A 57671-nucleotide genomic window follows, 5' to 3' on the forward strand; every position below is an offset into this window, starting at 1 on the left:
CGCACTTCCTGTGCCATTTGCGACAGATGGATGTCGTTGTAGGCAATTTCACCGTTATTCACGGCTTTGCGGAAGTCGGAGTTGGTGGTATAAGGAGCGCGGTAGCGGATGGCCTTTGCGCGAGACATAACGCCGTCACAAGATTCTCCGGTAGAAGCACCTGTAAAAATTCCTACTTGAAATGGGTTGCCTTTGGCATGTTCCGCTTCTGCAATTTTTGCAAGTTCAGCTGTAACAGCCTTTGCAGTTCCGGCGGGAGTAAATCCGCTCAGACCGATGTTGTAGCCATGTTTGATCAGGCTTGCAGCTTCTGCTGCCGAAATACGATTAAATGACATAAATAGTATAATTTCGCGTTAAATGCGGTTGATATTTGTTGGTTAATACTTATCGCTTAATACTTTCGCTGTAGGATTTCTCCCCAAATAATAGCGCGGCGGGCTTCTTCTACGGAATGGATGGAGAAGTCTTGGTCGCTGTCAGGTTCCGGATGGTTATAGTGGGAACCTTGCTTCGCGTTTCGTTTATCTTGTGCGGAACTGTTTGCTATGGAGGCAGCTACAGATACTTCTTCTTTTTGCTTTTTCTTTGGCGCCGGTGTCGGCATCTTCTTTGATGTCGGCGTCGGCTTGGGAGCCGGTTGTTCTATGGGTATGGGCTGGAGCAGTTCGTCCATAGTCCTGCTGCCTCTCCCCCAGAATTCGGGTATGGGAATAGCATCAGGATCTACTTCGACCGGAGACGGTGCAGGCGGGACGGGGCGTTTATTCTGAGCCTTTTTCGACTTGTTGTTCTTGCTCACCTCTTTGAATATTCCCACAAGAATGACACCTGCTATCAGGAGAAATTTCAAAAAATCTTCCATTCTGTTTCACTTCTAAATAGTTAATCTGCCAAAGTTACACATTATATCTGGTTTGAGCTAACATTTTGTTATGAAAAAAGGGCAGCTTCACAGCTCCCCTTAATTTTTTAACCTAAACCTTAACTATGAAAAAATCTAATGTTTCTTTCATTGCACAAATGTGAAAAATAAAATTAAATTTAGCAAGGATATGCCCCGCAAATGTTTATTTCATTAACATTAATTATCAGAATAATGCCTGAACTACAAGTTTTTGCGTTATTTTCGTACCATTTTACCACTTATTGATTTCGAAGCCGTATCTTTGCGGACAAATTTAAAACAAGATTTGAATATGAACGAATTAACGGGAGCGGACTTTAAATCCGCAACTGCTGATGACAACAAGAAGTTGTTTATCGAGACTTATGGCTGCCAGATGAACGTGGCGGACAGTGAGGTGATCGCCTCGGTGATGCAGATGGCGGGCTATTCGGTAGCCGAAACGCTGGAAGAGGCCGACGCAGTGTTTATGAATACCTGCTCTATCCGCGACAATGCGGAGCAGAAGATTCTGAACCGCCTGGAGTTTTTCCATTCGCTGAAGAAAAAGAAGAAGGCCCTGATTGTAGGCGTACTGGGCTGTATGGCGGAGCGGGTGAAGGATGATCTGATTACGAATCATCATGTCGATCTGGTGGTCGGTCCGGATGCTTATCTGACGTTGCCTGAGCTGATTGCCGCCGTAGAGGCCGGTGAGAAAGCGATCAACGTAGACCTTTCGACGACCGAGACTTACCGTGATGTGATTCCGTCGCGTATCTGCGGCAACCACATTTCCGGATTTGTATCCATCATGCGCGGATGCAATAACTTCTGCACCTACTGTATCGTGCCTTATACACGCGGACGCGAACGCAGCCGTGATGTGGAAAGTATTCTGAATGAAGTGGCTGACCTTGTTGCCAAAGGTTATAAGGAAGTTACCCTGCTGGGGCAGAATGTCAACTCTTACCGGTTTGAGAAGCCGACGGGCGAAGTGGTTACCTTCCCGATGCTGCTCCGTACGGTGGCCGAAGCTGCTCCGGGCGTGCGCATCCGTTTCACGACTTCCCATCCGAAGGATATGAGCGATGAAACGCTGGAAGTGATCGCCCAAGTGCCGAATGTGTGCAAGCATATCCACCTCCCTGTGCAGAGCGGCAGCTCCCGCATCTTGAAACTGATGAACCGCAAATATACCCGTGAGTGGTATCTGGACCGGGTAGCCGCTATCAAGCGTATTATTCCCGATTGCGGACTGACTACCGATATCTTCTCCGGTTTCCATTCCGAAACGGAAGAGGATCATCAGCTCTCGCTCTCTCTGATGGAGGAATGTGGTTATGATGCCGCTTTTATGTTCAAATATTCCGAACGTCCGGGGACGTATGCGTCAAAGCATCTTGAAGATAATGTGCCCGAAGACGTGAAAGTTCGCCGTCTGAATGAGATTATCGCTTTGCAGAACCGTCTGTCCGCAGAGTCCAATCAACGTTGCATCGGCAAGACGTATGAAGTGCTTGTAGAAGGCGTTTCCAAACGTTCGCGCGATCAGTTGTTCGGTCGTACGGAGCAGAATCGTGTGGTGGTGTTCGATAGAGGCACGCACCGTATCGGCGATTTTGTCAATGTGCGGGTGACAGAAGCCAGTTCGGCTACGCTGAAAGGAGAAGAAGTCTAGTATATCATTTTCTATGTCGGGACTGATTAAAAAATCGATAGTATCATAAATTCCCCTCCCTTCGGGAAGGAGGGGTGGCTGAAAGCCGGGGTGGTAGGTAAAATAAGGTTGACTATATTTTGTTGTGAATGAAAGGATTATGTATTCACCTACCACCTCCCCCCTGCGGGTACTCCTCCTTCCCGAAGGAGGAGATTTGAGATACTGCCGACTTTTTAGTCAGCCCATGCAATATATTAAAGAAGGTATTTCAAAATGAAATGAACCCCGAAAGTCAGACAATAAACTTTCGGGGTTCACTTCGTTTAAACTTTGCCCTTTTCCTCTTTCCGGAGCAAAAGAAGCGTCATTCAAACTACATCATCATGTGCCTGCGGATGGAGAACTTCACGATTGCCATTGCATTGATGGTGCTGAAAGGAATATCCATCGGGTCGTGATGAGCGTTGTAGCTTACCAGCTTGAGACATCCTTCCTTTTCCGAGCGGTTCACATATTTCACCGCCAGGTACTCGTCCCCTTCGATAGTAAACGAAACCAGATACATTTCGCCGTAAATAAGGTTGCTGAAACTGTTGATCTCTTTAAAGCCTACGATGTCTCCCGATTTCAGTATCGGATACATGCTGTCGCCACTGATGTAGACGGCTCCGTCACATAAGGGAATGCTTGGAATCTGTATCTTTCCTACCATATACTGTCGCTTGTTGGTGAGCAACGTTTTCAGGTTGGCGGCAGCTGTAATATCATATAGGGCAACGCTGCGGTCGTCCAACGCCTCTACTGTTTTAGGGTTGTGAATCATCTGGACCTCACCGCTTGCTAAATCGCTTTCGCAGAACTTGGCTTGATGTCTGGGCGTACCCTTCCCCACCAGCAGCCAATTGAGGTCTACGTCTCTCATTTTGTTGAGCAGCAGATGAAAGTCAATCCGGTTTCTGGCGCACCAGTTGGATAATGTTGCACGTGAAACACCTAAGTAGCTGGCCAGTTCACTGTCCTTTTTAAAGTCGAGCGCCTGCTTGGCACGCTTTACTATTCCCGAAACATCTAGAAATGTATCCATTTTATTCTTGTTTTAAATTAGTGTAAATATATTAGAACTTCTTATTCGTTCATTGATAGTCAGTTATGTGATTTTTTAGCGTTAATTTCCAAAACCGTTTGTTTTATGTAAGAAAACTGCTTTATCTTTGTAGCAGCAAACTTAGAAATATGTTTCAAAAATATAAATTAAAAATAGAATAACCATGAAAAACGGCAAAAAGTTTATGAAAGGTTGTAAAATGCCTCATCCACCCCCTTCCGGAAGATTCTGTATCGGATGAACACCAGTGATATTGAGCTGGTTTACAGCATCTATATATCCTGCATACAGGAGCTATAGATCCAATACGCTGGCCATATATCCCCAATATGCAGGAACTATATGTCCGATAATCACATAAACAAATATTTAAGCATGAAAACTTTAAAACGCAAAATCAATATGGAACCTTTAATGAATCAATCTCTGCACATTTGCGGGTGCTGCAAACGGGAGCTACCGCATGAGGCCTTTTATACAAACAAACGCACCGGGACCCTTGACAATTATTGCAAGGAGTGTCGCAAGGCAAACACCCGCAAGCGTCGTGATTTGAGACGATGTACATCATTTGAAAACAAACCTGTTTCTTATCCGGTGATAACCGAGGTGAAAGACCCCGCTTTGCGGATGCTTCTTATTCTTCATGCCCGTCAGGTTGTGGCAGAAAGTATCTCACGGAAACAAGAAAAAGAAAAACTGAATACGCTATGGGAAGAATAAAACGGGGACTGGATTATTTCCCCATGAGCACCAGCTTTATGCACGATCGGATGGTGCGCCGAATTATGAGACGTGAAGGTGATTCTGCCTTTGCCACACTGGTGGAAACGCTGTCGTACATCTATGCCGGGTAAGGGTATTATATCTCTGTCGGTGACGAATTTTACGAGGAGCTTGTCGACAGCCTTTACAGTACGGAACTGGATGATGTGAAGCGTATCATCAGTCTGTCCGTGGAATATGGCTTGTTTGATGCCGGACTTTTCCGGCAATACAACATCCTGACTTCCGCCGACATCCAGCGGCAGTATCTTTTCATCACCAAGCGGCGTAGCAGTGCGCTAATAGAGCCGGACTACTGCCTGCTGGAATCGGAAGAAATCACCTCATACCGTTCGTCTCAGAGCGGTAAAAGTAGTACGGACGATTCTGTGGATAGCGAATGTGCGGAAGCGGTAAACGGTGATGCTGATCACAAGACCGCCTGTACGGTAACATCAAGCTCCGATTCTGTAACAATGGAGGATGAAATTGCAACATCGGGTACACAAAACAAAAGATAACAAACAAAAATAAATCAAAACAAAGTAAACCACCTTCCTAACCCTCCTCAAGGAGGAGATGAAGGAGGAAAATATTTGAAAAGTAGAACGGCTGTGACACAGGAAGATATTGACTGTCTGCAACCGCCATGCGATGGTGTGCAGCGTAACTTCCAGGGACTGACAGATAACCTGCGGCTTTACAAAGTTCCGCCTTCCGAACAATATGCCATTATTCTTAAAAGTAACTTCGGAGCTATTGGAAACCCTGTTTGGAAAGGATTTAATACCATCCGGGGGAGCAATGGAAAGATCAGATTGCCCGGGCACTACCTGCTGAGTATAATTAATTAATTTATGAACGCACTTTGAAAAAATGATTAGGTCAGTCTGAATAATGCTCCTATCTTTGCAATGTCATTAAGCTTGAGGACAAAACTAAACGAAATTATTAACACAAAAAAACTATTACGATTATGGCAGTATTGTACAAGTCATTCCAGTCTGTTCTGGAAGACAAAAATCACAAAAAAATGTTTCATCCCCGTGTGATATACACGGCTAATATCAGCACTTCGCAGATTGCTAAAGAGATTGCCGCTTACTCGTCTCTCTCCCCGGGTGATGTGAAGAATACGCTTGATAACCTGGTGACTGTGATGGGGCAGCATCTACAAGCATCGGAAAGCGTGTCGCTTGACGGTTTCGGGACTTTCCGCATGGTGATGAAATCCAACGGTAAAGGGGTGGAGACTTCGGAAGAAGTGTCGGCTGCGCAAGCTTCTCTTACGGTCCGTTTCCTTCCCAACTTCACCAAGAACCCCGATCGGACTACCGCTACCCGCTCTTTGGTGACCGGTGCGAAGTGTGTGCGCTTCGACCGTACAGACACTCCGGCTTCCGGCAGTGGAAATACAAATAAGCCGGGTGGCGGCGATGGTGGCGAAGGAGGTGGTGAGGAAGCACCGGACCCGACAGTATAACCTTTCGTCACAACACAAAATATAAGAACGAACGACTAAACTAAATCGGAAACTTAACTAACTAGTAATCACTTATTCACATGAGAATTATCAATTTGATCGTGGTGCATTGTACCGCCACGCAGGGGAATCGTACGCTTTCTCCGGAGGCTTTGGACCTGATGCACCGCCGCCGTGGTTTCAACGGAACAGGCTATCACTACTACATCCGCAAAGACGGAACGGTGCATCTTACCCGCCCTGTCGAACGCATCGGTGCACACGCAAAAGGTTTTAATGCCAGCAGTATCGGAATCTGCTATGAAGGCGGTCTGGACTGTCGGGGACGCCCGGCAGACACCCGGACGCCGGAACAGCGTGCTACGCTTCGGCTGCTGATTCATCAGCTGCTGGAGGTATTCCCCGGCTGCCGGGTGTGCGGGCATCGGGATCTCTCGCCGGACAGGAACGGTAATGGAGAGATAGAACCGGAAGAGTGGATGAAGGCGTGTCCGTGCTTTGATGCCGAGCAGGAATTTAAAGAATTTGCGGCAGAAGACACGGAAGAAACACAGAGTAAACTAAACTATTTAAAGAACAAGAAAGGAGGTAAATGATGGCAATGAAGAGATCTGTATGGGATATGATCCTGAAGGTGGTTATCGCGGTAGCGTCGGCTGTGGCAGGCGTATTGGGTGCTAATGCGATGAATCTGTAAGAGAAGTAATTAACGGGAACTCCCTGTCATGGGAATATGCGCGCTACTTTATCGGGCAGGGAGTTTCTTAGTATTGTGATTTTATTTAAGAAACTATTATATATCAAAGAATATGAAAAAAGACTACTATCAGTATTTGTTTTTCTGGCAATATTCAGTTTCAACTGTATAGGTCAGCAACAAATACCTATTAAAAATGTACCCAGTCCGGAAATAGCCGGTTTGGGAGAATATGGAAAAGTTCCAGTTAGTTTATATACGGGAGTTCCGGATATATCCGTGCCTATTTATGAATTGAAAGCTGGTAACTATTCGTTATCACTTGCTGCAAGTTATCATTTGGCTTCGGTAAAGCCTAATTCCCAGTCTGGTTGTCTTGGACTTGGATGGAATCTTATAGCAGGCGGCTATATTACACGTTCTGTTCGTGGAATGTATGATGAGAAATGTCAATCAAATGGATATGCTCCGGGTTATTATGCACATGCTTCTAAATTGAAAAATATCAGTAATGAACAGTTTAAAGCAGAAACGATGCATATACAAAGCACGGAAAATGATTATTATGAATTAACTGCTGACGAATTTTCGTTTAGTGTTTGTGGTTATTCTGGAAATTTCTACTATGCCGGTAATGGAGAGTGGAATGTTGTTTCTGATCAGGATATACGTGTGGAATTTAATCCTGTTGATGGGGAAGGCTTTCTTAGTTTGTCGGAAGTCGGAAAACGTCTTGATGTAAGTAGATGGGGAGCAAGCACAAGAAACAATCGTTTTTTCAATAAATTTACGCTGATTACTCCTGATGGATGCAGGTATGAATTTGGTGGAATCAACGCTACTGAATATAGTATTCCTTATTATGCCCGCTATAACAGTGATTTAATAGCTACTACCTGGAGGTTGTCCAAAATAACAACCGTAGACAAGCGGGTAATAGAATTCAGTTATGACACTTCAGCTATCATGTGTGATCTTCGTTATGTACCCCAACAGAAAGTGGTGACCAACATACCATGCACTTATAGTGGTATACAAAGTGGGCGTTCAGGGATGACTGGGTATCTGCTTTTCCCAGTTAATTTAAAGACTATAAAAACACCTAACGAGATATTGGAATTCAATTATTACAATGAATACGGATATGGAGATAAGTTTGTTGATAGTTATTTGGCATGGAAAGACAATGCAAATTATGACCGTCAGGATATAGATAACATGAATTTTGAAGACCCGGCTAATCAATTTACTCTGTTTTTAGGAAACCAAATTGATAATACCGATCAGGCAACATTGCGTCAATCGATTAAATCAAAACTACAACATAAAATTCTTCATTGTATTTATGTGAAAGGAAAGAACTCCAAGGCTTTGAAAACTATATATTTTGACTATGCAAGGAATAATCGTACTAAATTGTCTTTAATTACGGAACGTTCAGGGAATCCGGATTTGATCCCTAACTATGTATGGCACCCACATGGATTTTATTTTCTTACTTGGTATAATATACCTGAGAATTTGACCGGAGGTCGCGTACCTGAATATCGTTTTCTTTATAATTCGGAAAAACGTATGCCAAATGATTATGTACGCCCGATTGCCGATTCGTGGGGATATTATACAGGAGGAAGTGTTGCTTTTGCCGAGATACCTAATTTTTCTCAGACTTATAGTAGTTTGCAATATACTTTGGCAGAGGTCTTGACGGAAGTCATTTATCCAACAGGTGGAAAAAGCCGTTTTGAATATGAATTGAACAACTATTCAAAAGTGGTAGCTCCTTCTTTGATGTCATTAACAGACAAAAGTGGTACTGCAGGCGGTTTGCGTATTCGGCGTATTACCAATCTGGATAATGAAGATAATGTGCTTGGTGCCAAGCAATATTACTATTCGAATACCCGTGACCGATTTGGAAAAAGTAGTGGAATATTGAAAAGTCTTCCTGTTAATGAGATGGTGTATACTCTTAAGGATGGAGATAAGGAGCCTGATCCTAAGAATGCAATATCGTTATATCTCAAATCAAAGGGAGGTTTTTTCCCATCAGTTACTAATCTGAATACACCGGATGTAGGTTATTCTTGTGTAATTGAAGAAGCGTTCGACAAAGATAATAAGTCGCAAGGTTATATTGTGCGTCATTACTCTAACTATAATGAGGATATTTATGGTAATACTCATTATGACGAGCTTGCTTTTTATTCTATGTTTGAAGGGAACTCTTATACAATGCCATTTAGCAGTCGTTCTATGGAGAGAGGAAAGTTGTTGTCTGAAGAATACTATGATGTCAATGATCGTTTGCGAAAGAAGGTGAATTACCGATACAAAGAGGTAACTCCAGGCTCATTTGTAACAGCTGATCAAATGGTGTTGTTCTTTTGTACAGATTTAGACAATTTCATGCTAGGAAAAGTGGGGACTTTAACTCGTACATATACACATGCTTATCTGACCGACTCTGTTATAGAAACTCTTTATCCTCAATCGGGAAATACGGCATTTGTTATAGAAAAGGCGTATCAATATAATAAGTATAAGCAGTTAAGCCAAATAGCCGGTAGAAACAGCGATGGAAAAAGTACTCTGACAGAATATGTTTATGCTGCAACTTTACCGGAATATAAATGGATGGAAGAAGCACATATACTATCTCCGGTTTCTAGTAAAAAAGAACAGACAGGCGGCTCTTATTTAAAAGAGGTATATCAGTATATGGGTCCTATACCTTATATAAAGCAGATTAGTACAGATAGAGATGGTTATGTGCATAAACATTACACTGTGCAGGCTGTGGATGGTTATGGGAATCCTATATATCTTCACGAAGAGTCAACGCCCGTTGTATTGATATGGGGAGCTGAAGGTCAACGGTTAATATCACGGATAGAAAATGCCACTCTTAATCAAGTGGAAGAAGCATTGGGAATGAATGTGAAGGATTTCTCTTCATCCGATATCTCTGCAACTAATTTGCTAAAAATAGAAAATATCAGGCATAAGATATCCGGAACGCATTTCTATATTTACAAATATACAAATGAGTTGCGTTTGGTCTCAGAAACAAAGCCTAATGGAATCACTGTGTTTTATAAATATGATTTTCTGGGTCGCCTGACAGAGAATTATATTATGGAATTTAAAGATGGAGATTATCAAAAACGGATATTAAATATATATGATTACAATTATTATTATGGCTCCAAGATTGAAAGTGGAGAAGTAGCCATAGAGAAAGGAGGACAACTATGAAATTGCATAAAATAATATTACTTCTAATTTTGCTATCAGGATTTTCGATAGAAATACCTGCGCAGAATTCTTTGCAGAATGAGATAGGTAAGCTCGAATATGACACGTTGAAGAGGGATATGGTTAAAACAAAACATCTGGACCATATAAACATTTCTGATACATCGTCAGTGAGTTGCGCAAACTACTTGTTTCGTGTGAAAGAACCATTATATATTTCTTTTAAGTCTAATTATTTCACTATGGGAATGGAAATGGAGAAAGTTCCGGGACAATTGGAATGTCAATTAAAAATAACAGATGATAATTTGCTCACTAATCAGGTGTATTATCAGAATGCGAAAAGTGTTGATCCGGATTCTTTATCATCAGTGAGTTTCACTGATACTCTTTTGTTATTTGCCGGTACATATTGTTTGACATCGACTGTAATAGAAAAGAACAAAGATATTCTTGTTCCTGATGATAATGGTGTGAATGCTGCAAGTGTATTGAAAACTAATACTTTTGATATTAAACCGATCGACCCGCATGAACCAATAAAGCCTTTTCCGCCGATTGATCCTTTTCCGCCAATAGATCCGGTCTTGCCGATGGACTCAATTCGACCACTTCCTTTATTTTATATCATGACTCTGTCAATAGAGACAAAAGGACTTGCTCCGGAAGAACAGCCGATGCCGGCTATTCCTTTTCCTGCAATAAATTGGGGAAATGATCTATTGCCCGAACGTTTTGGCAAAAATGCTGTTTCTGTTTTCAAGAGTAGGACAGGAAATAAGGAAGAAGGTATGCTTGTGGTTAATTACTATGATGGGCTGGGGCGTTCGAAAGAAACGGTACAACAAGGTGTGAGTCCTAGTCATAAAGATTTAGTAACCCTACAAGAATATGATGGGTGGGGGCGTAAAGCCAATACATGGTTGCCAGCTGTAACGACACAAAACACAGGTGATTTCATATCTGTAGCTTCTTGTGGAGAATTGGCACGCAATACTTATGGAGGAGATGCTTATCCGTATTTAACCTTTACCTACGAAAATTCTCCTTTGGAAAAAGTAATTAAACAGCATAATCCGGGGAGAGTATGGCGTGAAAATGGCAGATCATTGAAAATAGATGAGTACGTTAATATCGCTGGTAATGATACTTTAGGTTGTTTCGGTTTTCAATTGATCAATGGGGCAAGAGAAGCATTAAATATTAGTGTAAGTAAACAGTATGAAAATGGAAGCTTGCTTGTTACACGCTCAGAGGATGAAGATGGAGTCACTTTGTTTGAATTTAAAGACCGTTTGGAAAGAACCGTTCTGGAACGTCGTATAGAATCAAGACTGAAAGGGGATAAGCAATTGTCGGATACTTACTATATTTATGATGATTTGGGAAAACTTTGTGCTGTTCTTCCTCCTGCATTGTCCGATCAGTTGAGTGTAGGTAATATTCCTGCAGAAAAACTCGATATGTATGGATATTTGTATAAATATGATGTGGCGGGAAACCTCATGGCTAAAAAGCTTCCAGGAATTTCATGGGAATACTATGTCTATAATGTAAACAACAATCTTATATTTAGCCAGAATGGCGAGGAACGTAAAAGAGGAGAATGGAAATTTAGTATTCCGGATGCATTCGGTCGTGTATGCTTGCAGGGAGTATGTAAAGTTGCGATTGATCCGTTTGATAATCCTTATTTAAAACCTATTTTTAGTGGATTGTCGAATTGGTATGTTTGTCAATACGTAGGAAGTACTGAATATGGGGGGTATCAGTTTAGTGGAAGTCTTATGGCAGGATTAGTGGGGCCGAAACCATTAGTTCAGGTAATCAATTATTATGATAACTATGACTTTATGTATCGGACAGATCTTTCGGCAAGAGATGAATTTAGATATACCCATGAAGAAGGTTTTGCCGCTACGTCATCCGGTGCTAAAGGAATGTTGACAGGAATAGCTAAGTTGCATACGGATGCATACGATCAGTATCGTAATGGTGAATATGGAGTGGATTCTCCCTACAATTACTCAGTGATGTATTATGATGATCGTGGTCGCCTTTCTCAAACTGTTTCTGACAACCATTTAGGTGGTATGGACCGTGATTTCTTTTCCTATGATTTTAATGGGAACGCCTTGCGGCATTTACACCGTCAGACCGGGGCTGGAAATGAGATTTTGAGTGACAGTTATACCTATGAGTATGATCACGCCGAACGTCTTGTAAAGGCGCTGCATCGTTTGGGAGATGCTCAGGAAGTGATTCTTATTGACAATGTGTATGATGATTTGGGACGCTTATCCCGGAAGACGTTCCATAACGGTCTGTTGAATACGTCTTATTCGTATAATATTCGTAGTTGGCTAACTGGTATCACTGGTTCATCTTTTGAGCAAGTATTGCATTATACGGACGGAACGGGTATTCCATATTACAATGGTAATATCAGCAGTATGGTTTGGAAATCGGGTGAAGATGATATAATGAGAGGCTACCACTTTACTTATGATAATTTGAATCGTTTGACGAATGCGGTGTATGGAGAAGGCAGTGTTCTCGTTCAAAATCAGAATCGCTTCAATGAACAAGTAACCGGATACGATAAGATGAGTAATATTTTAGGGATCAAACGTTCCGGACAGACTTCATCTACCGGATACGGCTTGATAGATGATCTGGCAATGTCCTATAATGGGAACCAACTAAAATCAGTATCAGATAGGGCTACAAATTCTGTTTACGGCAATGGCTTTGATTTCAAAGACGGAGTAAACAAAGAAGCTGAATATGAATATGATGAAAATGGTAATATGACGAAAGATTTGAACAAGAAAATATTGAATATCCAATATAATTGTTTAAATTTACCGAGTCGTATAGAATTTGAAAACGGTCATGTCATTTCTTATCTTTATGATGCTGATGGAATAAAACTTCGTACGACGCATATCATAGGGAGTGATACTACAGTAACTGATTATTGCGGCAATGTGATCTATGAAAATGGAATCCCTGTCAAGTTGCTTACAGAAGCTGGCTATGTTACACTGGCCGATTCTAAGTATCACTATTTTGTCCAGGATCATTTGGGTAATAACCGTGTGGTTGTAGACCAGAGTGGTAATGTTGAAGAAGTGAACCATTATTATCCGTTTGGCGGTCTACTATCAAGTTCGGTAAGTAATGCTGTGCAGCCTTATAAGTATAACGGTAAGGAGCTGGATAGGAAGAATGGTCTTGATTGGTATGATTATGGGGCGCGTATGTATGATGCTGCATTGGGTAGATGGCATGCGGTTGATCCGATGAGTGAGAAGTATTATAGTTGGAGTCCGTATACTTATTGTATGGGTAATCCGATAAATCATATTGACCCGGACGGAAATACAGTAGTTATTTGGTATAATAATGATGCTGGGAAAAAGGTTTCATATTCATATAGTGGTGGTGACATAACTCATCCAAATTCATTTGTACAATCTGTAATTACTGCTTATCAATATAATAAAGCGAATGGATTGAAGGCAGGAAACGGAGGTGGAGCCTCTACGGTAGCAATTGTAGAGAATACCAATATAAAGGTAAATGTGATGGAAGCGGTGTTTGAGAACTCATATAATCCCAATGCCGCACGTGGGGCTGGAAGTATTTATTGGAAGAGTAACTGGGGATCGCAAAAAGATAATGGAATAGTCAATTCTCCGGCTACCGTATTTGACCATGAAGCAGATCATGCTTTGGAACATAAAACAAATACTCAAGAGTATGAAGTAAATAGAGCACGAGGTAGCGATTCGCAATATCAGACAAAAGAAGAAAGGCGGGTGATAACTGGTTCTGAACAGAAAACCTCAAGGGCTAATGGAGAAACCCGTTCCGGTCAAGTTACAAGAAGAAACCATAATGGGAAAACTGTAATAACGAAAGGCGTTACTTCAAATGTGATTGATAGACAAAAAACACAGGAATATGAGAAAAGGAATAAAGCTGTATGGACTTCTGAACCATAAAAAATGTTTTTATGGTGGTTCATTGTTTTTGCTATTACTGTTTATAACATCATGTAAAAGCAATCAATTTTTAATTGATAGTAACGAAGTGGAAAATGTAAATTTTTGGTTTATAGGAGATGTGGATACAGATGTTCCTATCACCGATTGTTTGCACATTGTATTTGGAAATGATAGCCATAAAACAATTATTCGTGATAGGAAGATTATCAATCGCTTTTTGACTCTGGTTAATCAGTTGAAACCTGCCAATCCCGATTCTTATATCGATCTTAGGGTAAGTTCACTTATAAGATTAAAACCGATAAACGGTGAAAGGAGGCCTGATATAAAAGTCTGCATTGGTGCCGGTGGTTACGGAGTGCTTTTAAATGACGTGTTGATGAAGGGAAATCCAAAGCAACTTCAAAAGTTTATTCAGGAAGTATTATATGATTCTCTTACCCCTTATGAATGGTTACCGTCTTTTATAAAAGAATACTTACGTGACCATCCAGATGAAATAGATGAATATCTACCTAAATCAAAATAGTGATAGTGTATTTATTCTGATAATAGTTGTCTATTTGAAATTTATGAAAATATTTAGAGGATGTGTTATCACATCCTCTATTTTGTTTGTGTACATTTCTGTGTGATATTATTTGAGTGAAAAGTTGGCTGATATCCAATATAATTTTATAAATTTACCGAGTCGTATAGAATTTGAAAACGGTCATGTCATTTCTTATCTTTATGATGCTGATGGAATAAAACTTCGTACGACGCATATCATAGGGAGTGATACTACAGTAACTGATTATTGCGGCAATGTGATCTATGAAAATGGAATCCCTGTCAAGTTGCTTACAGAAGCTGGCTATGTTACACTGGACGATTCTAAGTATCACTATTTTGTCCAGGATCATTTGGGTAATAACCGTGTGGTTGTAGACCAGAGTGGTAATGTTGAAGAAGTGAACCATTATTATCCGTTTGGCGGTCTGCTATCAAGTTCGGTAAGTAATGCTGTGCAGCCTTATAAGTATAACGGTAAGGAGCTGGATAGGAAGAATGGTCTTGATTGGTATGATTATGGGGCGCGTATGTATGATGCAGCGCTTGGTAGATGGCATGCGGTTGATCCGATGAGTGAGAAGTATTATAGTTGGAGTCCGTATACTTATTGTAAGAACAATCCTGTGTTGAGGATAGACTTAGACGGAAAGGATGATTATGTTATCAGCAGATCAGGAAGATTATTTAATGAGACTCCTATTGATAAGAGAGGTAAAGGTTCAACAGATAATTTATATCTTTCCAGTGATCGTTCTATTTCAGTAACTGTAAATCAGGGGTTACTTGGGGAAATGCATAGTATGCAGGCGAAAGAGCAGAAGGAAAATCGGGTGAAGAAATCTTATGGAAGTACTCAAGATTTGGAGACAGCTGCTACTGTTTTTAAATTTGCTGCTGATCACACAACTGTTGAATGGAAGTTAGATGTTTATGATGATAATGGTACAAGAACAGCTGTTGTTGCGACAGATCGAGATCCATATGGGGTAGATAATGGTGTATATGCTCAAAATAAACTTTCTGTGAAAGGAGAAAAAGTTATAGATATTCATTCTCATTTGCCCGGAGGAACGAAAGGTGGAGCTGGTAATGATTTTAACTTAGCTAAGCCACAACGTAAGAATGCTGTGTATATGAAAGATAACCGTGTGAGTACTGATAAAAAGGGTATGATATATGAATATATCAAAAATGCAAGTCGGGTAAATTCTATTCGTGTATATGATGCTACAGATTTATTGCAATATATAAAACGTAAATGATATGCTTATGAGAAAATTAGTCTATGTTGTTCTATTAATTATACTGGGGGGATGCATATCCCCCTCCCCTTCTTTGGAAGATATTCATCAGCGTGTAGCAAAACAGGTGGAAGTGCTGATAGATAGTGGCTATTTACTTACGACATATATAGAAATAGATGAAGTGTTTTCGACAGATTCTAATTCACTTTATTATATCGGTGAATCAGATTCTCCTGGTTCTGATGGTGCTGAGTTACCTTCCAGAGTGATAAAGTATAAAGAAAGATATCTTTGCTTTATCGAATTAGATGAGCCTGAAATGTCACGCACAGAATTGTTTGAGAGAGGTTTTGTTTCGGACTCTAACTTTCATGAAAATTTATGTTTAAACAGAGGTCGTGATTGGCTGTTGGCTCTTCGAAAATATGAAGATAAACATATCTTAGTAAAGATGTTGCCTAATTATTATCGTCTATTTGAATATCCGGAACTTTGGTCGTATTTTTCTGGAGATATACCCCAGGAGAAAACTGCATTGATGGGATTGACTTCGCACGATATTATTGTTCCCAGTTCATATATTCCGGACCTTTTTGAACTTGAGATTGATAGTCTGAAGAATTATGTAGAAAGATTCTCAGGAGAAATATTTGTAAGAAATCAGACTGATTCCGTTTTGCTATTATCGAGGAATTCAGCGAGGAGTATGTGCTATGCTGTAATAAATGGACCGGATACATTAAAATTGGTTTTGAGGGATTCACTTCCAGTTGCTATTGCCCCTCATGATTTTAAATCCTTGAAATATGATAGTGAACCTCCCCATTCATTTCTTCAGAATTTACCGGATAAGGATATTTGGATGTCTATGTATAAGCTGTTTAGCGATTCGACTTTTTGCTTCTTGAATATTAATAATATCCCACAGAAATTTAGAATAATGCATAATGATGCAGTTTATTCGAGTGACTTAAGAGATTCTTTATCAAAAAGGGTAAGGTATATTTATAATAAAGGGGTTTATGATAAAGAAGAGAGAATACGACGTTTTTTTAAGTGGGATTAGAATTACAGCAGTTTAAATGAAGTTGGCTATATTGAAGATGGGCAGTATTCTTTTTATCTTCAGGATCATCAGGGTAATAGCCGTGTGGTAGCAAAGTTTGATGGAACAGTTGTCCGGACTAATCACTATTATCCTTATGAGGTGTCATTTGCAGAGAGTACATTAGTAGATAAACATTCGTAAGTATAACGGTAAAGAACTTGATAGGAAGAATGGTCTTGATTGGTATGATTATGGGGCGCGTATGTATGATGCAGCGCTTGGTAGATGGCATGCGGTTGATCCGATGAGTGAGAAGTATTATTCAATTAGTTCGTATGTATATGGATTAAATACACCACATAATTGTATTGACCCCGATGGGCAGAAGATTATTTTTGTTAATGGGTATTTAGGGTTTGGATCTCCTAGAGGAGGTGGCACTTATTGGGGAGGAGTAAATAGTTCTTTTGTTAAAGGTGCAAAAAACTTTTTTAATGATCAAAGTGCCTATTTCACCGACTTTGATTTTAACTATTTGCGTAGTTCTACCTTTTTAAGAAATTTAGATGGATATGCATATGCTAAAGAAAATTACAAACAATTGATAATGGGTATGAATCCACAAGAGGATGTATTCCGAATTATTTCTCATAGTATGGGAGGTGCTTTTTCAGAAGGTATTATTCGATATTTAAAAGAGCAAGGTTGGAATGTTGATTTCTCAATTCATCTAAATACATGGTTGCCTTCTGAATTGATGGGCTCGGTTGGAACATTTTTGATTGATGCTACGATTACTAATGATTGGGTACAAGGATTAAGTCTTCCAATAGATGGTAGCAGAGATATTCCTAATGCGAATTATAAAATAAGAAAGAAAAGCAATGAAGGGTATCAATATAGGCATAGAGATTGGATTGATAGTGGAAGTTTTTGGAATGCTAACAATGGTATAACTTGGAATCAACTTATGCCAATCTTAGATTCATGGTTAATACAAAATCCAAATATACAAATAAATTATGGACAATAACATATTGAAAATTATTTTCAGAGTAGTTGCAGTGCTACTAAGTTTAGGTGCATTATTTTTTCAATTAATTAATTTTGTTTTTGGGACTATGGTTAAAAATGTCTCAGATATGCAAGATGATTATTGGTATTATGGTACAGAACTTATACCTCATTTATTTACGATTATTATTATTATCTGGTTTGTAGTATTCCAAATAAGGAAGATTATAAATATGAAATAATTATAGATATTTTGATATAGATTGGCCTCTTGCATTAATAAGTGTTACCCTGACATGAAGCGATATATATACTCATGTTGGGGTACCTTTTATTCGAGGAGCTATGTGAAAATTGATTTATTTAGATAATATGAATTTTAATACTGAATTAAAAAAAAATATAGGTTGTAACATCGTATATAGTAGTTCTGATGGAGGTAATTACTCAATTATTCTTATGGAATTTGATAGTGGGAATCGTATAATGACATATTGCTATTGGGAAGTTCAGAAAGATGGAAAATGAATTGCTACATCAGAAGATGATATTACAGCTGTCATGGTTTGATGGCACGAACAATTTGACTTTTCGAGAGTCAAAAGGTTGTGGATCTTGAAATAGATGAATCACTTAATTTATTCATTGAAGTAGAGGATGGGTTGAAATAAAGTAAATTTTTCATTTTGGTGATTATGAGAAAAGTGATTATTTCTTTGATATACGTATCAATAGTATTGACTATTCCCCTGGCAGTTGCCTGTCAGGGGGTAAATTTTACCTACCAATGCTATGAATTACAAAGATAAATATATTCTTTTTTATTTGGAAGGGAAAAAAGCGCTGAGTGAAAAGAGAGTTAGTAGAATATTAGGTATTTCATATCCAGATGATATGCCTGATGGCTATCATGGACAAGATCCACGAATATGGGTATACATCAAAGATAAGTAATTAGATAAATCAGCTTTTACACAAATAGGTTATGACACTGAAATTAACTAGAATTTTCATTTGAGATATTTTAATGGTGGAGAAAAAATCTGCTGTAATTGATATCATAGCTTGTGGCAGCCTATTAAATTAGAAGATACGTTCCCGCATGAATGCCCTCACAAATTATATGTTCTATTTTGAAGATTACTTTTAAAAAGGGGATGTTAAGACTTATCCTGATAGAAGAAATACTGCATAAAAAGATGCAAGAATATGCAGGAATAATCTTGCTTTTGGATATAAATAGGTGAAATATGCATGATAACTACCAATGTTAGGAGACGTTTCATTTAAAGAAAAGCTTCGTTGGTTTTAAAGGAACGACTCGTTGGTCGGTGAGAAGCACTTCGCTTCATTTAAAGGAATGGGTAAAAAGGTACTTTGAGTGCTTGTTTTGCTCCGGATGTCGTCAGTTACAGAAGAGTTTGAAAATGTTAGATTGAAAGTTAAATGATGAAATACATATTCGGAATTTATGTTTTTGATCTTATCTGTGTTTTATTGATCGCTATAAAGTAAAATCTGTGTGATTCGGAAATATGCCAATCGCGAATCCTTCCGTTTTTCCTGTTCAGTCCGTACTTGTGTTGTATATTTCTGATTCTACGAGATGATTCCTATCCATTCTTCATGTACTGAGAAATGGCTGTTCTGATTGAGGGAAGTTGATTCACATTTAATTTCATTCTCTGTTTTGAGATACACTTTGAAATAAGTGTCAGAGTAACGTTATATTATTAAAAGTACTTAACGAAAGCCCAATCCATCACTTTTTATTTGTTTCTTTGCACCAAATTCGGGAATAGTGTTGTCTTGTGAATCGAGGCAGCACTTAATTTTGCTTAGAAATTAATGGAGAAACTCATTATAAATGCTTGTCCGGTGTGTGGCAGTACGCACTTGAAACGCGTCATGACTTGTACGGATTTTTATGCTTCGGGCGAACAGTTTGAACTGTGTTCGTGTGAAGACTGCGGATTTACGTTCACGCAAGGTGTGCCGGTAGAAGCAGAGATAGGCAAGTATTACGAGACTCCCGATTACATTTCCCACACTGATACGCGCAAGGGCGCGATGAATACCATCTACCATTATGTACGTTCCTATATGCTGGGTCGCAAAGCGCGTCTGGTAGCAAGAGAAGCACACCGTAAAAGAGGGCGTTTGCTCGATATCGGGACGGGAACCGGATACTTTGCCGACACCATGGCACGCCGTGGATGGAAGGTGGAAGCAGTGGAGAAAAGTCCGCAGGCACGTGCTTTTGCAAAGGAGCATTTCGATTTGGACGTAAAACCCGAATCCGCTTTGCAGGAGTTTGCTCCCGGCAGTTTTGATGTGATCACCCTTTGGCACGTGATGGAGCATCTGGAACACCTCAATGAAACATGGGAAATGCTTCGTGAACTGCTGACAGAGAAAGGGATGCTCATTGTGGCAGTGCCCAACTGTTCTTCCTATGATGCAGGACGTTATGGTGAATATTGGGCGGCATACGATGTCCCCCGCCATCTCTGGCATTTCACTCCCGTCACTATTCAGCAGCTGGCTTCCCGTCATGGATTCATTATGGCGGCTCGTCATCCGATGCCGTTTGATGCGTTCTATGTATCGATGTTGAGTGAGAAACATCGCGGCAGTTCGTGCAGTTTCCTCAAAGGGATGTATGTGGGGACGCTTGCGTGGTTCAGCACGTTGGGGCGGAAAGAACGGAGCAGTTCGATGATTTACGTATTCCGGAAAAAAAGATAGCGCATGGGAAATAAAAACAGATATAAGTCGAAGTCACTGTTCGATATGCAATTCATAACGTCCAGTATCAGTACGACATTGGTGTTGCTGCTGTTGGGGCTGGTTGTGTTCTTTGTGCTCACAGCGCACAATATGTCTGTATACGTCCGCGAAAATATCAGTTTCTCCGTTCTTATCAGTGATGACATGAAGGAGGCGGATATTCTGAAACTCCAGAAGAAACTGAATCAGGAACCTTTTGTGAAGCAGTCCGAGTACATCTCCAAAAAACAGGCTCTGAAAGAGCAGACGGAGGCGATGGGCACCGATCCCGAAGAGTTTCTTGGCTATAACCCTTTCACGGCCTCCCTTGAAATCAAACTTCACTCCGATTATGCCAATTCCGACAGTATCGCGAAGATAGAGAAAATGATCAAGAAGAACTCTAACATACAGGATGTGCTCTATCGGAAAGAGCTGATCGATGCCGTCAATGAGAATATACGGAACATCAGCCTTGTGCTGCTGGCGCTGGCGGTGGTGCTCACCTTCATATCCTTTGCACTGATTAACAATACGATACGGCTTGCCATCTACTCCAAGCGGTTCCTCATTCATACCATGAAGCTGGTGGGTGCCAGCTGGAGTTTTATCCGCGGACCTTTCCTGCGGAAAAACGTGTGGAGCGGCGTATTGGCAGGTATGCTTGCCGATGCCATTCTGATGGGAACTGCCTACTGGGCGGTGACGTACGAGCAGGAGCTGATTCAGGTCATCACACCCGAAGTGATGCTCATTGTCTGCGGCAGCGTGCTGGTATTCGGAATAGTGATAACGTGGTTGTGTGCTTACATCTCGATGAATAAATATCTGAGGATGAAAGCCAATACCTTATATTATATTTAGGAGAATAACATATAGTTGGAAATTTAGTAACTTGTAACAAAATAAGCTTATGTCTGACAAACAGAAATTTGCCTTCGATAAAGTGAACTTTATCTTGCTCGCGATAGGGATGGCGATTGTCATTATCGGATTTCTATTGATGACGGGACCTACGTCGTCCGAAACGGTTTTCGAACCGGATATTTTCAGTGTACGCAGAATCAAGGTAGCACCTGTTGTTTGCCTGTTTGGCTTTATATCGATGATATACGCAGTGTTGCGTAAACCTAAAACAAAAGAATAATAAAAAGAAATTATGAGTTGGTTGGAAGCAATGATCCTCGGATTGATTCAGGGATTGACAGAGTATTTGCCTGTAAGCAGCAGTGGCCATCTGGCCATCGGATCGGCATTGTTTGGGATACAAGGGGAAGAGAATCTGGCATTTACGATTGTCGTGCATGTAGCTACCGTATGTAGTACGCTGGTGATTCTGTGGAAAGAGATTGACTGGATTTTCAAAGGATTATTCAAGTTTCAGATGAACGATGAGACTCGTTATGTGATCAATATCGTGATTTCGATGATACCGATTGGTATTGTAGGCGTATTCTTTAAAGATTATGTAGAAGCTATTTTCGGTTCGGGACTGATGATTGTAGGCTGCATGCTGTTGCTGACTGCTGCCCTGCTGTCATTCTCGTACTATTATAAGCCACGTCAAAAGGATAAGATTTCGATGAAAGATGCCTTTATCATTGGTCTGGCACAGGCTTGTGCGGTGTTGCCGGGGCTGTCCCGTTCGGGATCTACTATTGCTACGGGACTTCTGTTGGGAGATAACAAGGCAAAACTGGCGCAGTTCTCTTTTCTGATGGTGATCCCTCCCATTCTCGGGGAAGCGTTGCTTGATAGTGTAAAGATGATGAAAGGTGAAGATGTAGTGGGGGATATCCCTGCGTTATCATTGGTTGTTGGCTTTCTGGCGGCTTTTGTAGCCGGTTGCCTTGCCTGCAAGTGGATGATTAATATTGTGAAGAAAGGAAAGCTGATCTACTTTGCCATCTATTGTGCAATAGCGGGATTGGCAGTAATTATTACGCAGTTGTAAGTCGTGAGTCATTTTACTCCCACTCACAACTCGTTATTTATAACTCTATAACGTGAATTTTAAAAAAGGAGAAGTACTGTTTTTCAATAAACCTCTCGGCTGGACATCATTTAAGGTAGTAGGACACGTCCGCTATCATATCTGCCGCCGGATAGGAGTGAAAAAACTGAAAGTAGGTCATGCCGGAACGCTCGATCCTCTCGCCACGGGAGTGATGATCCTCTGCACCGGCAAGGCTACGAAACGAATAGAAGAATTTCAGTATCATACCAAGGAATATGTAGCCACGCTCCGGTTGGGCGCTACCACTCCCTCGTACGACCTGGAACATGAAATAGATGCCACCTACCCTACCGGACATATCACCCGGGAGCTGGTGGAAGAAACACTGACGCACTTCCTTGGTGCCATCGAGCAGGTGCCCCCTGCCTTTTCCGCCTGCATGGTGGACGGCAAGCGCGCTTATGAGCTGGCACGTAAAGGCGAAGAGGTGGAACTAAAGGCGAAGCAACTTGTTATTGATGAGATAGAGTTGCTTGAATGCCGTCTGGACGATCCGGAACCGACGATCCGAATCCGCGTGGTGTGCAGCAAAGGGACGTATATCCGTGCCCTGGCCCGTGACATCGGCGAAGCGCTTCAGAGCGGAGCCCATCTGACGGAACTGATCCGCACACGTGTGGGGGATGTCCGTCTGGAAGATTGCCTGGACCCCGAACACTTTAAAGAGTGGATCGACCGGCAGGAAATAGAAAACGACGAAGATAATAATTAACGTAATAAGGAATAGATATGAAGCTATCACAATTCAAATTTAAGTTACCCGAGGATAAAATCGCTTTGCATCCTACGAAGTATAGAGATGAGTCGCGCTTGATGGTGTTGCACCGTCGTACTGGAGAGATTGAACACAAGATGTTCAAGGATGTTTTGAACTACTTTGATGATAAAGACGTATTTATATTCAACGATACGAAGGTATTCCCGGCACGTCTGTATGGTAATAAGGAGAAGACGGGAGCTCGTATCGAAGTATTCCTGTTGCGTGAGCTGAACGAAGAACTCCGTCTGTGGGATGTGCTGGTAGATCCTGCCCGTAAAATCCGTATCGGCAACAAGTTGTATTTCGGTGCCGACGACTCGATGGTAGCGGAAGTAATAGACAACACCACTTCCCGCGGCCGTACGCTCCGTTTCCTTTATGACGGACCGCACGATGAGTTCAAGAAAGCCCTCTATGCTCTGGGTGAGACTCCCCTGCCCCATTCCATCATCAACCGTCCTGTAGAGCCGGAAGATTCGGAACGTTTCCAGTCCATCTTCGCCAAGAACGAAGGTGCGGTAACTGCTCCGACAGCCAGCCTGCACTTTAGCCGTGAGCTGATGAAGCGTCTGGAAATCAAAGGTATTGATTTCGCTTATATCACCTTGCATGCCGGTCTGGGCAACTTCCGTGATATCGACGTAGAAGACTTGACGAAGCATAAGATGGACTCCGAGCAGATGATTGTAAACGCGGAAGCTGTCAATACGGTCAACCGTGCCAAGGATAAGGGTAAAAACGTGTGTGCGGTAGGTACAACTGTGATGCGTGCTATCGAAAGTGCGGTGAGCACCGACGGACATTTGAAAGAATTTGAAGGCTGGACCAACAAGTTTATCTTCCCTCCGTATGAGTTTACTGTGGCCAATTCGATGATTTCCAACTTCCATATGCCATTGTCTACACTGCTGATGATTGTGGCCGCTTTCGGTGGTTACGAACAGGTGATGGATGCTTATCATGTAGCGTTGAAGGAAGGTTATCGCTTCGGTACATACGGTGATGCGATGCTGATTCTGGATAAATAAACGAAAAGATACCGCTATGAAAATCTGTCCCAAATGCCACGAAGAAGCATTCGACTTATACGTCTGCCCGAAATGTGGCAAAGTAGAGTTCTTTGTTCCTTTGGACAGGGAGCGGGAGTTTAAGGTAGAATAGACCGGTAATGGCGAAAGTGTATATAAGTCTCGGCACTAATCTGGGAGATAAAGAACAGAATCTCCGGACTGCCGTGCAAAAGATAGAGGAGCAGGTAGGGAAAGTCATTTCCCTGTCTGCTTTTTACATCACTGCCCCTTGGGGATTCGATTCGGAGCATAGTTTCTTGAATGCGGCGGCGTGTGTAGAAACGGAACTGTCGCCTCTGGAAGTACTGCAGAAGACGCAGGAGATCGAACGTGAACTGGGACGTACGCATAAGTCTGTCGGTGGCGTATATAGCGACCGGCTGATTGATATAGACCTGCTGCTTTATGATGATCTGATACTTTCGGTTACTTCTCCTTCCGGAGCAGCACTCAACCTCCCCCACCCTTTGATGGCGGAACGTGACTTCGTAATGCGCCCCTTAACGGAGATTGCCCCCGAACTGGTGCATCCGGTATTGGGAAAGACAATGAAGGTGCTGCTGGCGCAGATAGAAAAATAATACAGCATTCTCTTCCCCTTGCTTATCCTTTTACTTTTTACTTTTCTTTTCGGCGATAAACCTCGGCAGATAAGCCACACAGCCTACCAATACTGCATATAACAAGTGAATATCCTGAAACTCAATCTTCAGGAAGTGGCATACAATGGCGTAAATGGCAATGGTGAATCCTATATAAAGCGCCAGTACAAAAAGAGTTCTTAATTTATTGTTGATAATCATATTTTTTTCTGTTTAGGATTAGGATGGCGGAGGAATAAATGACGGTTCAGAAGGCAGATGATAGTTCCGCCGATTCCTCCTTTTGCAAACTCATACGTCCATGAAAATTCGTCTCCTTTCCAGAAATAATCCATGACGAGGAAGATGATGACCAGAAGGATAATGGAAAATACATATTGCATTAATGTAATTGTTCTCATACCAATTTCCTGTATATATGTGTTAAACATTGCCCAAAGATAAATATAATCTCCGAATAATACCTATCTTTGTCCCCGAAATGAAAGTGTGGACAGATTTGAGCAGCTTGCAACCACGGAAAAAAATGCTAAAACACGTCTTGTTGACGCCTTTTCGGCAATGCTTCCGCAGCTCTCTTCCTCCCCTCTTTATTTTCCCAATTTTAATTTTCAATTTATAATCTTTAATTTAAAAAGATGGGATACTTATTTACATCCGAATCGGTGTCGGAAGGACACCCCGACAAGGTAGCCGATCAAATATCGGACGCCGTGCTTGACAAACTGTTGGCTTACGACCCCAGTTCTAAAGTAGCTTGCGAAACACTAGTAACTACCGGACAGGTAGTATTAGCGGGTGAAGTGAAAACTAAAGCGTACGTTGACCTCCAGCTCATCGCACGTGAAGTGATTAAGAAAATCGGTTACACTAAAGGAGAGTACATGTTCGAAAGTAACTCTTGCGGTGTGCTTTCTGCCATTCATGAGCAAAGTCCCGACATCAACCGTGGCGTAGAGCGTCAGGACCCGATGGAACAGGGTGCGGGCGATCAGGGCATGATGTTCGGCTATGCAACGAACGAGACAGAAAACTATATGCCGCTTTCGCTTGATCTGGCACACCGCATTCTGCAGGTGCTGGCTGATATCCGCCGCGAAGAAAAGGTGATGACCTACCTCCGTCCGGACGCCAAGAGCCAGGTGACGATTGAATATGACGACAACGGAACTCCTGTCCGTATTGATACTATTGTTGTTTCTACGCAACACGATGACTTTATTCAGCCGGCTGATGACTCTGCCGAAGCACAGCTCAAAGCTGACGAAGAAATGCTGTCTATCATCCGTCGTGACGTTATCGAAATCCTGATGCCCCGTGTCATTGCTTCTATCCATCATGATAAAGTACTGGCATTGTTCAATGATCAGATCGTCTATCACGTCAATCCGACCGGAAAGTTCGTGATCGGTGGTCCTCACGGAGATACCGGTCTGACAGGCCGCAAGATTATTGTGGATACTTACGGTGGCAAAGGCGCTCACGGTGGTGGTGCTTTCTCCGGAAAAGACCCCAGCAAGGTGGACCGTAGTGCCGCTTATGCTGCCCGTCACATTGCTAAGAATATGGTTGCGGCAGGTGTTGCCGACGAAATGCTTGTACAGGTGAGCTATGCTATCGGTGTAGCACGCCCGATCAACATCTTCGTGGACACTTACGGGCGTAGCCACGTGAATATGACCGATGGCGAGATTGCCCGTGTAATCGACCAGTTGTTCGACCTTCGTCCGAAAGCTATCGAAGAGCGTCTGAAACTTCGTAACCCGATCTATCAGGAAACTGCCGCTTATGGCCACATGGGACGTGAGCCGCAAGTGGTATCGAAAACGTTCTTCTCCCGCTATGAGGGCAATAAGACCGTAGAAGTAGAACTCTTTACATGGGAGAAACTGGACTACGTGGATAAGATCAAGGCAGCTTTTGGTCTGTAATTTTATTTGAAATCAGCTTATAGCTTTACGGCTATTTAGTCCATAGTGAGCCGCAATCTCATCTCTTCTTATACGGGAGAGATGGATTGCGGCTTTTGTTATTCGGGCGATTTTATAAGTTACGACTTATAAATAGGTTGAATTTGAACTGTTTATAAGTTATGATTAATAAAATCGTTATATTTGTTGCGGTTGACAAACTTGTAAACAGCAGATGACTATTTTTTGATTTCTGACACAAAGTATGGGTTGTGATATATAGTACATGACTTGGTTGTGAGAAGTACTTCAGTTGCTGGGTTTCAGTACTACAGTTAGGTTGATGATGTATAACGTTTGGGGCGGAGATGTACAACAATTGAATGAAAGATGTATGACTTTTATTCTATGCTATTATTATCCTGTAATCTGCATTCAGCTTTTTCAGTTTCGTCCGCAAGCTCCCTGTCAGAAGGGGATAGCGGCTGAAAACACTGCTTTACAACCCCGTCTCTGACATACTTTGAAAGGGGGCAGGTGGTTTCAGTTCTTTCAGCCCTGACATACGGGCTAAATTTTGTAAGCCCTGAGCTGAACTTCATTCATCGCCGAGCTAAAGTCTGTTCGCCTCCGAGGTGAAAGTTGGCGAGCTGCCGGCTTATTTCAGATCAATCAAGCGAAGAGTGTGTTCTGATCAAACAGAGGGTCTGTTTGCCTTGGATACAGGCTCTGTTTATCTTGAATACAGGCTCTGTTTGAGGTAAATGCAGGTTCTATTTCAACTGTTGGCAGAGTTTATTCATTATACACAGTGACTCGGATAGTAATTAGCGGAAAGCCTGTGTAGGAATGAATAAAATATGGGGAGATTTCCAACTCCTTGAATGGTGCTGGCTGACTTGCGGAATGGTACTGGCTGACCTGCGGAATGGTACTTTCTGACACACTGAGAGGTACCATCTGATATCTTGAACGGTATCAAGTTCGAAATTGTTTTTGGGGACTGAAAGGACTGAAGCACCTTACTCCCTTCATAAAGCTTCAAGAATGGAGTTGTAAAACTGTGCCTTCAGCCGCTATCCCCTTCCGACAGGGCGTTTGCGGGTGAAACTGAAGATTCTGAATGCGGGTATTTCTTCTTTGTGTGGAATATCAGAGATTTAGTTCATCTTTTTAAAAAGAGACAATGAAGTCATCTAGGTTTGCGGGTGTCCCTTCTTTATTGAATATCTTCTTATAAAGCTGTTTTCTGCTCATAGATACAGCGCTTTGTGTACGACATACCAATTGTGAAATTGTAGAAACTGGAATTTTAATTTTTAACAGTAAACAAATACGTAGTTCCATCTTGGTAATAGAGGGATGCAGTATGAATAACTTGTTGGTGAAATTGTCATATGTATCATTAATGATATTTTCTAGTTCTTTCCATTCTGTTTCGGTGAGTCTGATCGAGGAATCTTCTATCGCACGATAACAATAAGCATAAATATCAGACCTTCTAAGCGCTTCCTCAAGTAATGCTTGTTCTCTTTGTGATGTTTCGATAGCTTGATTGGTTTGTTCTAGCTTTTCCTTTTTTGCAAGTAAAAGTTTTTGTTGTAAATCATTGTTTTCCTGTTCGAACGATTTTACCTTTTCTTTTAATTCTTCAATTTTTTTCTTGTTTTCTTCTATATATAGTTGGCTTTTCCGATATTGTTGTTCGTTAATCTCATGAAGTTTTTTCTCTTGTTCCCGAATCATAGCTTTCCTGTTTCTATTATATCGAATAAGGATGATAACTCCTAAAACGATGGCAATAACAATAAAGATGATCCATGCTCGTTGTTCTGCATTTTTCTTGCGCAAATATTCTTTTTCTTTCTCAATATGTTGGTAATCATACAAAGCCTTTATTTTTCGCAAAGATTCTGTGTTGGATATGTCGTAAATGCTATCAGAACATTCTGTATATTTCTCCAGATATGCTAATCCTTCTTCATAGTTGCCACGTTCTTTTTCTATTTCATATAAATTCCGATAGGCTCCTATGTCTGAATATACATTATTATGTCCTATATTTTTCTTGAAGTAATAGGCTGCTGAATCTTTTTGTCCTATACTTACATAGAAATTTCCCCAAACATCATAATTTATATCTTTCTCATCTTGCCATTTACTATTTGTTTCTTGTAGCGTTTTCAATGCTTCGTCATATTTTCCCATTTGAATATAGATGCCTGCCAATTCTTCGAGAATATTTACTTCCCTTTGTATGTCTCCATTGCTATTAGCTAATTGGTATGCTTTGTTATAATAATAGATTGTGCTGTCTGTTATCTCAAGTAAATTGAATGCTCTTCCTAAATCTCGTAGTGCATAAGCGCTAGTAAGACTGTCTTTGCCTAGTTGTAAGTAGTGATAAGCGTTTCGATAAGCTTGTAGTACTTCCTCTGTGAGACCTTCATAGGCAAATAGAGTTCCCATTTGGCTGTATATTCGCCCCAATAAAGCGTAGTTCTTGCTATCTGTAGAGATATCAAAAGCTTTGTGGAAATAAGAAAGTGCTGTAGGACCTTCATGAAGATCAAGGTATACTCTGCCTGTGTAATAATAGGATTTTATCAGTTTGTCCTTATCATTTTCTCTTTCATAATAATCAGTGACGGATAACATTAGAGAATCAGACGTATGAGGCACGTAACATCTGTCACGTGCCTCTGTTAACAGCAGGTAATAGTACATTCTTGCTGATTGTGATTCCTTTGTGATACTCTCACTCAGAGAGTCTAAAATGGTTAATGCACTATCTGGATATTCTTTAATAATATTTTCCACCCGCAGTATTGTGTTGGGGTATGGGGCAGTGCATGAGAATAGGCATATAATGCTTAAATAGAATAGTATAAATTTTCGTCTTTGTTTCATTTGAATGTATGTATCATTGCGATTTTATTTGCGCAAATATACACATATATCAAGACTTATAATATAAAACAACCGATAATATAGTTTTCGCCGGATTTTATTTCGATAATATATTCTCCGGAAGATATATTTTCCAGAGTAAATACATGTTCATTGTTAGCTTGAATACTTGTAAGGTCTAGGTAGATAGTTTTGTTGAAGGAATCCTTTACTTCAATTATAATGTTTTCTAAATCTATATTAGCATGAATAAAGAGTGTACTCCCTTCGTAGTAAAGATTAAGGGGGGTAGATATTGGCACTCTAGTACTTGCTTTTACTTCCCAAGACTCTCTTTTTATTCTGATGCGATTTTTAGCTTGGAGTGCTGTGCATCCTAATACTGCAATAATTGCAATAAATAGTAGTTTTTTCATCATGATCGTTCTTTTATTTTTTTTGCAAATTAAAGGCTAATTGTCTGATTGTTTAGTATGGATGAGTTCAGAAATAATTCAGTTTTTAGATCAAATGGCATTTTTTATTTCTGAATTATTACTGAATTGAATATCTAGGTCGATACCTCCATTATCTCTACTTTTGTAGCAGATAATCTGGTCAAAGTTTTGGTAAGGGTATTTTGAGTACAGGATTATTGAAGGATAGAAAAAGCCATTAAATAATTGAGTCATAAAAAATAGCATAAAGATAGTTGCAACTACGAATTGATATTAACTAAAAAAGAAAAAACAATGAAAAAACTATTTTCAACACTGACACTAACAGTATGTTTAGGTGCATTTATTTCTTGTACCAATGATGAACAGGAAGTGAATATGGTTAAACCGACGAATGCTAATTCTGAAATAGAAGTAATAAACGACGGTACTATGATTAAATTTAAAGATGTGGAATCGTACGAGAATGCTCTTTTGAAAGTGAGTGCAATGTCTACTTCAGAACAAGTTAGTTTTCTTAATTCATTATCTTTTAAGTCTCAGATGATTCTGATGCAAGAAGCGGATGGTGAGTTGGATAAAATCTGTAATCAAGCTGCTGATAAAGCGGAGTTTGATGTTCTATATGAGAAATATAAACATAAATATGGTGATGTATTTATGTTTAATACTATCGATGCTACTGATCTGTCACCTTATTCAAGGCTTGTTTATGTAGCCAATGAATACTTTGTTAATATGAAAGGTGAATTTATGATTGGCGATTCTTTGGTTGTGGATAAGGTATATACTGACTTTAAAGAGCGTCAACAACAATTTACGGTTTCTACTCGTTCGTCTGTTTCAGATTTAAGTTCTATAAACGAAGCATATAGTCGTCAAAAAGATAGAAAAGTAGGATTATATTTATCTGTTTCATCAGGAATAATACATGCTAATTTTACTTCGCAAAAGAAAGGAGTCTTTGGATGGAGCCGTTACTCTACGACATACCATGCTAAAGTAAACCTTCGTGGTTTTGAGTTTGCTCAAGGAGAATTACTGGGGTATGGTCCAGTGTATGTAAATAAAGATGGTATTCCTTTTGCTATTGATACCAAAGAAATGGGTGGAAATGTAACCAAAGTTTTTGGACGTAAGTTAGCACAAGAGTGTACGGGTACAATAGAAATCTGGTCTCGGGGTGTGCCGTATGACCAAAGAGGATTTGCCACTGTGAGATTATAAAAGTGTAAATGAGGACGAAAGTAGCAACAACCATAAACTCTTTTGTCCTCATCATTTGTATATTAAATAATAAAAACTGAACTTCTAATGAAAACAATTACTAATTTAATATTTATAGCTTTGCTATTTGTTACAGCATCATTATCTGCACAGGAACATGGTCCTGTTTTAGGAGGCTCTTTAGGAACATTGCATGAAAAAGTGAGTGTGGTTTCCAGTAATTTTGAGGGATATAAACTTCATTATCATATTGGATATGCTTATCGGCAGTATTGGGGTAATCGTAAATTTGCAATGGATGGCATTGCTCTTTTTGGCTCGCAGGGGACTGATTATCAAGCCTTCAATTCGGATAGTCCTAAGTATAGTGTAAACGGAAAATATCTATCAATAGGGACTGTGTTCAGTTATGAATGTTTTTCTAATTTTAGACTTGGAGTCGGAGCAGATGTGGCTTGGTATGTAAATCGATTGGGTGCATCTACTTATAATAGCAAAAAAAATGCGATCGATATACCTATTGTGGCAAGAGTTAGTTATACGCTGAAATGGCTTGAACTACAACTATCTTATAAACAAGGTACTTGCAATCTGATGAATACTAGTGGTGTTGGAAAAGTAACTTCACGAAATATTCAATTTTCTGTTTTTATGCCAATATTTAAATAATGAGTGTTGAAGTAGGAGAATATAGGCTTGATTGTGCTATTTATAGAAATAGAATATGCAGTCTTGCCTTTGTGTTTATTCTTCTATCTTCACTTTGACATAAATTGCACATTCATTTTGATATGTATATGATTTCTTTGTACTTTTGTACCCATTCATCCAGTAAACTTGCAAAAGACAATGAATCAGATACATTCCGTATGCGTATACAGCGCATCCAGCACTAAGATAGCCCCCGTATATTTTGAAGCAGCCGAAAAACTCGGCCGCCTGCTTGCCAAACAACATATCCGTCTGATAAACGGTGCCGGAAGCATCGGACTGATGCGCTCCGTAGCCGACGCAGTTCTGAAGAATGGCGGTGAGGTGACAGGTGTTATCCCCCACTTCATGGTCGAACAGAACTGGCATCACACAGGGTTGACGGAATTGATCGAAGTCACTTCCATGCACGAACGCAAGCAGAAGATGGCGAATCTGAGCGACGGCATCATTGCCTTGCCGGGCGGATGCGGCACTCTGGAAGAATTGCTTGAAATCATCACATGGAAACAGCTCGGACTGTATCTGAATCCGATTATCATTCTGAATATAAACGGCTTTTTTGATCCGCTGTTCCAAATGCTCGAACGGGCAATAGAGGAAAACTTCATGCGCCAGCAACACGGTGATATATGGAAAGTGGCACAAACACCGGAAGAAGCGGTGGAGTTACTTCAGACAACTCCCGTATGGGACGCTTCTATCCGTAAATTTGCAGCCATATGATAGCCGATATACTGAACTCCGGATTCGAGGGAATCCCTATCTCCTACTCTCCCCGTACGGATGATGTGATTGCCTTGACATTGCTTGCCTGCTTCTTTCTTTCCTCCATCGCTCTGGCTCGTGGAAAGAAGTTTCTCACCCAACAGGTGAAAGACTTTGTACTGCATCGCGAGCGGACAAGCATTTTTGATAGTTCTACGGCAGCCGATGTGCGCTATCTCCTCGTACTGGTAGTGCAGACCTGTGTATTGACAGGTATCGTGTTCTTCAATTATTTTCATGATACATGTCCGATGCTGATGACCAAGGTCTCCCCTCTCCTGCTATTGGGGATTTATGTCGGCTTCTGTCTTGCCTATTTTTTACTGAAATGGTTACTTTATATGTTCCTCGGATGGGTGTTTTTTGACAAAAACAAGACAAATATATGGCTGGAATCTTATTCTACGCTCATATATTACGTCGGATTCGCCCTTTTTCCTTTTGTTCTATTCCTTGTTTATTTCGATCTGAATCTGACCAATTTAGTGATAATCGGACTAATTATTCTAATTTTTACTAAAATATTGATGTTTTATAAGTGGGTAAAGCTTTTTTTTCATCAATTAAGTGCGGCTTTCCTATTAATTTTGTACTTTTGCGCTCTTGAAATCATACCCTGTCTGCTACTCTATCAGGGAATGATCCAGGTAAACAATGTATTGCTAATAAAAATTTAGGACGTTGAAAATTAAAAAAGTACTAGTTTCGCAGCCTAAGCCTGCGTCAGAGAAATCTCCCTATTACGACATAGCAGAGAAATATGGCGTAAAAATAGATTTCCGGCCGTTTATAAAGGTCGAGAGTCTTTCGGCGAAAGAATTCCGGCAACAGAAGGTTTCAATTCTTGATCACACTGCCGTTATATTCACTTCACGCCACGCAATCGATCACTTCTTTAATCTGTGTACGGAGCTGCGTGTGACTATTCCGGAAACAATGAAGTATTTCTGTGTCACAGAAGCGGTTGCATTGTACATTCAGAAGTATGTGCAATATCGCAAACGTAAAATCTTCTTCGGTGCTACCGGAAAGATTGAAGATTTGGTGCCATCTATCGTAAAGCATAAAACGGAGAAATATCTCGTCCCTATGTCGGACGTGCACAATGATGATGTGAAAAACCTGCTCGACAAGAATAACATACAGCATACAGAAGCTGTAATGTATCGCACAGTGAGCAATGACTTTACATCGGATGAGGAATTTGATTATGACATGCTCGTGTTCTTCAGCCCTGCCGGAGTGACTTCTTTGAAGAAGAACTTCCCGGACTTTGACCAGAAAGAGATCAGAATCGGTACCTTCGGGTCGACTACCGCGCAAGCTGTACGCGACGCCGGACTCCGTCTGGACCTTGAAGCACCGACTGTGCAGGCTCCGTCAATGACGGCTGCGCTTGATATGTTCATCAAGGAAAACAATAAATAAACAGCGTGAGCGTATATACTTTGCGTAAAGCCGAAAGGCTGAATAGTAAAATATTGATCGGAAAGATGTTCGAAGGCGGCCATTCCAAGTCGTTTTCCATCTTTCCGATACGCGTTGTATATATGCCCATAGAACAAGGTGAAGTGCCGGCAACGATACTTATCAGCGTATCGAAGCGGCGTTTCAAACGTGCTGTAAAGCGCAATCGGGTGAAGCGGCAGATACGCGAAGTCTACCGGAAGAACAAACAGCCACTGCTGGACGGTTTGCAAAACAAAGGGCAGCGTCTGGCAATTGCTTTTATCTATCTGTCGGACGAACTTGTAGCCACTGCCGAACTGGAAGAGAAAATGAAGACAGCGCTTTCGCGCATTTCTGAAAAGTTATCCTTATGAAACCCCGTGCTCACCGGGTGTCCGTCTGCTGGATGTCCCTGAAAAGTCTTGTGAGGAAGGTGTTTTCATTCTTACTGCTGATTCCTATCTATTTTTACCGGGTGTGTATTTCGCCCCTTACCCTTCCGTCTTGTCGGTTTACGCCCACCTGTTCGGCCTATGCGGTCGAAGCAATCAAGAAACACGGTCCCGTCAAAGGACTCTATCTGGCTGTCCGGCGTATCCTCAGATGTCATCCGTGGGGTGGTTCCGGTTATGATCCTGTGCCTTAAAAACGATTTACCCTAAAGAACGAGAGATATGGAGAATAATGCGAGTCATATTCTGGATATTCATACTCACAAGTCGGAGGATGTTTCCCACGGTAAAGCGATTATCAATTATCCATTACCGGTGGATGATTCGCTGTGCCTGTCGGCTTCGGATGTCAGGACGGCAGGTAAAGAGGGATATTTCTATTCGGCCGGCATTCATCCCTGGAAACTGACGGAGCGCAATGCGGAAGAGCAATTTGAACTTCTGCAGCAGTTGCTTGTGAAAGAGCAGTTTGTGGCGGTAGGAGAGGCGGGGCTCGATAAACTGACAGCTGCTCCGATGGAGCTTCAGGTAAGGATGTTTGAGAAGCAGGTGGAATTGTCGGAGAAGTATCGGTTGCCACTGATTATTCATTGTGTGAAGGCGATGGATGAGTTGCTGGCGGTGAGGAAGAAACTGAATCCGGCTCAGTCCTGGATTTGGCACGGCTTTCGCGGGAAACCGCAGCAGGCGGAGCAACTGATAAAAAACGGCATTTATCTTTCTTTCGGTGCGCACTATCCGGAGGAAACGGTGAAGGGAGTGTCTGTCGGTCACCTGTTTCTGGAGACGGACGACAGTCCGGTCGACATTGAAGAAGTATTGAGGCAGGTGGCGAAAGCACGAAGCACGGATGTGGAAGAGCTGCGGCAGGCGATTCGGGAAAATATTCAAAAAGTCTTTTTTAGGCGTTAAGAGTTGTATCTTCCGAGAAAGAGTCGTACTTTTGTCGCACATGGAATTGAAAGACAATAAAAACCTAATAAAAAGAGTAATACGATGAATTTTGTAGAAGAATTGAGATGGCGTGGCATGCTGCAGGACATCATGCCGGGAACGGAAGAGTTGTTAAACAAAGAGCAGGTGACTGCCTATTTGGGTATCGACCCGACTGCCGATTCGCTACACATTGGTCACCTTTGTGGAGTGATGATCCTGCGTCATTTACAACGCTGCGGCCATAAGCCGCTGGCACTCATCGGTGGCGCTACAGGTATGATTGGAGACCCTTCCGGAAAATCGGCAGAACGTAACCTGCTGAACGAGGAAACATTGCGTCACAATCAGGCGTGTATCAAAAAACAGCTTGCCAAGTTCCTCGACTTCGAGTCGGATGTGCCTAACCGTGCTGAATTAGTGAACAATTATGACTGGATGAAAGAGTTTTCTTTCCTTGACTTTGTTCGCGAAGTAGGTAAGCATATCACTGTAAACTATATGATGGCAAAGGATTCTGTAAAGCGTCGCCTCAACGGAGAAGCACGTGACGGACTGTCATTCACCGAATTTACTTATCAGCTGCTTCAAGGCTACGACTTCCTTCATCTGTATGAAACAAAGGGATGTAAACTTCAGATGGGCGGTTCCGACCAGTGGGGCAATATCACCACCGGAGCAGAATTGATCCGCCGTACCAATGGGGGAGAGGTGTTCGCGCTGACTTGCCCGCTGATTACAAAGGCTGACGGTGGTAAGTTTGGCAAAACTGAATCCGGAAATATCTGGTTGGACCCTCGTTATACTTCTCCCTATAAGTTCTACCAGTTCTGGCTGAACGTAAGCGACTCTGATGCAGAACGCTATATCAAGATTTTCACTTCGATCGAGAAGGAAGAAATCGAAGCATTAGTGGCCGAGCACCAGCAGGCTCCGCACTTGCGTGCTTTGCAGAAACGTCTGGCCAAGGAAGTGACTGTCATGGTTCACTCCGAAGAAGATTACAATGCAGCGGTAGATGCGTCTAATATCCTGTTCGGTAACGCTACTTCCGAGTCATTGCGTAAGTTGGATGAAGATACGTTGCTGGCTGTATTCGAAGGCGTTCCCCAGTTTGAAATCTCTCGTGACGCCTTGGCGGAAGGAGTGAAGGCTGTTGACCTGTTTGTTGATAATGCAGCTGTATTTGTTTCGAAAGGCGAAATGCGTAAATTGGTTCAGGGCGGTGGCGTATCATTGAATAAAGAGAAGCTGGAAGCTTTTGACCAGGTCATTACGACTGCCGATCTGCTTGACGAGAAATATCTGCTTGTTCAGCGTGGTAAAAAGAACTATTTTCTGCTGATCGCGAAGTAAAAATCAGCGATTTGCAAGGTGGCAAAGTAAAAAAGTAATCGAAATATTTGGAGGTTTGCTTGCAAACCTCTATCTTTGCACCGCTTTTTAACAGAAAGCGCATATGTTTGTCCTATGGTGTAATGGTAGCACAACAGTTTTTGGTTCTGTTTGTCTAAGTTCGAATCTTGGTAGGACAACCAAAAGGAAGCTCTGATAATCATTGATTATTGGAGCTTCCTTTTTTTATATCGTTTTGTATCATTGAAAATAGTCGTCAAACTCCTTCAAAACGTATTATAGTTCGTTAAAAAGATGTACATTGCATCAATTCTGGACATTTTTGGTGGATAATTGGAACAAAATTGCAAGGTTAACCCGTTTTCTTTTACTATTTTTGCATCGTGTACGTAAACGATGTGCATTTGAGAAAGAGAGCTTATTCAATAACTATAAATAAATAAGGTATGAAAACGAACTATGAAATTCGCTATGCTGCGCATCCCGAGGATGCAAAAAGTTATGATACTGCAAGAATCCGTCGCGATTTCTTAATCGAAAAAATATTTGTTCCCAACGAAGTGAATATGGTGTACTCCATGTACGACCGTATGGTTGTAGGCGGCGCGCTTCCGGTAGGAGAGGTGCTGACACTCGAAGCGATCGACCCGTTGAAGGCTCCGTTCTTCCTGACCCGTCGTGAAATGGGTATTTACAATGTAGGCGGACCGGGCGTAGTGAAAGCCGGAGACGCGATTTTCGAACTTGACTATAAAGAAGCCCTCTACCTTGGTTCGGGCGACCGTGTGGTGACGTTCGAAAGCAAGGACGCTTCCAATCCTGCCAAATTCTATTTCAACTCACTGACCGCACACCGCAACTATCCCGACCGTAAAGTGACGAAAGCGGATGCCGTAGTGGCTGAAATGGGCTCGTTGGAAGGTTCCAACCACCGTAACATCAATAAGATGCTGGTCAATCAGGTATTGCCTACCTGTCAGCTGCAGATGGGTATGACGGAACTTGCTCCGGGAAGCGTATGGAACACGATGCCTGCCCATGTGCACAGCCGTCGTATGGAGGCTTACTTCTACTTCGAAATCCCCGAAGAGCACGCTATCTGCCACTTTATGGGTGAGGTGGACGAAACTCGTCACGTATGGATGAAGGGCGATCAGGCGGTTCTGTCTCCCGAATGGTCGATCCACTCGGCTGCGGCTACCCACAACTATACCTTTATCTGGGGTATGGGCGGTGAAAACCTCGATTATGGCGATCAGGACTTCTCATTAATTACAGATTTAAAATAAACAACTACAATAGTTTTCATCATTTAATAACAAAAAATTATGAATCAGTATTTGAATTTTTCTTTGAAAGGTAAAGTAGCTCTCGTTACAGGTGCTTCTTACGGTATCGGTTTTGCAATTGCTTCTGCTTACGCGGAACAAGGCGCTACTGTATGTTTTAACGACATCAACCAGGAGTTGGTAGACAAAGGCATGGCTGCCTATGCTGAAAAGGGAATTAAAGCTCACGGTTATGTATGCGACGTAACAGACGAACCGGCTGTTCAGGCAATGGTTGCTACTATCGAGAAAGAAGTAGGTACGATTGATATCCTTGTTAATAACGCCGGTATTATCCGCCGTGTTCCTATGCACGAAATGGAAGCTGCTGACTTCCGTCGTGTGATTGATATCGACTTGAACGCTCCGTTCATCGTTTCTAAGGCTGTGTTGCCTGCCATGATGAAGAAGCGTGCCGGTAAAATCATCAACATCTGCTCTATGATGTCTGAGCTGGGTCGTGAAACTGTATCGGCTTACGCTGCTGCCAAAGGTGGTCTGAAGATGCTGACTCGCAATATCTGCTCTGAATATGGTGAATACAACATTCAGTGTAACGGCATCGGCCCGGGTTATATCGCTACTCCGCAAACTGCTCCTCTTCGTGAGAAACAAGCAGACGGAAGCCGTCACCCGTTCGATTCATTCATCTGCGCCAAGACTCCTGCCGGTCGTTGGTTGGATCCGGAAGAACTGACTGGTCCTGCCGTATTCCTGGCTTCTGAGGCTTCTAACGCTGTTAACGGCCATGTTCTTTACGTAGACGGTGGTATCCTGGCTTATATCGGAAAACAGCCGAAATAACGATAACAAGAGATTATTATAAGGTGATAGGGTGGTAAGGAGATTCTTTACCGCCTGTCACCTTATCGTTTTTCTGTTGAATAGTTTACGGTTTATATTTATCCCCTTTCGTTTTTTTACCTGATTCTATCCCCTTATTTGTTGTGTATAATATGAAGAAGATATTTATTCTGGCTGCTATTGCCCTGATGGGTTTTGCCTCTTGTGCTGACAGCAAGCAGTCAATGACGGTTACAGTAACCAATCCTCTGGCGCTGGAGCGCACAGGTGAAATGGTTGAGGTTCCGATGAGTGACGTTACAGCCAAGCTGCAGCTGGCTGATACGGCTCAGATCGTAGTGCTTGGTGAAGATGGTCAGCAAGTACCTTATCAAGTGACGTATGACGAGAAAGTGGTTTTCCCGGCTACGGTGAAAGCAAATGGCACAGCCACTTATACTATCCAATCCGGTACTCCCGACCCGTATAATGTAATTGCCTGCGGCCGCTATTATCCTGAACGTTTGGACGATGTGGCATGGGAGAATGACCTGGGCGGATACCGTGCCTATGGCCCTGCCTTGCAGAAGCGTGGTGAACGTGGTTTCGGCTACGACCTCTTTACGAAGTATAACGCTACGGAACCGATTCTTGAAAGCCTTTACGCTGAAGAACTGGATAAGGAAAAGCGTGCCAGAATTGCCGAACTGAAAAAGACAGACCCTAAAGCGGCTGCCGAACTGCAAAATGCCATCTCTTATCACATTGACCACGGCTACGGAATGGATTGTTATGCCGTAGGTCCTACGCTGGGCTGCGGTACAGCCGCTCTGATGGCGGGTGATACGATTATCTATCCTTATTGCTATCGGACACAGGAAATCCTTGATAATGGCCCGCTGCGTTTCACAGTGAAGCTGGAATTTAATCCGTTGACTGTTCGTGGCGATTCTAACGTGGTGGAAACGCGTGTCATCACATTGGATGCTGGTTCTTACCTGAATAAAACCGTTGTTTCGTATACTAACCTGAAAGAAGCGATGCCTGTGACTACCGGAATCGTTCTTCGTGAACCGGACGGTGTGGTTACAGCAGACGCTGCAAACGGCTATATCACCTATGTAGACCCTACAACCGACAGAAGCGGCGGTAACGGTGAGATATTTATCGGCGCTGCATTTCCTTCACTGGTAAAAGAGGCAAAGACCGTTCTTTTCCCGGAAAAGGAGAAGAAGGAGCTGCGCGGTGGAGCTGACGGTCATGTATTGGCAATCAGCGAGTATGAACCGGGCTCGGAATATACTTATTACTGGGGTTCTGCCTGGGATAAGGCTGCTATCAAGACGGTTGATGCGTGGAATGCGTATATGGCTGAGTATGCGCAGAAGGTGCGTACACCGTTGACGGTGACTTACTAAGACGGTAGTTAATAAACTCTGGTACAAGCATTCTAATATGTCACGACAGGTCTTAATATCTGACTTCTCAGGTATTAATACTTGTCGCGTCAGTTATTAATACCTGAGAAGTCAAGTATTAATAGCTGATAACCCAGTTATATAAGGCTCTCCTTATTTCATTCGAAAGGCTGAAATAAGGGGAGTTTTATTGTCGGGTAGAATATGGGTATAACAAGAAAAACGGTTTTATAAGAGATTTCCTAGTGTGAGTACTATATAAACGAATAATGCAGTACTTAAAATGTATATCCTATCACTCCTGACCATCCATTAACGAGGGCTGATTTTTCCATCATGTCTCTTAAGCCTTTGAATTGAGCGCGTATGCATATCATTTGTTTGTTTTTCCGCGAAAGTTTGAAGTTTACTCCCGCATTGGCGTAATAGCCAGGGTAGACACCATCCAGCCATCTCTCGCTCTTATCATTTATCTTTATCTTGGCATTGATCATTCCACTGAAGTCTGCTCCAAGCTCAACAAATGGTCGCGCCATTCCTTTCGGATAGGTATAGCGTATTCCTAACTTACCCGAAAACATTGTTCCGCTATGTTTAAATATAGTGGATGAATTTTCATTATTCAATGATCTTGCAGAGGATGTTATGCGGGAAAAAGACACATCAAAACAACCACTGAGCGAACTCATCCACCGTCTATTGCTGATAGCTAAAGTGACTCCTGCCAGGTAAGATAGTTCGGGTGAGCTATAGAGCCCGATCGGACTACCCGATGGTACATTATATTGAATAACTCCTACATAAGGAGTTATATCTAACTGTATTGAACGTTTATCTTCTTTTGCTTCAAATTCAATGCAATCTTCATTACTGGTACACATTGCATAATGATATTCTTTTGTGATTTTTATCATCTCCTTTCGGCTGAAACGAGCCCGGTCTATTTGGGGAGCCAGGCTTGGGCAGTCTTTGAATGCGTAATGAAGAAGGGGAATATATCGGTCAGTCTGGCCTTTAAACTGTATATTGGTAGCCTGCTTGGACAGTTTGGGCGCATCTATTTTTACAAGGGTATTATTATCTTCAACAAAATAGATTGGTATGTTATCTTCTGTCTCATAGTAGTACAAGCTTTTCATTCCTTGTAGCAAATATTCGAGAAAGACGGGGGTAGAGACACCGTATTTCAATTCTATGTTCTTGGAGACATAGTATTTACCGTCGTCTGTAAAACGGTATCCCAAGATTTCGAAAGGATGATAGGTTACTGGTTCGGTATCATTACCTTGTGATTGAAAGACGCAGCGTTTAGCATTCATCTTATCTGTACGGTAGTCGATTTCTCCATATATTGTGTCTTTCTGAACAGTGATGATAAATCCCGGACGATAGTTGTTTTGTGCGTAAAGTACAGGGATTAATAGTAGGCATGTCTTTAAACATATTAGTCGGAAAAGAATCATTTTCATATGTGTGATTGTTGGTTTAACTTTTTTGTGTGTCCGAAAGATACGAATTAATTTAATAATAACATCATCTTTTGTATTGCTTTTTATATGGAAAAGGATAATGTAAAGGGTGTCCAATGTTGAACACCCTTTATATGAATAATTAATGTAAAGCTAAATCTTATACATGTTAGAGAGACAGACTTAGCTAAGCACGCTTGCCGTCTTATTTGCTTAGTGTAAGAGCGTTGAATTTCTCCAACCATCCTGCACTTCCTGTTCCCGCAGCACCGGAGAATGCCCAGTAGGCAATGCCATTGACTACGTCTCCATCCCAGGAACCATTATCACCAAATACCAATGCAAATTTGCCATTGATGGATGACGGATAAGCAACATATTGTGTTGACATATCCCAACTGACATATCCACCTTCAGACAATGTTACTGTATAGATGTTATATCTCCCAGCATATGTTCCTAAATTAAGACCTCCCATTGTGAGTAAGGCCTCTCCATTATAGATTAACGGTAGGTCAAAGAAATTGGAAATACCTGACAAGTAGAAGATGGTAGGTTCCTCTTCATCCTGAACTACTTCTATTTCTCCAGCTAGAGTACTATCATCTCCATCAACAAAGGATACTCTCCATTTGCCTGCGATGTCTTTCAATTCATACTCTCCAAGATGATAGTAAATCGTTTTTTTACCTGCGGTAACTTTAACTGCCGCTCCTCGTGGGGTTTTATCAGCACTCGCAGCAACATTAAATGTTATAGTTCTGTTTTCTTCGTCAAGTGTGTATGATAACCAACTTTGGGCTTCGGCGGGTACTTCTATTGAATAAGATGCTGTGGTTGAGAAAGATACTGTAGCAGAACCACCTGCATAAGTAAAAGCATGCCCCAATTCTGATTTATTATACAGAATAACACAGCCACCCTGTGAAACAGGAACCAAAGTGGATGCTTCACCATCTGTTATGGTTACAGCTGCCGTACGTCCGGACATATCATTATTTTCAATGACAGAAACATTTATAATATCTCCATTCACGCTTACGGTACACCAATCTTTATTGGAGGTAGCAGTAATTTCACTTATTGCGTTAACTTTTATTGTACCGGTTCCTCCAGCAGATTCAAATGTGACATTTGAGCTAACAATCTGCAAAGAAGATGTTTCTTTATCGTCGTCGTTACTACATGAGAAGACGAATACGCATAATAATAATGCAAATATGCTTGTTATTTTCTTCATAATATGCTATTTGTTAATTAATCAACTTTTATCAATGTTACATCTTGGAACATTGTAGAGAATCCATACCAACCGTCTGTTTTTTGATATACCAGCAACATAAGGGTGCAAATAGGATTGTTTACATAAGTGAACTTAATTGTAAGCGGATCTGTATTTGCAATACGTCCTTGGAATACAGCTGAGTCATCTGCATAGAAATTGCCTCCGGGAATTCCTGGATATAATAATACGTTGTAACCTTGATATACGCCAACTGTCTGAGAAGGTACATCAATACAGTCTGTTGTCATATTATAGTTATAGACAAATTCAATAGGAGTACCACTCAAAGCAAAATTCATTGCAAATGATTTTCCTATCATTTTTTGTTTGAGCTCAAGTTGTATACGTTGCCCATTTGCTAATTGTAGTATATAGTTGCCTAAATAGTTGAGATATCCTTCCGGACAATAGAATTCTATTTTTGCATCTACACCTGTATCTGTACAAATATATGTAAGGTTTTCATTATCCCATTTGAAGTTGTTTATTTCTACTCCATTAACTACTAATGGTTCATACATTTTAATGCCTTCCTCTGTATATATGAACGGATATAGACTTACGGTTGTTTCACCGGTTTCGTCTACTTTGGTAACTGAGAAGGCATGCTCTTCCTGTCCCATTTTAGTTATTTCCTGACCATTCACAATTAACTTATAGGTTACATATGAAGCCTGTGAAACGACATTGGCAATATTGGTCAGTTTCTCTTGCCAATTTGTTTCAGCAGGCAGAGGTGTCATGATCAACGTTACTCCATGTTTTTTCCCAGTCAGTACGATCTTTTCTTTTGAAACGCTTCTGAAGACGAACTCATAATCTCCGGCATATCCTGGTGAATTATAACCACTCGGTTCACAGAATTCGTGAATTAATTCATTGTATGAATCAAAACTTAATTCTGTTCCCTGGTATGATTCAACTTTATACAAGGAAGTAGATTCTTCTCCAATTTCGTAATTATCTGTAGCGAAATCTGCAGCCATAATTACATTATTGCCATCAAATCGTGCCAAAACATTGAAGCCACCATATTCTCCGTCTTCTCCTGTATAATACTCGAGTAACCACCCATTGGCTGCGCCCTTTAAAATCTCCTGACATTCGTTGACGGAGGCTATAGCCCGTTGTGCAGAAGATTCATCAAAGATATCATCTTCATTAAACAGACACGATTGCATCATCAGGCAAACGCAAGTCAGTAAGCCATATATTTTAATCTTTCTCATATCCTACAATTATTAAAGCGTACTTAAATCTAATTCGGTAATTTCACTTTGCCGGCGCAAAACAATTTCGCGCAATTTGTCTAAATCAAGTCCCCAGGAATTGAGCATGTAATCAAATACAATCTCAAATTTCTTTTCTATGATCGGTCTTCCTGTTGTGCCGGCACTTGCTAGCATATCTTCCCAAGTACTAGCGTCATTGGTGACATAAATAGCAACCATCTCCGCAAAATCTTCCGTAGCACGGTCCATTGCATAAGGAGAGATAAATCCTTTTTGCAGAGCAACCGACTCAGATACCCTATACCAGCTTGAACCTACGTAGTCGGATTCCGATATACGATCGTATGATGTATCATAGGCTTTTTTCTGATTAAGAATATGTGTAAATTCATGATGCATTGTCTTGAAATAGTACTCATTTAATTGAGCTACACTGAGATTGTTTTTATCTATTTCATTTACACGAAACAGGGTTACTTTCATTCCTCCTTCAGCTTGTCCGAGGATCATACCTGACTCGGTATAAGCAACATTTCCAATGAACTGGAGTAGCTTAGGGACATACGTACGGGTCATGTCAATTCCCCATATTTCGTCATAAGCTTCCATCCATACAAATTTTACAATCTTAGCCAATGTAATTGCGTTGTCATACTTGGCTGGAACCAGATGATATTCTACATCCGTTTCATTGTCATCCAGACGATATTTTACCTGGATATTATAAGTGTAAACATAGTTGTCAAGTAGCCATTTGTCAAACTCGTTGGGCTCATAAACTTCAGTAGGATCAAATATACTGCGTTTGGTATCAATATCATCTTTATTACATGAGCCTAAAAAAACGGCTATAGTAACGATCAATGTATATATTATATATTTTTTCATAACTTATCGATTTTTATTTAGTTCTAGGGTTTGGTTTTAATCCGGCTGAAATAACATCGCTCGGTATCTGTATTGCTCGACGAGGATCATTGGGTTCCAGCTTATCTGTGACGGTAATAGTACCATTATCATTCATTAAACGACGATAGATAGTAATACCGTAGCGTTTAATATCCTGCCAGCGTAACCCTTCATGTAAAGTTGTTAAACGTCGTGCATGAAGTATGCAGTGGATTACATTTTCCTGTGTTTCATTTGTTATAGTAAAGTCGGGATTCAATTTTTTCTTAACTGTAGATTCAGTAGGAGTGTAATATTCCATGCTTCCGTAGAAATCGTTTATAGATTCTGTGGTAAGCGGGGTAGTAGAACGTGTGTATGCTTCTCGCCATATATTTAAATCAGCAATTGCCTGTGGATACATTTCTTTCATCGCATAAGCTTCTGCACGACAGAGTAATGTTTCATCTGTAGTAAATGCTGCATTGATCATGTGTCCGTTGATTGTTCCGGCTACTGCGTCAACCACTTCTTTATATTGAGTTATTTTCATAACAACGATTTTGGTCGGCAGTGCACTTGAGTTGCTCCAAACACCCATGTAATAGTCACTTCCCCAAGGACCAACAGAATTGCATGTCTCATTGCCTACTTTCGGTCCATGGGCGTATCTTTCGCCTAGTCCATAAGGTGCATGAACATATCCCCAATAAGAACCTGCACTGACCAATAATAAGTTAGCGCCATTCGTTGCATCTACATAAGCATTTGGCTGAACACTGCCATTTATGTCTAGTGCACCCAAAGATTTCCAGTCGCGTACAGAGGTGGCTGGATTGCTTCCTAATACTTTTGTTGCGTAATCGATCACCTTAGTATAATTGGATTTATCCGATTTTACATAGTACAAGTAAAAGCGTGCAGCAAAAGCTTGAGCTGCTTTCTTTGTAAAGTGATATTTGGGGACTGCATAAATATCAGTAACTAGATCTAGACCTTCCAATAGATCTTTCTCAATATTTTGGTATACCTCCTCTAGAGTTCCGCGTTGATAATCAGGGCTTACGGTTGTCTCTATCGTTTTCATGTAGGGGATACCCAAGTCTGAACTTGCTTGGCTGCTATAAGCGTTACAAAATATATTGGCAAGTAAAAAATGAGCATAGGCGCGACATACTAGGGCTTCTCCCTTTTCAGCGCTAAGAGAAGCTGGATTTCCTGCGTCTTCAATCACTTTCAAAACCTCGTTGCAGGCAGAGATTGCCATATAGCAAGATTCCCAAAGTGCATGGGGAGAGTCCTGATCTTGTTCTGCAGAGTCTGCCCACTTATAGAGATCTTCTTGCAAACGGTTGAAAGAAGAAAAGCGATTCGGATAAGCATCAGTATTGTCTGATGACATTTCCCCCATCTCACAGATTGCTGTAGTAGGATAGGCGGAAAGTAATATTTTGCCAACATTGTTTTCATTCAGCTCGGTACGATTGTCGGGAAGCTCATCTAAGAAATTAGAACACGATGAGAGCCCTATTGCGAGCGCGGCCACACTGGCCATTATTATGTATTTCTTCATATTCGTTCTTATTTTAAATTCTGAACGGTTTCGTCTAACCGTTTGATGAATAAACATTTAACGGAGTATCTGAAAAGTAATGGTAACGACTAGGAAACCGTGCGATTTTCAGCGTTTTGCGGTGTTTTACTATCAAATAACTCTTTCAGGTGCAAAGATACGACAAATCTTTGATATAGTATCCAATACAAACAGTATTCGCCATTTTTTGCCTTTCGATATATACCTATTTGCTTATGCCGTTATTTTTTGCAGATTTGGATAAAAAAGGAAAGGCAAAATTCAGGAAGCATTGAAATTCTTTACTTTAGTTAGTGCAAAAATCGAATAATTTATTGTAACTTTGCAGCGGATTCGGTGTGCATATAATACCATCCCAATTAAGATAAGTCGCAACATATATAGTGGTTTTCAATATGATTATGAACAATTGTACAATATTAACAGGTAAAAACACCGTTAATATTGCATATCATAAACCTTGGTAATTTTTCCACATTCAAATCTAATTAATTCGATTTGAATGTCATTGTCTTTGTAATCCGGCATGCTATTTCAGGCTTGTCGAGAGATTTTTTGTGCTATAAAATCAAGAAACATTCAAAAGATAAAAGGAAAAATTCAAATGGAAAAAATCAGAAATTGGAAACAAGATTTCTATACAATATGGGCGGGGCAAGCTGTGTCCCTGATAACAAGTGGGGTTCTTCAAATGGCCATCATCTGGCATCTGACAAATACAACAGGGTCTGCGATGGTGTTGTCAATGGCGACCTTGGTTGGGTTTCTACCTCAAGCGGTTTTAGGTTCTGCAATCGGAGTACTTGTTGACCGCTGGAACCGGAAAATGGTCATGATTGGTGCAGATGTCATCATAGCTTGTGCTGGACTGGTACTTACCGTAATTTCCCTGTCAGCGGAACTACCTGTATGGATAGTAATGCTCATCCTCTTCATTAGAAGCGTTGGCACTGCATTCCATTCCCCTGCGTTAAGTGCGGTAACACCTCTTTTAGTGCCTGAAGAACAGTTAGTCAAATGTGCCGGCTACACCCAGTCCATCCAATCGGCAAGTTTCATCCTAAGTCCGGCAATTGCCGCTTTTCTCTATGCAAAATGGGGGTTGAATTCTGCGGTTGCCCTTGACGTATTCGGAGCAATAATTGCCTGTATCACTGTTGCAATGGTTCACATCCCAAAACAACCGATTGAAGCGCTGCAGCAAGAAAACTTTTTCACCGAACTGCGCATTGGCTATAACGCAATACGACAAAATAAAGCTCTTTTCACATTGCTTTGGATAGGAGCAATCAATATGTTCATTTATATGCCAATCAATGCGCTATTTCCGCTGATGAGTATGAATTATTTCGAGGGAAGTACCTTGCATGCTTCCGTGGTGGAAATTGTTTTTGCAGTTGGTATGTTGTTGGGCGGACTTCTATTGGGCGCATGGGGAGGTTTCAAAAAGCGCATGGCAAATATCATCGGCTCTATCTTTCTTATGGGAGTGTCATTGACTGTTTCCGGCTTGCTACCAACCAATGGTTTTATGATATTTGCGATATGTTGTACGTTGATGGGCTTTTCTGCCCCATTCTATAATGGAGTACAGACCGCGCTATTTCAAGAACAGATACAACCCGAGTATTTAGGGCGTGTTTTCGGACTTCTTGGCAGCATCATGTCGTTTGCCATGCCGCTTGGGTTGGTAGTGTCGGGTGCATTTGCAGACCAAATCGGGGTAAACCGTTGGTTTTTGTTCTCAGGTATGGCTATTCTGCTTCTCGCTATAATAGCCTTATGTCTTCCACAACTTAGAAAGGTCGACAATCAAAAACAAAAATCATGATTTATGAAACGTAACTAAATCTAAACAGCAATAAGCCTCTGATAGGGAAATACGATTATCGGAGGCTTATTGCAATCTGTTTTAACTACTTATGTAATTCCTCTACTTTTCCTTTGTGGTTGAATTGGCTGTCGTATGCTCTGCCGTAGCCTGTCGAACTGTTCCCTGAACCATTCGCCTATGGGCTGGCGGTTGATTACGAGTGTCAGTTTAGACTTGTCCGCAGGGTCTTTCACCACTTGAAAGCCTGCTCTTTCTGTCGTAAAACTCCGATTATGTTCCTCCGAATAAAGTTTGCCCTCGTATATCAAAGGCTTACCATAAGTCAATGTCGTGGTCTGCCTTTCATTGAACCCGACAAGGCGGCACAGGCTCTCTATTCTCATAATTTCCTTTGCCATAGGAAACCATGCACACAGCTTTTCGATAATGCGTTTCAAACCTGATACTTCATCTTTGTGTCTGACACTTTTTTCCGCCATCTCCTTACGGTGATTCTGCTGTATTTCCAACAACTGGCGGTTGTGCTCGGTTTGCATCGTGTGTATGCGGTTTTGCAGTATCTCAATGGTTTCCTCATGGGTGGCAACTTCCCGATACAGGGCGGTGTTCTCCCTTTCCAAAGTCTTGACCTTGTTGCTCCCGAAAAGAGAACCGACACTTTCAGCTATGTTGGTCGCTGCGGTGGTGGCTGCACCTTTCAGTTTCTCGGTCTGTACCTCTTTCTTGGCTTGTCTGAGTTCCTGTTCGGTTTCGGTTTTCTGCTCCTGTAACCGCTTGTTTTCTGCATCAAGGGCAGCGTTCTTTTTCTGTATGTCCCGATAATACTGTGTCGTGGTGGTGTGCCGTGCTTCGGAACCTCGCACACCTCGCTGTAATCCGTATTTAGCCATAACCCTTGCATAATTGTCGTGGTACGCAATCAAGGTCTGACGGTTGAACAGGTCATCGGCACACAAACGGACGGTATTTGCTTTCTTGTGATACTTCCGTTTGCCGTCTTCCTGCTCTTTCTTGGCTTTGCGCCTTTCACCTGTCACGATGGGAACAATGGCTGCATGGATATGCGGTGTCTTCTCGTCCATGTGAAGATGGGCGGCAACCACGTTCTCCCTGCCGAATGTGGCTTGCAGCCATTGGATGCTGTCGCTGCACCATTCGTCAAGTCTTCCGTTTTCCTGTATGTCCATCATGTCCTCATGTGTTCCCGACAGAACCACTCGGACTACACGGACTTGGTCATGTGTAATCTTCCGCTTGATGCCTGCCGTGTTCAGCCTGTGGGCAATCGCTTCATCCCTGCCATGAACGCCATCGGGGTATTCTATAAGTACCCTGTTCAGATGCGTTCTTGTCGGGTCTGCGTTTTTAGGTATGATTCTTCTCTCTATATGGTCGGATTGTACGGTGTCCGATGAACCTTTTGCTTTCTTTATGTCCAATGAAAAATATCCCATGTAGTTTGATTTTTACGGTTATTGTTATGAGTGTATTCTCTGCCTGTGGCATTGGCTCTCAGGGTTTCCAAAGGGATTTCCCTTTGGCTCGATAGGGAGTTTTTAGCATTACCGTGTAATGCGTGAAGAAAACGCCCTATTGAGCTATGGTATTTCTGTCTAAATACCCTTGGGAAAGCGAACCTGTTCCCCTCTATATTTTCAGCCCTTTCTTTTTCGGTGGCTGCATCATCCGCCTTGCGGATTGTACTTGCTTCTCCTCCTTTATCGGCTCTGTCGATTGGGACAAGAGTTTTTTGCACAGGTACTCGTTCAAGTCATTATACCCTGCATAGTGAACCGACATATCCTGCAAGCGGTCACCCAACATCCGTTGCAGGTTGGCGTATGCGTTCCGTCCTGCTGTGTCATTGTCAAGGAAACAGCCGATTCGGGTATAGGTTGCCAATATGCTTTCCGCTTTCGAGAGGTTGGAAACGGAGTTGAGAATGACGTAATCCTGTGCATTCAATCGTGGGTGTTGCGGATTGTTCTTTACTCGGATGGTCAGGAACGAGAGATAATCCATGAAGCCCTCGAAAAGATAACAGACGGTTCGTGGCTCTTTTTGCTGTCGGATATGGGTGATGTCCTTCGGGGCGACACATCCCTTGAAGTATCTATTACGCACTTCATACCCTCTTGCCATATTCGGGAAGCCGATGGCGAAATAGGGTTTGTCGGCATTCTCAAACCGCAGTTCCTTACACTCCCTTTTGGCGAGTTCAATGTCTATCCCCCTTTCTTGCAGATAGGCAATGAGCGCAGGTGATGACAGCTCGCCAACTCTTAATACCCGATAAGTGCGGTTGTCGGATTGCTGCTTGCCAAAAGAAAACGATGCAGGGCGGATGTATGGTGTCCGTTCCTCTATGCGCTTCAACAGGCAGGTTACATCTTCCGTATGGTAGAGTTCCGCTGCCAATGCGATGATGTTACCGCCCTTGCCAAGTCCAAAATCGTACCATTTGTTGAGTTCTGTGTTTACCTTGAAAGATGCGTCCGTTTCCTCTCTCAGCGGTGATTTGTACCAAAAGCTGCTGCCCTGTTGCTTGACGGGCGTGTAACCCAAACTTTGCAGATAGTCTGCGATTCTGATTTGTTTAACTTCTTGTATGTTCATGATATTCTATAGATTTGATGATGATTGTAAAAACGTTGATTTGTTGAATGGCTTATATAACACATTTATTTACAGAAAGATATTTGCTCAACATCTTCTCAACAAACCACTCGCCAAAAGAGAAATCAACAATCGGGTGCTGTTCCTCTCTCAACTTCTCTTTTCGATTGTTGAGATTTTGTTGAGAGTGTATATTGTTTATTGTCAGCATAGTTATATCCTTATTCATCAATTCAACAAAAAAAAGAATGATATTACAGGGATTCAAGTTGTTCCCTCGTGACAGAATAGAAACGACCGACCCGTTTTACAGGCTCATACCGACACTCCCGATTGTAGTTGAATTGGTAGGTGGTATAGGTCAGTCCGTTGGGTGCAGGCGTAAGTTTCCAACACTCCTGCAACACCTTTCGGACTTGGTGCTTCTCCACTTTTACCTGCGAGTGTACCAGCAACAGAAGAATGTCGTTGTAGCAGAACGAGAATGTGTCCGTGCCGACACTATCCATGATGTCAAGTATCAGCTCGTGCATCTCTATCTCCAGTCGGTTACGGTTGCTGCGGATTATCTTCTGCAAGGCTTCGGTATGCAACAGCGATGGAGCAAACCACATACGGCTTTCCTTTTCGGTGGATAGTGTTCTGTGTTGCAGGAAATGAAGAAAGGCGGGTATCTCCGCTTTCAGCTTTTGCAGGAAGTCGGTATCATCAGACTGCAAGCGGTCTATCTTGCGTACCCAATAGCGTGTTTCCCCTGCATCAATGATTACAGGCAAGTACTCGTTGTTGGAGCATAGCACGAACTTGGCGAAAAACGCTATCTCGTCACGGTCTTTGCCTTTGGCTTCCACCTTGTAGGAAAGTGTGGTGCTTAGGTTCTTCAACCGCTCGCTGTCCTCCCTACGGTTGAGCAGCACCTCGTCCACCACGATAAGCAGTTTGCCGGCCCAGTCGGAATTGAATTGGCTACGGAAATCCTCGTTGGTGTTAAAGGTTACATTGTTCTGAAATAGGAGTTTTAGAAAATTCAGAAATGTGCTTTTGCCTGTGTTGCGTTCCTCTGATACCAACAGCAGGATAGGCAGCTTTTGAATGGGGTACAAGTAGAGCAGTTGTAGGTAGTCCATGCCCAACTCGTATTGCTCCCCGAAGATGTGACCTACCAAAGATTGGATATGCGAGAAATCGCCCTCTTTAGGTTGGTGGTCTATCGGTTCATAGAGGTTAAGGAACTTGCCGACCACGGGATGGTAGCCGATGTGTTCGGGTACGGTGCAGAAGCCGTCATACTTGGGAACGCTGCCGATGTAGTCCTTGCCGTAGTCTTGGCGCAGGGTTTCGTTGTTCCATGCTATGCGTTTCCTTACATACCCTCCGTTCAGTTTGGGCTGCTCCACAATCTTGTAAAGCGTAGTCCCCACTCGGATGAATTCCTCCTTTGCCATGCCACCATCCGATGGCGGTCTGTGGCTGTCTTGTTGTTTGTTAGCTGACATAATCAAATGGTTTTAAGTTTGAAAAATACCAGCTACAAAAGTATAAGCATTTATCGGATAAGTTGTTACGCAAAACGCGGCAGAACGGTGACAAATAGCCCCCGAAGAAAAAACTTTCAATGGTTTGGAACGGAAGTCGGGCAGGACAGACGAAAAAACTCCCAAAAAACGAATGTGGGGATTACGCTTTTCGGGAGAAAAAATTGGAGTTCCTGTTGATATGTCGGTCAGATTATATGCTGACACGCTGGCTTGATTACTCTATTCGTGACTGAATGAATGGATTCCGTCAGTCGTGCAACCAATTCAGCTACGAGAAGTATTCGGCTTTGGCTATGCCGTTGGTGTTCAGCGAAAAGAAGATGCTTGTTTTCTCTTTTCGCAAGTACAGTCTTTCAAGAACGGCATTGCGCACCTGCTTCGCACTGTATGTGCCGATACGGAACGCAAGGGCGATTATCGTTTCAAGGCTGTAAACCTCCATGCTGCACTTGTCGGACAGTCGGATGGTATGCCTTATCTCACACTCATTCAGAATGCCGTTCTTGCAGAGTGTCTTTATCCCTGCCCTGATAGTCGGGGCGGTTACATTGAACAACTCGCAAAGCTCCCACTCACTCATGGCGGTTGCCTGTATATCTTTCGGCATAACTACATTGCCGAACTCGTTCATTGTTATGATGTTTCTTTCCTCTTTCATTATCGTTTGATTTAAGGGTTACTGAATGGCATTGCAAATGTTCTTTTCCATATCCTCCAGTTTGTGCGACAATGTTTCCATATCCTGACTAATCTTTTGGGCTGTGATTTTTGCGTAAATTTGGGTCGTTTTTATGTTGGTATGTCCCAAAAGTCGGCTGACGGTTTCAATGGGTACTCCGTTGGATAACAGCACAGTGGTCGCTGCCGAATGTCTTGCTACATGATAGGTCAAGTGGACTTTTATACCGCACAACTTGGCAATGGCTTTCAGCTTCTTGTTGCAAGTCGTGTTACTCGGCATGGGGAATACTTTATTATCTCTTGTCATACCCCTGTACTTCTCTATTATCTTTCGGGGAACATCCAACAATCGGATATTGGATTCCGTGTTAGTTTTCTTTCTTCGGGTGATAATCCACAGATTTCCGTCAAAGAATGTTTGCAGGTTGTCTTCCGTAAGGTTCTTGACATCGGAATATGCCAAACCTGTAAAGGTGGAGAACAGAAATAAATCCCTGACAAGCTCGTGTGTCTTGTCGGGCATATCGGTGTTCATCATTGTGTGTATCTCCTCTCTCGTAATATACCCTCTGTCCACGCTTTCGGGAGAGTTGATGTACCCTGCAAAGGGATTGAACGGCAGACGACCGTCATTCCTCGCTATGGAAATAATGTGTTTCAGCACAATCATGTAGCCCCAAATGGTATTGGTGCGGCATTTTTTCTCAGTACGCAGGAAATACTCGAAGTCGTTGATGAACGAGAGGTTCAACTCTTTTAACGGAATATCTTCACGCTTGTAGGTATGGGGTAGGAACTCACGGATGTGCTTGCAGACGGTAACATAACGTCGGAATGTTCCTTTTGCCCTGCTGTGTCCCACTTTCTTGGCAAATTCGCTGTTGTGTTGTTCAAACAGTTTTAGCAAGGTTTCCTGTTTGATACCGATGCCGAGATAGGCATCTTTCAACTTGGCAGCAGTGACATAACCGTCCGTCTGCATCAACTCTTGATAACGGCGGTTTATCTCCACTCTGATTTTGTCAACGGCACGGTTGATTCTTTGCGCTTCGGCACTCTTACCCGAAGCACGGTTGTTCTTCACGTCCCACAGGCGCAAGGGAACATCCATCTTGCAACTGAACTGCTTAATCTCTCCGTCCACCGTAATGCGACACATCAAAGGCAGGTTGCCGTTGGGTTTCTCACTGCCTTTCTTCACGTAGAACAATACCTTAAATGTACTTCTCATAACTCACTTTTTTTTGGTTACAAAATTAATTCATAGTGAGTTACCGACAGATACGACACATAACGCCAAACGATGCAAAATTTAGGTTTCGCAAGAAATTTGCATCATCGCACGGGTAATGATAAAGTAACTGAACTTTTGCTGCGTTTGTCCATATTCTGTCTCTTCTTGGCTTTTGAACAAGAGAAAAATATAGCGTAACGAACGCTTTTTCAGTCTGTTCGCTACGCTTTACTCAAATTTGCTATTCCGTTAGGTGTTTATTTTAAATTATAACCCCAGTCTTAAAGTAATAGTAAATTGGCGGGGAACCGGTGAGGCAACACCACCTGCATTAAAGAATTCCGGGTCCTGACCATTTAGCTTATCATCCGCATAGATTAAGAAAAGGTTGGTGGCTTGGACTTTCAGCGAGAGGTCTGTTAACTTCAATGGGTTGATCCATGCTTTGGGGAAGTCATAAGCCAGTGAGATTTCTTTCAGACGGATAAAATCCCCCTTTGCAATGCGTTCTGTTGAATAATTGTAAGCATTGTAGGCATACTTCAAGTCTTCATTGCTGTCGTACATACGTTTGCTCAAAATAGCAGGAACATTAGTCTTTGCTTCGTCTCCGGGGAGTGTCCATCGATTTTTAAATTCACGAGTCATTGCCGTTAGATCCGAATAATATGCTTTGAATACGGGATTTAAACGGATAACATTTCCAAATGAATAAGTGATAAATAAATTCAAACGGAAACCTTTGTATGAGAACATATTACCCAAACTACCTGTAATGGTAGGATCAGTCGGACCTTCATACTTCAGGAAACCAGTATTTTGGCGTTCCTGGAAATTTATATCGGTACTAGTCGCTTCGCCCTTTTCATTTATAATGACTGGAATACCATCTTTGTCGAGACCTACAAATGGGATAGAGAATAGCCCACGAACCGGATAGCCTTGTTTAGCGAATCCATTACCGGAAATAAGCTCCATCACATTCGCATTTTGTTTCAAATCAGTGACTTCATTTTTTGCATTAGAGAATATAAAGTCGGTGTTCCAGTTGAAATCTTTTGTTTTAATATTCTTAGTTGATAAAGTGAATTCAATACCATGTGATTTCATTGAAGCGATATTTGCATACTTCAGGATCTGTCCACCTGCGCCTTGTGTATTAACGATACCAATCAAGTCGTAGTTGTTACGTTTGTACCAGTCTACAGCTAAATTAATGCGGTTATTCAAGAAGCCCATGTCGGCACCAATATTCAACTCGTGCTTCTTTTCATAAGTTAATTCGCTATTTTCTAGTTCCTTAATATACAATCCGGACTCCTGGATAGAAGTAAATGGTCGATAAGGACTATAGCTGGTTATAATAGCCTGTGAGTTCGTTACGTCTGCCGGACCGCGGTCGGCTGTTAACGAATAAGATGCTTTCAGTGTAAAGTGTGAAAGAACAGAAGTTAAATTGCTGAAGAATTTTTCTTCATGGGCATTCCATGCTCCTGATACGTTCCATGTAGGTAACCAACGTGCCGAGCGGCTCTTACCCATACGGTTGGTACCTTCGTAGCGGGCTGTTCCATTCACAGTATAACGACCTTTATAAGAGTAGGTAGCATTGGCGAAGAAGGCGGCACTACGGCTACGGGTCTGACTCAATGAGTAGTAATTATTGCCGTCTTCGATACCTTTTTTGAAGAATTCATATACATAGTAGGGTATTTCGCCCATTGAGTATTGCATACCCCACCCTTGATAGTAATTCTTTGATCGGTCTGTAGAGTTGATTTCTGTTCCTGCAAAGAAGTTAGTGATATGTATATCATTAAATACGTGGTTCCAACTAGCTGTAGCTCGGAAGTCGTAACCTAGCATCTTATAGTCTCTACGTTGATAAATACCACCTTCCGGTAAGATAGAGATCGGTAGTGCATATGGATTATCTGGGTTCTTATAAAGAAATGGATTGCGGTCCATAATTGTCTTGTCATCTAGACCTGCACGATAAGCCGATGCCTGGTTTGACTGGTCTTTAATGTTGTGCTCCTGTGAAGTTGATTGATACTTCACGGCTCCCAAAGCGCTTAGCTCTAATCCGGTAATTGGTTTCCATTTCAACTCGCCTTGGAACTTTAAATCTGCAATGTTCAGTTCCATGTAATTGTTGTCCAATTCGTTCAGAATGTTGAAATCAGCATAGTTGCTGGTGTAATAAGTGTTTGGGTCTAATGTACGTGAAGTATTCAATGCATATGAATAGGGGTTGATGTCAAATTCACGTTTTACCTGACCGTTTACTAGGTCAATGTCTTGTCCTAAAGTTCCCGGTGCTTTTTGCTTACGATAAGAAGCACTTGATATCAAGTTTATGCTTAGGTTCTTTAAGATATTATGATTCATATTTAAGTTGGCTGTATAGCGATCAACTCCACTTTGCTTGTACCATCCCGGATCGTGCATAGCACTTAAAGAAGCATAGAACGATGACTTTTCTGTACCAGAGCTAAGACTTACAGAATGATTCTGACTTAGACTGGGAGAGAAAAGTGTGTCAAACCAATCGGTATTTCTCATTTCAGCTTCACGTAGATAGGCATTTTTAGCTTCGTCAGTATTTAATAACGCATATTGTCCGGTAGTAGGATCGTATGTGTTAATTAACTGATACATCTTTCCGT

49 protein-coding genes, 1 tRNA gene and 4 pseudogenes (2 of these 54 running past the window's edge) are annotated in these 57671 nt (G+C 41.7%); 36 read left to right on the forward strand and 18 right to left on the reverse strand.

Going from position 1 to position 57671, the window contains the following annotated elements; translation table 11 throughout:
- Positions 1 to 338, reverse strand: the 5' portion of a protein-coding gene (locus NBH01_RS02090; protein WP_225678790.1) for a butyryl-CoA:acetate CoA transferase. The gene continues 1162 nt to the left of window position 1, outside the view; 338 of the gene's 1500 nt are visible here — the first part of the coding sequence; it begins with the start codon at positions 336 to 338; its stop codon lies off the left edge, out of view.
- Between the two features lie 56 nt (positions 339 to 394).
- On the reverse strand, positions 395 to 865 hold the full coding sequence (locus NBH01_RS02095) for a hypothetical protein (RefSeq protein WP_048699334.1): 471 nt from the start codon (positions 863 to 865) through the stop codon (positions 395 to 397).
- 334 nt (positions 866 to 1199) lie between these two features.
- On the opposite strand from NBH01_RS02095, the gene miaB reads away from it, so the two are divergent.
- Positions 1200 to 2567 carry a tRNA (N6-isopentenyl adenosine(37)-C2)-methylthiotransferase MiaB gene (gene miaB / locus NBH01_RS02100; protein ID WP_008762807.1) on the forward strand — a complete coding sequence of 456 codons (1368 nt, stop codon included), beginning with the start codon at positions 1200 to 1202 and terminating at the stop codon, positions 2565 to 2567.
- 355 nt (positions 2568 to 2922) lie between these two features.
- On the opposite strand, the gene NBH01_RS02105 is transcribed toward miaB, so the two are convergent.
- Positions 2923 to 3633: a helix-turn-helix domain-containing protein gene (locus NBH01_RS02105; protein WP_117860342.1), complete on the reverse strand. Its 711-nt coding sequence runs from the start codon at positions 3631 to 3633 to the stop codon at positions 2923 to 2925.
- Between the two features lie 423 nt (positions 3634 to 4056).
- Between NBH01_RS02105 and NBH01_RS02110 the strand changes: the two genes are divergently transcribed.
- The 20 genes and pseudogenes from NBH01_RS02110 (at position 4057) to folK (ending at position 24928) form a co-directional block, all read left to right on the forward strand.
- Complete coding sequence (locus NBH01_RS02110) at positions 4057 to 4377, forward strand: hypothetical protein (RefSeq protein ID WP_008767435.1); 321 nt, start codon at positions 4057 to 4059, stop codon at positions 4375 to 4377.
- Positions 4365 to 5273: pseudogene (locus NBH01_RS02115) on the forward strand (DUF4373 domain-containing protein). The gene NBH01_RS02110 and the pseudogene NBH01_RS02115 overlap by 13 nt, the downstream one beginning before the upstream one ends.
- Positions 5274 to 5395: 122 nt before the next feature.
- Positions 5396 to 5902 carry an HU family DNA-binding protein gene (locus tag NBH01_RS02120; protein WP_008767437.1) on the forward strand — a complete coding sequence of 169 codons (507 nt, stop codon included), beginning with the start codon at positions 5396 to 5398 and terminating at the stop codon, positions 5900 to 5902.
- 80 nt (positions 5903 to 5982) lie between these two features.
- Positions 5983 to 6498: an N-acetylmuramoyl-L-alanine amidase gene (locus NBH01_RS02125; protein ID WP_048699341.1), complete on the forward strand. Its 516-nt coding sequence runs from the start codon at positions 5983 to 5985 to the stop codon at positions 6496 to 6498.
- Between the two features lie 5 nt (positions 6499 to 6503).
- Entirely contained in the window at positions 6504 to 6599 is a 96-nt protein-coding gene (locus NBH01_RS02130; protein WP_149192781.1) for a smalltalk protein, read from the forward strand.
- Positions 6600 to 6635: 36 nt separating this feature from the next.
- The gene (locus tag NBH01_RS02135) at positions 6636 to 9857 is read left to right on the forward strand and encodes a hypothetical protein (protein ID WP_250699954.1); all 3222 of its coding nucleotides are present in this window, start codon (positions 6636 to 6638) and stop codon (positions 9855 to 9857) included.
- Complete coding sequence (locus NBH01_RS02140) at positions 9854 to 13867, forward strand: DUF6443 domain-containing protein (protein ID WP_011108702.1); 4014 nt, start codon at positions 9854 to 9856, stop codon at positions 13865 to 13867. Before NBH01_RS02135 ends, NBH01_RS02140 begins: the two co-directional genes overlap by 4 nt.
- A complete protein-coding gene (locus NBH01_RS02145; protein ID WP_008767442.1) occupies positions 13827 to 14399 on the forward strand; it encodes a hypothetical protein in 573 nt (190 codons plus the stop codon). Before NBH01_RS02140 ends, NBH01_RS02145 begins: the two co-directional genes overlap by 41 nt.
- Before the next feature lie 112 nt (positions 14400 to 14511).
- Positions 14512 to 15075 (forward strand): annotated as a pseudogene (locus NBH01_RS02150) (RHS repeat domain-containing protein); the annotation flags it as partial.
- A 210-nt stretch (positions 15076 to 15285) separates the two neighbouring features.
- Positions 15286 to 15687: pseudogene (locus NBH01_RS26760) on the forward strand (JAB-like toxin 1 domain-containing protein); the annotation flags it as partial.
- 7 nt (positions 15688 to 15694) lie between these two features.
- Entirely contained in the window at positions 15695 to 16735 is a 1041-nt protein-coding gene (locus NBH01_RS02160; protein ID WP_225637758.1) for an Imm65 family immunity protein, read from the forward strand.
- A gap of 175 nt (positions 16736 to 16910) precedes the next feature.
- On the forward strand, positions 16911 to 17750 hold the full coding sequence (locus tag NBH01_RS02165; RefSeq protein WP_074859788.1) for an RHS repeat-associated core domain-containing protein: 840 nt from the start codon (positions 16911 to 16913) through the stop codon (positions 17748 to 17750).
- 773 nt (positions 17751 to 18523) lie between these two features.
- Positions 18524 to 18685 carry a hypothetical protein gene (locus NBH01_RS02170; protein ID WP_206665472.1) on the forward strand — a complete coding sequence of 54 codons (162 nt, stop codon included), beginning with the start codon at positions 18524 to 18526 and terminating at the stop codon, positions 18683 to 18685.
- A gap of 894 nt (positions 18686 to 19579) precedes the next feature.
- Positions 19580 to 20479, forward strand: coding sequence for a methyltransferase domain-containing protein (locus NBH01_RS02175; protein ID WP_022471749.1), 900 nt, complete (start codon positions 19580 to 19582; stop codon positions 20477 to 20479).
- Between the two features lie 3 nt (positions 20480 to 20482).
- Positions 20483 to 21364 (forward strand): cell division protein FtsX, encoded by an 882-nt coding sequence (locus tag NBH01_RS02180; protein WP_008762817.1) that lies wholly within the window; start codon positions 20483 to 20485, stop codon positions 21362 to 21364.
- A 49-nt stretch (positions 21365 to 21413) separates the two neighbouring features.
- Complete coding sequence (locus NBH01_RS02185) at positions 21414 to 21647, forward strand: DUF3098 domain-containing protein (protein WP_008762818.1); 234 nt, start codon at positions 21414 to 21416, stop codon at positions 21645 to 21647.
- A gap of 12 nt (positions 21648 to 21659) precedes the next feature.
- Positions 21660 to 22454 carry an undecaprenyl-diphosphate phosphatase gene (locus tag NBH01_RS02190; protein WP_008762819.1) on the forward strand — a complete coding sequence of 265 codons (795 nt, stop codon included), beginning with the start codon at positions 21660 to 21662 and terminating at the stop codon, positions 22452 to 22454.
- Between the two features lie 52 nt (positions 22455 to 22506).
- Positions 22507 to 23229 carry a tRNA pseudouridine(55) synthase TruB gene (gene truB / locus NBH01_RS02195; RefSeq protein WP_008762820.1) on the forward strand — a complete coding sequence of 241 codons (723 nt, stop codon included), beginning with the start codon at positions 22507 to 22509 and terminating at the stop codon, positions 23227 to 23229.
- Positions 23230 to 23246: 17 nt separating this feature from the next.
- Entirely contained in the window at positions 23247 to 24305 is a 1059-nt protein-coding gene (gene queA / locus NBH01_RS02200) for a tRNA preQ1(34) S-adenosylmethionine ribosyltransferase-isomerase QueA (RefSeq protein WP_008762821.1), read from the forward strand.
- 140 nt (positions 24306 to 24445) lie between these two features.
- Positions 24446 to 24928, forward strand: a complete 483-nt coding sequence (gene folK, locus NBH01_RS02205) for a 2-amino-4-hydroxy-6-hydroxymethyldihydropteridine diphosphokinase (RefSeq protein WP_072067225.1) — start codon at positions 24446 to 24448, stop codon at positions 24926 to 24928.
- 30 nt (positions 24929 to 24958) lie between these two features.
- On the opposite strand, the gene NBH01_RS02210 is transcribed toward folK, so the two are convergent.
- Together NBH01_RS02210 and NBH01_RS02215 are read right to left on the reverse strand one after the other, a co-directional pair.
- A complete protein-coding gene (locus tag NBH01_RS02210; RefSeq protein WP_008762824.1) occupies positions 24959 to 25150 on the reverse strand; it encodes a hypothetical protein in 192 nt (63 codons plus the stop codon).
- The gene (locus tag NBH01_RS02215; protein WP_224200534.1) at positions 25147 to 25350 is read right to left on the reverse strand and encodes a hypothetical protein; all 204 of its coding nucleotides are present in this window, start codon (positions 25348 to 25350) and stop codon (positions 25147 to 25149) included. The genes NBH01_RS02210 and NBH01_RS02215 overlap by 4 nt, the downstream gene beginning before the upstream one ends.
- Before the next feature lie 237 nt (positions 25351 to 25587).
- Here NBH01_RS02215 and metK point away from each other — a divergent pair, with 237 nt between their 5' ends.
- The gene (gene metK / locus NBH01_RS02220; protein WP_008762826.1) at positions 25588 to 26880 is read left to right on the forward strand and encodes a methionine adenosyltransferase; all 1293 of its coding nucleotides are present in this window, start codon (positions 25588 to 25590) and stop codon (positions 26878 to 26880) included.
- Positions 26881 to 28032: 1152 nt separating this feature from the next.
- Here the strand turns inward: metK and NBH01_RS02225 are convergent.
- Positions 28033 to 29679, reverse strand: coding sequence for a tetratricopeptide repeat protein (locus tag NBH01_RS02225; protein WP_225011794.1), 1647 nt, complete (start codon positions 29677 to 29679; stop codon positions 28033 to 28035).
- Positions 29680 to 29825: 146 nt separating this feature from the next.
- Complete coding sequence (locus NBH01_RS02230) at positions 29826 to 30188, reverse strand: DUF3244 domain-containing protein (RefSeq protein WP_011108706.1); 363 nt, start codon at positions 30186 to 30188, stop codon at positions 29826 to 29828.
- Positions 30189 to 30500: 312 nt separating this feature from the next.
- On the opposite strand from NBH01_RS02230, the gene NBH01_RS02235 reads away from it, so the two are divergent.
- The 13 genes from NBH01_RS02235 (at position 30501) to NBH01_RS02295 (ending at position 40631) form a co-directional block, all read left to right on the forward strand.
- The gene (locus NBH01_RS02235) at positions 30501 to 31433 is read left to right on the forward strand and encodes a DUF4848 domain-containing protein (protein WP_008767454.1); all 933 of its coding nucleotides are present in this window, start codon (positions 30501 to 30503) and stop codon (positions 31431 to 31433) included.
- A gap of 87 nt (positions 31434 to 31520) precedes the next feature.
- Complete coding sequence (locus tag NBH01_RS02240) at positions 31521 to 32102, forward strand: hypothetical protein (RefSeq protein ID WP_008767455.1); 582 nt, start codon at positions 31521 to 31523, stop codon at positions 32100 to 32102.
- Positions 32103 to 32282: 180 nt separating this feature from the next.
- Positions 32283 to 32870 carry an LOG family protein gene (locus NBH01_RS02245; RefSeq protein WP_008767456.1) on the forward strand — a complete coding sequence of 196 codons (588 nt, stop codon included), beginning with the start codon at positions 32283 to 32285 and terminating at the stop codon, positions 32868 to 32870.
- On the forward strand, positions 32867 to 33589 hold the full coding sequence (locus NBH01_RS02250; protein ID WP_008767457.1) for a DUF4271 domain-containing protein: 723 nt from the start codon (positions 32867 to 32869) through the stop codon (positions 33587 to 33589). Before NBH01_RS02245 ends, NBH01_RS02250 begins: the two co-directional genes overlap by 4 nt.
- 4 nt (positions 33590 to 33593) lie before the next feature.
- On the forward strand, positions 33594 to 34340 hold the full coding sequence (locus NBH01_RS02255) for a uroporphyrinogen-III synthase (protein WP_008762834.1): 747 nt from the start codon (positions 33594 to 33596) through the stop codon (positions 34338 to 34340).
- A 5-nt stretch (positions 34341 to 34345) separates the two neighbouring features.
- Entirely contained in the window at positions 34346 to 34735 is a 390-nt protein-coding gene (gene rnpA / locus NBH01_RS02260; RefSeq protein ID WP_008762835.1) for a ribonuclease P protein component, read from the forward strand.
- Positions 34736 to 34767: 32 nt separating this feature from the next.
- Positions 34768 to 35007: a membrane protein insertion efficiency factor YidD gene (yidD, locus tag NBH01_RS02265; RefSeq protein ID WP_373151253.1), complete on the forward strand. Its 240-nt coding sequence runs from the start codon at positions 34768 to 34770 to the stop codon at positions 35005 to 35007.
- A 28-nt stretch (positions 35008 to 35035) separates the two neighbouring features.
- Positions 35036 to 35725: a TatD family hydrolase gene (locus NBH01_RS02270; RefSeq protein ID WP_211462034.1), complete on the forward strand. Its 690-nt coding sequence runs from the start codon at positions 35036 to 35038 to the stop codon at positions 35723 to 35725.
- Between the two features lie 84 nt (positions 35726 to 35809).
- Positions 35810 to 37102: a tyrosine--tRNA ligase gene (tyrS, locus tag NBH01_RS02275; protein ID WP_055229136.1), complete on the forward strand. Its 1293-nt coding sequence runs from the start codon at positions 35810 to 35812 to the stop codon at positions 37100 to 37102.
- Between the two features lie 108 nt (positions 37103 to 37210).
- A tRNA-Gln gene (locus NBH01_RS02280) sits at positions 37211 to 37284 on the forward strand.
- Positions 37285 to 37548: 264 nt separating this feature from the next.
- Positions 37549 to 38391: a 5-dehydro-4-deoxy-D-glucuronate isomerase gene (gene kduI / locus NBH01_RS02285; RefSeq protein ID WP_048697346.1), complete on the forward strand. Its 843-nt coding sequence runs from the start codon at positions 37549 to 37551 to the stop codon at positions 38389 to 38391.
- 39 nt (positions 38392 to 38430) lie between these two features.
- Positions 38431 to 39234 carry a gluconate 5-dehydrogenase gene (locus tag NBH01_RS02290; protein ID WP_008762840.1) on the forward strand — a complete coding sequence of 268 codons (804 nt, stop codon included), beginning with the start codon at positions 38431 to 38433 and terminating at the stop codon, positions 39232 to 39234.
- A gap of 152 nt (positions 39235 to 39386) precedes the next feature.
- A complete protein-coding gene (locus NBH01_RS02295) occupies positions 39387 to 40631 on the forward strand; it encodes a BT3233 family polysaccharide utilization protein (protein WP_195577233.1) in 1245 nt (414 codons plus the stop codon).
- 278 nt (positions 40632 to 40909) lie between these two features.
- On the opposite strand, the gene NBH01_RS02300 is transcribed toward NBH01_RS02295, so the two are convergent.
- From NBH01_RS02300 to NBH01_RS02320, 5 genes are all read right to left on the reverse strand, one after another.
- Positions 40910 to 42100 carry a hypothetical protein gene (locus tag NBH01_RS02300; protein WP_011108708.1) on the reverse strand — a complete coding sequence of 397 codons (1191 nt, stop codon included), beginning with the start codon at positions 42098 to 42100 and terminating at the stop codon, positions 40910 to 40912.
- 205 nt (positions 42101 to 42305) lie between these two features.
- Positions 42306 to 43340: a BACON domain-containing protein gene (locus NBH01_RS02305; protein WP_008762843.1), complete on the reverse strand. Its 1035-nt coding sequence runs from the start codon at positions 43338 to 43340 to the stop codon at positions 42306 to 42308.
- A gap of 17 nt (positions 43341 to 43357) precedes the next feature.
- Positions 43358 to 44614, reverse strand: coding sequence for a DUF4302 domain-containing protein (locus NBH01_RS02310; protein WP_008762844.1), 1257 nt, complete (start codon positions 44612 to 44614; stop codon positions 43358 to 43360).
- Positions 44615 to 44626: 12 nt separating this feature from the next.
- Positions 44627 to 45505, reverse strand: a complete 879-nt coding sequence (locus tag NBH01_RS02315) for a zinc-binding metallopeptidase (RefSeq protein ID WP_008762845.1) — start codon at positions 45503 to 45505, stop codon at positions 44627 to 44629.
- A 13-nt stretch (positions 45506 to 45518) separates the two neighbouring features.
- Positions 45519 to 47078 (reverse strand): RagB/SusD family nutrient uptake outer membrane protein, encoded by a 1560-nt coding sequence (locus tag NBH01_RS02320; protein WP_008762846.1) that lies wholly within the window; start codon positions 47076 to 47078, stop codon positions 45519 to 45521.
- Between the two features lie 625 nt (positions 47079 to 47703).
- Between NBH01_RS02320 and NBH01_RS02325 the strand changes: the two genes are divergently transcribed.
- Positions 47704 to 48930, forward strand: coding sequence for a Mef(A)/Tet(V) family efflux MFS transporter (locus tag NBH01_RS02325; protein WP_016564142.1), 1227 nt, complete (start codon positions 47704 to 47706; stop codon positions 48928 to 48930).
- Between the two features lie 89 nt (positions 48931 to 49019).
- Here the strand turns inward: NBH01_RS02325 and mobV are convergent, their stop codons facing one another.
- The 6 genes and pseudogenes from mobV to NBH01_RS02355 form a co-directional block, all read right to left on the reverse strand.
- Entirely contained in the window at positions 49020 to 50387 is a 1368-nt protein-coding gene (mobV, locus tag NBH01_RS02330; RefSeq protein ID WP_022508104.1) for a MobV family relaxase, read from the reverse strand.
- Positions 50388 to 50580: 193 nt separating this feature from the next.
- Entirely contained in the window at positions 50581 to 51549 is a 969-nt protein-coding gene (locus NBH01_RS02335; protein ID WP_016564201.1) for a DUF8464 domain-containing protein, read from the reverse strand.
- Between the two features lie 254 nt (positions 51550 to 51803).
- Entirely contained in the window at positions 51804 to 53045 is a 1242-nt protein-coding gene (locus NBH01_RS02340; RefSeq protein WP_016564203.1) for a primase-helicase family protein, read from the reverse strand.
- Positions 53046 to 53355: 310 nt separating this feature from the next.
- Entirely contained in the window at positions 53356 to 53745 is a 390-nt protein-coding gene (locus NBH01_RS02345) for a hypothetical protein (RefSeq protein WP_016564204.1), read from the reverse strand.
- Between the two features lie 18 nt (positions 53746 to 53763).
- Positions 53764 to 54999 carry a site-specific integrase gene (locus tag NBH01_RS02350; RefSeq protein ID WP_016564205.1) on the reverse strand — a complete coding sequence of 412 codons (1236 nt, stop codon included), beginning with the start codon at positions 54997 to 54999 and terminating at the stop codon, positions 53764 to 53766.
- Positions 55000 to 55269: 270 nt separating this feature from the next.
- Positions 55270 to 57671, reverse strand: a pseudogene (locus tag NBH01_RS02355) (SusC/RagA family TonB-linked outer membrane protein); its annotated part runs 538 nt beyond the window's last position; the annotation flags it as partial.

The organism is Bacteroides sp. B1-V-101, assembly GCF_023656585.1.
Classification (GTDB): Bacteria; Bacteroidota; Bacteroidia; order Bacteroidales; family Bacteroidaceae; genus Bacteroides; species Bacteroides thetaiotaomicron.

Bases quoted from the DNA above. Each gene is read 5' to 3' on its own strand.
- miaB (WP_008762807.1), top strand. From the start codon at position 1,200: ATGAACGAATTAACGGGAGCGGACTTTAAATCCGCAACTGCTGATGAC.
- NBH01_RS02345 (WP_016564204.1), bottom strand. From the start codon at position 53,745: ATGAAAGAGGAAAGAAACATCATAACAATGAACGAGTTCGGCAATGTA.
- NBH01_RS02180 (WP_008762817.1), top strand. From the start codon at position 20,483: ATGGGAAATAAAAACAGATATAAGTCGAAGTCACTGTTCGATATGCAA.
- NBH01_RS02230 (WP_011108706.1), bottom strand. From the start codon at position 30,188: ATGATGAAAAAACTACTATTTATTGCAATTATTGCAGTATTAGGATGC.
- NBH01_RS02305 (WP_008762843.1), bottom strand. From the start codon at position 43,340: ATGAAGAAAATAACAAGCATATTTGCATTATTATTATGCGTATTCGTC.
- NBH01_RS02110 (WP_008767435.1), top strand. From the start codon at position 4,057: ATGGAACCTTTAATGAATCAATCTCTGCACATTTGCGGGTGCTGCAAA.
- NBH01_RS02350 (WP_016564205.1), bottom strand. From the start codon at position 54,999: ATGAGAAGTACATTTAAGGTATTGTTCTACGTGAAGAAAGGCAGTGAG.
- NBH01_RS02215 (WP_224200534.1), bottom strand. From the start codon at position 25,350: ATGAGAACAATTACATTAATGCAATATGTATTTTCCATTATCCTTCTG.
- NBH01_RS02130 (WP_149192781.1), top strand. From the start codon at position 6,504: ATGAAGAGATCTGTATGGGATATGATCCTGAAGGTGGTTATCGCGGTA.
- mobV (WP_022508104.1), bottom strand. From the start codon at position 50,387: ATGGGATATTTTTCATTGGACATAAAGAAAGCAAAAGGTTCATCGGAC.
- NBH01_RS02335 (WP_016564201.1), bottom strand. From the start codon at position 51,549: ATGAACATACAAGAAGTTAAACAAATCAGAATCGCAGACTATCTGCAA.
- yidD (WP_373151253.1), top strand. From the start codon at position 34,768: ATGTCCCTGAAAAGTCTTGTGAGGAAGGTGTTTTCATTCTTACTGCTG.
- NBH01_RS02175 (WP_022471749.1), top strand. From the start codon at position 19,580: ATGGAGAAACTCATTATAAATGCTTGTCCGGTGTGTGGCAGTACGCAC.
- NBH01_RS02325 (WP_016564142.1), top strand. From the start codon at position 47,704: ATGGAAAAAATCAGAAATTGGAAACAAGATTTCTATACAATATGGGCG.
- NBH01_RS02300 (WP_011108708.1), bottom strand. From the start codon at position 42,100: ATGAAAATGATTCTTTTCCGACTAATATGTTTAAAGACATGCCTACTA.
- NBH01_RS02210 (WP_008762824.1), bottom strand. From the start codon at position 25,150: ATGATTATCAACAATAAATTAAGAACTCTTTTTGTACTGGCGCTTTAT.
- NBH01_RS02270 (WP_211462034.1), top strand. From the start codon at position 35,036: ATGGAGAATAATGCGAGTCATATTCTGGATATTCATACTCACAAGTCG.
- NBH01_RS02340 (WP_016564203.1), bottom strand. From the start codon at position 53,045: ATGTCAGCTAACAAACAACAAGACAGCCACAGACCGCCATCGGATGGT.
- NBH01_RS02145 (WP_008767442.1), top strand. From the start codon at position 13,827: ATGAGAAAAGGAATAAAGCTGTATGGACTTCTGAACCATAAAAAATGT.
- NBH01_RS02235 (WP_008767454.1), top strand. From the start codon at position 30,501: ATGAAAAAACTATTTTCAACACTGACACTAACAGTATGTTTAGGTGCA.
- folK (WP_072067225.1), top strand. From the start codon at position 24,446: ATGGCGAAAGTGTATATAAGTCTCGGCACTAATCTGGGAGATAAAGAA.
- NBH01_RS02105 (WP_117860342.1), bottom strand. From the start codon at position 3,633: ATGGATACATTTCTAGATGTTTCGGGAATAGTAAAGCGTGCCAAGCAG.
- NBH01_RS02185 (WP_008762818.1), top strand. From the start codon at position 21,414: ATGTCTGACAAACAGAAATTTGCCTTCGATAAAGTGAACTTTATCTTG.
- NBH01_RS02120 (WP_008767437.1), top strand. From the start codon at position 5,396: ATGGCAGTATTGTACAAGTCATTCCAGTCTGTTCTGGAAGACAAAAAT.
- tyrS (WP_055229136.1), top strand. From the start codon at position 35,810: ATGAATTTTGTAGAAGAATTGAGATGGCGTGGCATGCTGCAGGACATC.
- queA (WP_008762821.1), top strand. From the start codon at position 23,247: ATGAAGCTATCACAATTCAAATTTAAGTTACCCGAGGATAAAATCGCT.
- NBH01_RS02250 (WP_008767457.1), top strand. From the start codon at position 32,867: ATGATAGCCGATATACTGAACTCCGGATTCGAGGGAATCCCTATCTCC.
- NBH01_RS02135 (WP_250699954.1), top strand. From the start codon at position 6,636: ATGCGCGCTACTTTATCGGGCAGGGAGTTTCTTAGTATTGTGATTTTA.
- NBH01_RS02310 (WP_008762844.1), bottom strand. From the start codon at position 44,614: ATGAGAAAGATTAAAATATATGGCTTACTGACTTGCGTTTGCCTGATG.
- NBH01_RS02190 (WP_008762819.1), top strand. From the start codon at position 21,660: ATGAGTTGGTTGGAAGCAATGATCCTCGGATTGATTCAGGGATTGACA.
- metK (WP_008762826.1), top strand. From the start codon at position 25,588: ATGGGATACTTATTTACATCCGAATCGGTGTCGGAAGGACACCCCGAC.
- NBH01_RS02160 (WP_225637758.1), top strand. From the start codon at position 15,695: ATGAGAAAATTAGTCTATGTTGTTCTATTAATTATACTGGGGGGATGC.
- NBH01_RS02295 (WP_195577233.1), top strand. From the start codon at position 39,387: ATGAAGAAGATATTTATTCTGGCTGCTATTGCCCTGATGGGTTTTGCC.
- NBH01_RS02125 (WP_048699341.1), top strand. From the start codon at position 5,983: ATGAGAATTATCAATTTGATCGTGGTGCATTGTACCGCCACGCAGGGG.
- NBH01_RS02320 (WP_008762846.1), bottom strand. From the start codon at position 47,078: ATGAAGAAATACATAATAATGGCCAGTGTGGCCGCGCTCGCAATAGGG.
- kduI (WP_048697346.1), top strand. From the start codon at position 37,549: ATGAAAACGAACTATGAAATTCGCTATGCTGCGCATCCCGAGGATGCA.
- NBH01_RS02290 (WP_008762840.1), top strand. From the start codon at position 38,431: ATGAATCAGTATTTGAATTTTTCTTTGAAAGGTAAAGTAGCTCTCGTT.
- NBH01_RS02140 (WP_011108702.1), top strand. From the start codon at position 9,854: ATGAAATTGCATAAAATAATATTACTTCTAATTTTGCTATCAGGATTT.
- NBH01_RS02240 (WP_008767455.1), top strand. From the start codon at position 31,521: ATGAAAACAATTACTAATTTAATATTTATAGCTTTGCTATTTGTTACA.
- NBH01_RS02245 (WP_008767456.1), top strand. From the start codon at position 32,283: ATGAATCAGATACATTCCGTATGCGTATACAGCGCATCCAGCACTAAG.
- NBH01_RS02315 (WP_008762845.1), bottom strand. From the start codon at position 45,505: ATGAAAAAATATATAATATATACATTGATCGTTACTATAGCCGTTTTT.
- NBH01_RS02170 (WP_206665472.1), top strand. From the start codon at position 18,524: ATGAATTACAAAGATAAATATATTCTTTTTTATTTGGAAGGGAAAAAA.
- NBH01_RS02095 (WP_048699334.1), bottom strand. From the start codon at position 865: ATGGAAGATTTTTTGAAATTTCTCCTGATAGCAGGTGTCATTCTTGTG.